Genomic DNA, 54708 nt, shown 5'->3' on the forward strand with positions numbered 1-54708 from the left:
CCAGGGTGGCTTCGGCGAGGCCGTAGCTTGGACAGAAGGCGCTTGCCTTAAATCCGGCTGGGGCGAAGCTGTCGACGAACGCCTGCATCACGTCCGGACGGATCATGTCCGCGCCATTGCCGGCGATGCGCCAGCGAGACAAATCGAAGCGGTCCTCGGCGCGGGTTTGCGAGCTCATCCGGCGCGAGCAAATGTCGTAGCCGAAGGTTGGTGAATAGCTGATGGAGATGCCCGGATTGCGGGTAATCAAATCGAGCCACGCCAGGGGGCGGCGCGCAAAATCCTCAGTCTTCAGATAATCGACCGAAAGCTGGTTTGCGACCGGCGACAGGAAGCACCCGACAAGGCCCATGTCGTGATACCAGGGCAGCCAGCTGATGACCCGGTCCGTATCGGTCATCTGAAGACCGACGCTGTGGGCGCGCAAATTGTCCAGCAGCGCGCGGTGGGTGACGGCGACCCCGTGCGGGAAGCGGGTCGAGCCGCTCGAATATTGCAGATAAGCGATGTCATCGCCCGTTGCGGAAGGAAGCGGGTCAGTGCTGGGCGCAACTTCCGTTACCGATTCCCAGCTACGCGATTTCACCCCAGCCTTGTCGGCTGCGACCTCGCAGAAATGGGCCAGCTCTTCAGGGTAGAGGAGCAGGGCAGGGTCGGAGCTCTTCAGCTGCACACTCAGCTGATCGACATAGGCCTCGCGCCCGCCGAAGCTCGTCGGGAGCGGGAGCGGGACCGGCCACGCGCCGGCATAGACCGCGCCGAAGAAGCAGGCCGCAAACTCAGGGCCGGTTTCGGCTACGAGCGCAATCCGGTCGCCGGGCTTGATCCCAAGGGCGATGAAGCGGCGCGCTTCGACCAGCGCATCATCGCGCAGCTCGGCGAAAGTGTAGGCTTGCGTGAGGGTTCCGCGCGCGTCGTGGAAGTTCAGGCCCCGCTTACCCTCGGCGGCATAGTCCAAGGCCTCACCGAGAGTCGCGAAGTCCGCCAGCCGGCGCGGCTGCGTATCCAGGGTCGGTGTCCCACCCGGGGGTGCAAGCTCGTTGACCAATGACGCGTTGCGCTCGAGCACGCCGTCCCTTCCTTGAAAGATCAATATTGCAGCTGCTCCAGCCGCAGCCGGTTTCCCCTTGGCTGGGGAGTGTGGCACAAAAACGGCGTCATGGCACCTGTTCGAGGACGAAAGGAGCGGCCGCCGCTCGACCAGAAGAAACTGGAAGAGCTCGGGCTGCGCTATGTCGAGCGCTTCGCCACGACACGATCCAAGTTGCGCGAATATTTGGCTCGCAAGCTGCGCGAGCGGGGCTGGAAGGGCGAGCGTGAGCCCGACACGGCAGCCATATCCGAGCGCTTCGCCGATCTCGGCTATATCGACGACGCTGCTTACGCGCTCAACAAGGCGCGATCGCTTGCCGCCCGGGGTTACGGAAAGCGACGACTGGTCGACAAGTTGCGAATTGCCGGCGTTGAAGAAGCAGACGGAGAGGACGCGCGCGCGCATGCCGACGAGGAGGCGATGGCGTCTGCCTTAAGGTTCGCCCAGCGTCGGCGAATGGGGCCCTTCGCGACCCACATCCTCGACCCGAAGCAGCGTGAAAAGGCGCTGGGGGCGATGGTCCGGGCAGGCCATGCTTTTGCTCTCGCGCGAAAGATCGTCGACTTGAGACCGGGTGATTCCACCGACTTTCTCAACCTGGATTAACAGTTCGGCCTCAAATGCATGCGTAAAGTCGGTTTGCCGACACTGTCACTCATGTTAATGGGCTTCGGTGAGTAGCGTATCGGTACAATTGGCTGCGGGAGAGGCTCGGGCCGAAATGGATTCGGACGACAGTTCTTCCGCGTCGGAACTTCCGGCGGTGACGGGGCGCGTGAAATGGTTCGACGCGACTCGCGGCTTCGGATTCCTCGTCAGCGACGACCTCGACGGCGACATCCTGATTCATTTCAGCGTCCTTCGCGAGCATGGCCGGCGCAGCGTTCCGGAAGGCGCCATCATCGAATGCGTCCCGGTGAGGCTCGACCGAGGGCTCCAGGCGAAGAAAATCATCTCGATCGACCTGTCGGCCGCCTTGCCCGCGCAGCCGCGCTCGTCCATCCCCGCAGCTGAACGCGCCGACCGCCGCGCCCTTTCGGACGAGGCTGGCGAGTTCGAGCCGGTGGAGGTGAAATGGTTCAACCGCGTGCGCGGCTATGGCTTCGTGAAACGGCCCGACGAGTCCGGGGGCGAGGACGTGTTCGTCCATATGGAGACTGTTCGCGAAGCGCATCTGGGCGAGATCCAACCGGGCCAGCGGCTCATGGCGCGGATTGCCCCCAGCTCGAAGGGCTTTACCGCGGTGGAAATCCGCGACGACGAGTTGCCAGCTTAGTCGTTTTTCTCGCGCTCGCGGCCTGCGGCCCGCAGGCGCCCGCCCAAAATGCACCGGCAATCGTTCAGGCCGACGAAGGCGCACAGACCGGCCTTAAGGAGATCCCGTTGATCATCCATTCGGCAAGCGGCGACCATCGCTTCGTGGTTGAGGTGGCGGAGACGCCGGAGCAACAGGAGCGCGGCCTAATGTTCCGCAAGGAGCTCGCGCCGAATCGCGGCATGGTCTTCCCTTACGACCCGCCGCAGATCGTCGCCTTCTGGATGAAGAACACGCTGATCCCGCTCGACATGATCTTCATCCGCGATGACCGTACGATCGCCCGGATCGCGACCGCGCAGCCGCTGACGCTGGATACCGTGCCGTCGGGCGAGCCGATCGTCGCGGTGCTCGAACTTCGTGGCGGCCGTGCCGCCGAGCTAGGTATTCGCGAGGGCGATCGCGTCGATTGGTCGCGCTAGGCTTGCACCCTCGGCTTCGAGCGGGCAGAGGCAGCGACCCATGGGATGGTTGGCAAACGCATTCACCTGGTGGAACGGCGCCACTTGGGGCACCAGCATCGTCACGCGCCGCTTTGGAAACGAAGTCGGCCGCGATGACGCGGGCAACGTCTATTACGAGGACAAGAAGCGCCCCAACCGCCGGTGGGTGATTTACAACGGCAACAACGACGGCAGCCTGGTCCCGCCCAACTGGCAACTTTGGCTCCGCGGGACGATCGACGATCTCCCATCCAAGGCGCTTCCGCCAGTCCGGAAATTCCAACGCAAGCCAACCGGCAACCTCACCGGCACGATGGAAGCCTTTCGTCCTGACGGAGCGTTGGGATCGGGCAAGATCCGCCCCGCTTCGACCGGCGATTACGAGCCGTGGATGCCCGAATAATTGTGAAGAAGCTGGCCGCACCGCTCCTGATCGGCCTCGCGCTGGCATCGTGCGACCGCGCGAGCGAGCAGCAGAACCAGTCAGCTGCAAAGAAGGCGGCAGGCGCGACCGCCAACCAGGCCGACGTCACGCCGATGGCGCAGCGCGTCGCAATTCTCGGAATTCTCAACAAGCGCAACGGCATCGTGCAGAACGTAGCGCTTCATCCCGGCCAGTCGGCTCGCTGGAAGGACGTGATTGTCCGCTTGCGCGCGTGCGAGGCGACGGCGCCGTGGGAAGACGAAAAGCTGACCGGCGCCTTCGTCCAGGTCGACGTGAGGGAAAGCGACAAGAATTTCCATCGCGTGTTCTCGGGCTGGCTTTACAAGGAATCACCCTCGCTCAACGCGGTTGAGCACCCGGTCTACGATGTCTGGACCAAGAGCTGCGAGATGACGTACCCGGCCGGTCCTCCCGCGCCCGCTGCGCCGGTAACTTCGAGCAACCTGTCGAGCGCGAGAAAGTCGGGCGGCGCGCCGGCCGCAGCCCCAGCTTCGCCAAGCGCGCCGTCGCCGGAAACGCCGGCGCCGCCGAGCGCCGCCGACAACAACGCGACATAGTCCTCCCGAGCCACGCTCACAGCGCCCAACGAGGCCAGGTGGTCGGTCATGAACTGGCAGTCGAGCAGGGTGAAGTTACCGGCCTTCAGGCGCGCCACCAGCCATGCCAGCGCGACCTTGGAAGCATCGGTCCTGCGGCTGAACATGCTTTCGCCGAAGAAAGCGCGGCCAAGCTTTACCCCGTAAACACCGCCGACCAGCGCGTCGCCGTCCCAGACTTCGATCGAATGCGCATGGCCAGAGCCGTGCAGGGCCATCATCGCCCGCTCGATGTCGTCGTTGATCCAGGTTTCTTCGCGATCGGCGCAGCCGGCGATTACGCCACCGAAGTCGCGGTCGCGGGTAATCTCGAACTTGCCTCGCCTTATGGTGCGCCGAAGCGAGCGCGATAAGTGAAAGCGGTCGATTGGAATGATCGCGCGGTTCCTGGGCTCGACCCAGAACAATTCGTCCGCGTCGCGGCCGTCGGCCATCGGAAAGATCCCGGTGGCATAGCCCTGGAGCAGCAGGCGCGGATCGAGGCGGCTCATGGGCGGATCTTACAGGATCTCGCGCACCATTTCCTGCGGCCGGCAGAGCCGCACGCCTTTTGGCGTTTCGACGAGTGGACGGTTAATTAGGATAGGATGTTGGATCATCGCGTCCAGCACGTCGTCATCCGATACATCGGGACCGGTGAGGCCAAGCTCTGCGGCAAGGGATTCCTTGGCCCGAAGTCCCTCTCGCGGGGTGATGCCTGCCCTCTCGTAGAGCGCCTTCAGCTCCTCGCGCGTCGGAGGGTTCTTCAGATACTCGCGAACCCAGATATCGGCACCGGAATCGCGAAGGATTTCGAGCGTCTTGCGCGAAGTTCCGCACATCGGGTTGTGGTAGATGGTCGCTTTCATATCGGTCGAACTTTCCTCGTGAATCCAAACACATCGCTCAACCGTTCAAGAGCCGCAGAAATGGCGGGCAGGTGCATATTGTCGCGGTTGCGGAACGATGAGCCGCAATCGTCGTTCCTGCGCATGTGACATGTTTCGACGCCGGGGGTACCGGGTCGGGAATATGTTCCGGCAGCTCAACAAACGGGAGAAAGAGCGATGCGTAAATCTATTGTTGCCCTTACGCTTGCAAGTACACTTACGCTCGGTGCGTGCGCTTCGACGCCGCGCAACGGCGATATTGCCCAGGGTGCGGCCATTGGCGCAGCCGGCGGCGCGGCACTCGGCGCGGTTGTGCCGGGCGTCAGCGTGATCGAAGGCGCCGCGGTTGGCGCAGCGATCGGTGGACTTGGCGGCGCGATCTGGGCCGACAACAACAACGATGGCTATGTCGATGGCTATGTCCAGAACGGCCAATATTATGCCGGAACCCCGCAGGGCTATGACCCGACGCTTCATCGCGTGGCGACGGGCGCTCTCGGCGGCGCCGCTCTCGGCGCGGTTGCCGGTGCGGTCATTCCGGGCGTCAGCGTCCTCGAAGGCGCGGTCATCGGTGCGGCGGTCGGCGGTGTCGCCGGCGCGATCTGGGCCGACCGTGACAACGACGGCCGGGTGGACGGATACGTCTACAACGGTCAATATTATGCCGGTTCACCGTCAGCGACGGCTCCGGCTCCGATGGCTCCGGCGCCGGTTCGCAGCGGCGAGCGCGGCTAAATTTGGGTCTCCTCGGGGTTTCCGCCCCGAGGATTTCCAAGTATCGGAGAAGTCGTGATTAATTCGCGTAGTTTGTGCACCGGCCACTGGCCGGTGCACTTATTTTCGAAGCTGAACGGCGCCGCGGCGGGCCTCTTGCTCGCCGTGGCTCCGCTCGTATTGGTCTCGCCCGCGCCCGCCTCGGCAGCGACCGTTGCCGCGCCGTCCGGCCAGACCATCGACGATTTTTATCGCCTGCGGAAAGACGCGCCCCTGTGGCTGGCACCAACCGCCGGCAACTCGGCCGAGCAGCTGATTTCGCTGCTCAGCACCTCCAGCCTCGATGGGCTGAGCCCCGACAAATATCATGTCGCGACGCTCCAGGCGGCGCTCGAGGAAGCTCGGAACGGCAAGAAGAAGACGGTTGAGAAAGCCGATCGCGCCCTGTCCCAGGCGTTTGTCGATTACGTCCGCGACCTGCGGCAGGATCCGGGCGTCGGCATCACCTATGTCGACCCCTCGTTGAAGCCCGCGCCGCCGTCGGCGCTTGCGGCGCTGATCGGCGCCGCGAACGCGCCGTCGCTCAACGATTATCTCTCTTCGATGGGCTGGATGCATCCGTTTTACGGGCAGCTTCGCGAAGCCATCGCCGAGCACAAGTATAGCGACGACAAGCAGCGTGAGCTTCTGGCGCTGAACCTCCAGCGTGCGCGCGCTCTGCCCGGCGACAAGGGCCGCTACGTGCTCGTCAACGCGGCCCAGCAGCGGCTCTACATGTATGACGGCGGCAAGCCGGTGGATTCGATGGTGGTCGTCGTCGGCAAGCCCAAATGGCCGACGCCGATGCTGACCGCCTACATCCGTTACGCCGCGCTCAACCCTTATTGGTATGTGCCGCCCGACCTAGCCGGCGAGGACGTCGCGCAGTTCGTCGTCAAACAGGGTCTCAAGTATCTCGACGACTACGGCTACGAGGTCGTCTCGGACTGGACTCCAAACCCCACGATCATCGACCCCAAGACAGTCGACTGGCAGGGCGTCAACGACGGCAAGGTCGAGGTCATGATCCGGCAAAAACCTGGCCCCAAGAACTTCATGGGCCGGGTCAAGTTCATGTTCCCCAATCAGTTCGGGGTGTATCTCCACGACAACCCGCGGCGAGAGCTGTTCAAGCAGTCGACGCGCTATTTCAGCGGAGGCTGCGTCCGCCTCGAGGATGCCTGGCGGTTGAGCCGCTGGCTGTTCGACGGGCGCGAGCTGACCTGGGAGGGCGCGGGTCCGGAACAGCCGGTGATGCTGAACAGCCCGGTACCGGTCTACATTACTTACCTGACAGCGATGCCCGACGGGCAATCGATCGCTTATTATGACGATGCCTACGGCCGCGACACGCCCAAGCTCGCGACCAGCGAGACGACAAACGGCACCGTCGCCAGCGCCGCTAAATAAGCTACAGCTGCCAGGTCGCGACGTACTGAAGCGAATAAGGGATGGCGCGTCCCTGGTCGTCCAGCGCCGGGCGGAAGCGCAGCCTGCTCACGACCAGCGGGCAGAGGCCGCCGTCCACGACGCTGTCGCCGCTCGACCGCATCACCCGGCAACTGCTCGGGAGGCCGCTTGCATCGACCTTTAAAGCGAGCATGGCGCGGCCCGCCGGAAGCCGTCCCGCGGCCAGCCGCTGGTAATCGCCTCGATTGAGGTTCCTCACCAGCCGCGCGGGCGTGAATTTCGAATAATCGCCGCCACCGCCTGGGCCATTGCCGTTACCGCCTGCGCCGGTCCCGTTGCCGGACACTCCGGCACCTGACGTCGGGGCGTTCCCTGTACCCGCGATCTTCGCCGCGGGAATGGGTGACGGCAACGGAATGCGCTGCGGCGGAGCGACGACCGGCGTTGCGTCGGCTTTCTTGGCCGGTGCGCCTTCCGGCTTTTTCATCTGGTGAGGCTTGGTCGCCGGCGGGGGAGGCGGCGACGGAGGTGGAGGCGGCAGCCGGACGTCGAACGTCTTCAGCGTTTCGACCGCGGCGCTTACGAAGCGGCCATTGAGGCCGGTGAGGATGATCGCGGCCAGCGCCACATGCACCGCGACGACGGCAGCAATGGCCTTGGCGCGATCTGGCCGGTTCGCGGTTCCTGTGTAGCTGGACATCGTGCTTTGTCCTCATCCCGACAAACGCACGTTCCACGCAAAAGTTTTGCCTTTTCAGGCGGCGTGAAGTTCCGGATCGGGCTTGATCGGCGGCACCACGAAAATCCACCACAGGATGGCGGCGAAGGAGATCGCGCCGGTCAGCAGGAAGGCGGCCAGGTAGCTCCCGCCGGAGGTCTCGATCGCCCAGCCGGTCAGCAGCGGCATGACGATGCCCGACGTATTGCCGATGCCGTTGACGACACCGACCCAGGCGCCCGACGACTTGCCGGCGAACATCTGCGAGATTTGGTACGAAACCTGGCCGCCGATCCCGCCGAAGGTGCCGGCGGTGAACAGTGCGGCGAGGAGGATAGTGTGGCTCTGTGCAAGGCCTGCGGTGATCACGGCCGCTCCTAGCGCGAACTGGTAAAGCATGACGAACCCGCGGCGGACGGTGGCCTCGTCGCGGCCCGTCGCGACCAGCCAGTCGCTGAGCCATCCCCAGAAGGGCGCGAAGCCGGCCTGCAAGAGGTAGACGATGGTCGTGACCCCGGTCATCTCGATGATCGTGAAGCCGCGATTTTCGGTGAGGTAGAGCGGCAGCCAGGCGAGCAGGAAATAGAAGGGGTAGGTGTTGGCGAAGTGGGCAACGCCCATCGTCCACGCACCGCGCTTCCTGACCAAGCGGGCGAACGAAATCGGCATTTCGGCGCGCGCATGCTCCGCCGTCTTCCAGAATGGCTTGCTCGCAGCCTGCCACGGCAGGAGCCAGAGCAAGGTCAGCACCCCAAAGACCCAAAAGATCGGCCGCCAACCGAAGTAAGCGAGCATCAGGCCGCCAGCGAACGTTCCGACTGCCGGGCCAAGGCCCAGCGCGAAGGCCAGCATGCCGTTGGCGATTCCGCGCCGATGATCGGGCACATGCTCGGCAATGACCTTGGAAGCGCACGGGAAGGCGACGCCTTCACCGATGCCCAGAAGAACGCGCATCGTCACCAGCGCTGCAAGCCCGCCGACGAAGCCCGTCGCGAACGTCGCGGCAGCCCACAGCATCAATCCCCCGGCAAGCAGCCGGTAGACGCAGATCCGCGACGTCAGCCAACCGACGAAGAATTGCGCCGGCGCGTAAATCCACGCGAATGCCGACAGCGCGAGGCCGAATTGCTCATGGTTGAGATGAAGCTCTTGCTTGAGCTTGGGCCCGGCGATCCCGACGGCGCCTCGATCGACGTAATTGATGATGATGAAGAGCGCGAGAAGAACGGTCAGCCAAAAGGCAGGATTGGCCCGCCGTCCCGTCGCCGCTGTCGCCATCGCTGATCTCCCCGGTGGCGCAGCTTGGACCAACCGGCGGCAAATTCAACCGGGTTGAGCTTCAGGTCCGGGTGCGGACTGCTGTCGCAGGAGTGACGGGGCAGGGCTGCGTGGCGATCAACTGGGTGGCTGGCGCAACCACAGGCTTGTTGTCCTGGTTACCGGGCGGCGAATAGCGGCAGACGAGAGCGTCGAACCTGTGGTCCTGAACAAACGCGCAGCCGACCTCGGTCGTCGTCGACCAGACCATTTGCGTGAAGTGCGCGCATTGAGACCAATCGCCATTGCAGACGTTGGGAAATGTCCCCGCGCGGTAGAGCTTTTTCTCATCGCCCCAACCCTTCGCCATCTTCATGGGCGAATTCGCACCGTGGGGACTGATCGCGATATTCTCCCGCTCATTGGCCGGACGGCTGTCTCTGGGCGAATGCTTGAGCTCACCGGTCTTCGCCAGGACTTGGGCCCATTCGGCCGCATGCCCCTTAAGAGTTTCGCTCCATTTGAGCGGCGGCGATTTCTCCGTCGAACGAAGCTCGTTGTGATAATCGAGCAGCCCCGTGCTGATGAGTTGCCCGGGAACCTGCTCGGCGCGCTCCGCCCGGCGCTCGAGCGGCTCAATCTCCCGATCGAGGCGGCGGACTTCGCGGTCGTTCCCCTCCAGTATCGCGATCTTTCGTTCAAACCTGAGCGTGGCGATGTCACGGAGCAATTGGTCGTAGGCTGGGTCTTCATCGCGGCCCGGCGCCGCATGCCTGGTGGCGCGCCCTTGCAGATCGGCCGACGTCTGTTCCAGCGTTCCGATGCGGTCCCTGACCTCGCTATAGCGCCGCTGGATTTCAGCGAGGCGGCGCAGCTTCGCGGCATCGATGCCCATGTCACCGTAAAGCGCGATGATCATCTCATTCAGCGCCATCCAGTTTTGCCGGATTGATTGTGCGCTGTCCCCAAGGCTTCTCGCCTGTTGCCGTGTCATCCACCACAATTTGATCCGCGTTGTCGCGTCGTAACAATCCTTGCCGAAGGACAGGACTCCGAAGGCATGACCGTAAAGCTCGCGGGTCGCGCGCTTGATCGCCTCTTCCGCGGCCTTGTCCATGACCTGGCCCGCTGCGCCCCGGCCGAGATCCCCCAGTCCGATGCGGCCGGATTCCGCGATCCGCCGTTGTTCGTCGCGCAGCTGTTCGGCGGTGTACCCCATGTCGCGAGCAAGTTGTTCGAGGTTCTCGGCTTGCGCCTGCTTCTCGTAGAAGTCGCTTTGGACGTGATCGGTCGCTTCACGGATGGTCCTGCCGCCGCCAAGCTCTCGTGCCTCCTGGCTAAGGCGCTCGCTTTCCTGTTCGAGCTGATTGATTTCCGTCGTCCGCGGGTCGGCGGCAGGAAGTGGCGGGAGTTCAGGTCCGTTCTGGGCCCGGGCGGGCGCCGCGCAGGCGATTGCGGTTCCAACGGTAATCAAGGCCAATGGCCGGGAGAAGTGCCCCTTCTGCATCGCAAGCCCCCTCAGACGCGACAGCTTGGGCGCTTCTTACCACAAGCGGGTCGGGGAACGAACCGGGGTGCTTAGATCGCCGATCCGTCGTGCTGCCTGGCGAGCCACTGCTCAAGCCATTTGATCGTGTAATTGCCTTCCAGGAATTCGGGGTCGCGGACCAGTTTCTGGTGGAGCGGGATCGTCGTCTTCATGCCCTCGACGACATATTCCTCTAGCGCGCGCCGGAGGCGCCGGATGCACTCCTCGCGGTCGCGGCCGTAGACGATCAGCTTGCCGATCATGCTGTCGTAGTAAGGTGGGACCCTATAGCCAGTGTACAGCCCGCTATCGACGCGCACGTGCATGCCGCCCGGCGCGACGTAATTCTTCACGAGGCCAGGTGATGGAGCGAAAGTCTCCGGGTCCTCGGCGTTGATCCGGCATTCGATCGCATGGCCGTGAAGCTCAACCTGGTCCTGGCGGCAGGTCAGCCCCTCGCCCGAGGCGACGCGGATCTGTTCGCGCACAAGGTCCATGTCGCTGATCATCTCGGTCACCGGATGCTCGACCTGCAGCCGGGTGTTCATCTCGATGAAGTAGAATTCGCCATTCTCGTAGAGGAACTCGATCGTGCCCGCGCCGCGATAGCCCATGTCACTCATCGCCTTGCGCACGATTTCGCCCATGCGCGCCCGCTCTTCGGGCGTGATGACCGGTGACGGGGCCTCCTCGAGCACCTTCTGGTGGCGCCGCTGCAATGAGCAGTCGCGCTCGCCAAGATGGATCGCGCCGCCCTCGCCGTCACCGAATACCTGGAACTCGATGTGCCTCGGATCGGACAGGTATTTTTCCATGTAGACGGTATCGTCGCCGAAGGCTGAGCGTGCTTCCGACGCGGCCTGGCTCATCAGGCTTTCGAGCTGGTCTTCGGACTGGACGACCTTCATGCCGCGTCCGCCGCCGCCCGACGCGGCCTTGATCAGCACCGGATAGCCGATCTCCGCGGCAAGCTCATGCGCTTCGGCCACGCTCTTGATCGCGCCCGCCGAGCCGGGGACGAGCGGCAGGCCGAGCTTGGCGGCAGTGCGCTTGGCCTCGATCTTGTCGCCCATCGTCCGGATATGCTCGGGCTTGGGGCCGACCCAGACGATGTTGTGACTCTCGACGATCTCCGCGAACTGCGCATTCTCGCTCAAGAAACCGTAGCCCGGATGGATCGCGTCGGCGTGCACGATCTCGGCAGCCGAAATGATGTTGGGGATGTTCAAATAGCTGTCGGTTGCCGCTGGCGGGCCAATGCACACAGTCTCGTCGGCTAGGCGCACGTGCATCGCATCAGCGTCCGCGGTCGAATGGACCGCGACCGTGGTGATGCCCATTTCGTGGCAGGCCCGGTGGATGCGCAGCGCGATCTCGCCGCGGTTGGCGATCAGCAGCTTCTTGATCTGCATGCGTCCGGCCCTAGCCGAGGATCACGAGCGGCTGATCGAATTCGACCGGCTGGCCGTCCGAAATCATGATCTTCTTGACGACGCCGCCCGCGGGCGCGGTGATCGGGTTCATCACCTTCATCGCTTCGACGATGAGCAAGGTATCGCCCGCTTTCACCGGCTTGCCGACTTCCACGAAAGGATTGGCGCCGGGCTCGGGCGCAAGAAAGGCGGTGCCGACCATCGGCGATTTGACCGACTGTCCGGAAACTTCCTCTTCCTGAGCGCCGACATCTTCCTTGCCGTGCATCGGCGGGGCGCTGAGCGCGGGGGCAGCGGCCGCAGGCGCAGCAGCCATTGGCGCGCCGAATATTGCAGCCGGCTCGCGGCTGACCTTGATCCGGCGCTCGCCGTCCTGAACCTCGATCTCGGTCAGCTCATTGTCAGTGAGCAATTGGGCAAGGTCGCGCACGAGCGACGGGTCGATCCGCATGTCGCCATTGTTCGCAGCCTTGGGCGGTTGCGCCATCGTTATTCCCCTATTGAATCTGGCTCTTGGACTGCGTCGCCGCCGCTCCCTTGCAGAGGTGCGACGCCGCGTCCAGTGCCAGGACATAGCTTAAAGGACCGAAGCCGATGATGGATCCGCGGGCGACCTGGCCGACCAGGCTCTGCCGGCGGAAGCCCTCGCGGGCGTAGATATTTGTCAGGTGAACTTCGATCACCGGAACGGCTAGCGCGGAGACGGCATCGCGGATCGCGATCGAGCTGTGAGCATAGCCGCCCGCGTTCAGGATTACCGCCGACGCTTTGGCCATCGCTTCGTGCAGCCAGTCGACGATCACGCCCTCATGATTGGACTGGCGTATGTCGAGCTTCAACTTCAATGCCTTGGCACGCTCCTCGAGCATCGCGCCGATGTCGGCCAAGGTCTGGGTGCCGTAGATGCGGGGTTCGCGGCTGCCGAGCAGGTTCAGGTTCGGCCCGTTCAATACGAATACTGTGTCGGTCATTTGCGCCGGGCGGTGGAGCTTCCTATCTGCCGTTTGTCAATGACTCTCGACGGAAGCCTTGGGATTCGCGTGAACGGCGAGCATCGCCGGGTAATGAGCGGAATCAGCGTCGCGGAGATGCTGAACGAGCTCGGGCTCGACCCGCTGCGCGTCGCTGTCGAGCGCAATCTCGAGATCGTGCCGCGCGGCACGCTGGACGAGGTATGCGTCGAGGACGGCGATGATTTCGAGATCGTGCATTTCGTGGGAGGCGGGTGAGTGACGGCGCAGCAGGGCATCAAGGCCGATAGCTGGACGGTCGCCGGCCGGACCTTCACCTCACGGCTGATCGTCGGCACCGGCAAGTATAAGAGCTTCGAAGAGAATGCGGCCGCGGTCGAGGCGTCCGGCGCGGAGATCGTCACGGTCGCGGTGCGGCGGGTGAATATCTCCGACCCGAAGCAGCCGATGCTGACCGACTTCATCGACCCCAAGAAGGTCATGTACCTGCCCAATACGGCGGGATGCTTCACCGCCGACGACGCCATCCGGACCTTGCGCCTGGCGCGCGAGGCGGGCGGTTGGAACCTGATTAAGCTCGAAGTGCTTGGCGAAGCCAAGACGCTCTATCCCGACATGCGCGAGACGCTTAAGGCGACCGAGGTGCTGGTCAAAGAGGGCTTCGAGCCGATGGTTTATTGCGTCGACGATCCGATCGCCGCGAAGCAGCTCGAGGAAGCTGGCGCGGTCGCGATCATGCCGTTGGGCGCGCCGATCGGCTCCGGGCTCGGCATCCAGAACCGAGTGACCATCCGCCTGATCGTCGAGGGCGCCAATGTGCCTGTGCTGGTCGATGCCGGCGTCGGCACCGCGAGCGACGCGGCGCAGGCAATGGAATTGGGCTGCGACGGCGTGTTGATGAACACGGCGATCGCGGAGGCGAAGAATCCGGTGTTGATGGCTCGCGCGATGAAAGCGGCGGTCGAAGCCGGACGGCTCGCTTACCTGGCGGGACGGATGCAGAAGCGGCGCTACGCCGACCCCTCAAGCCCGCTTGCGGGACTTATCTAGTTGCTGTCACGATGTGGGCCGACAGGCTTGTGTCGAGCCCGCTTCCGTCGCCGATTTCAACGCTGACTTTCTCGACCACGCGATCGACACCCGCAGGGTCGCGCTCTTCGATCTCGCCGCGGAGCGGACTTCCCGCGACCAGTCCCTGAACCGCGTCATGCCCGGACACCATTGTTCCGGCCGCGGCGACCGTCTCAATCTCGATCGAAGAAAAACCGGCCGCGCGAAGATCGCCCTCGATCGCTGACCTGTCGGCGTAGCCATAGGGCGTGCGCGCGAGGAACTGCGGCGGGTCGTCCGGGAACAGGTCGCCGACGATGCCGTGGATGGTGTTGGAGACCGGGTTCTTCGCCAGCGTGTCCCATACCAGCAGCAAATAATGACCGCCCTCGCGCAGCACTCGCCGCGCCTCTGCGTTGCCGCGCACGCGGTCGGGATAGAACATGACGCCGAATTGACAGACGACCAGGTCGAACTCGCCATCGCTAAACGGCAGCTCCTGCGCGTCGGCGACCTGGAGCACGACCTCGTCGGAGCCGATCCGGCCCGCTGCAACCTCAAGCATCGCCTGGTTGAGGTCGGTCGCCACGATCTCGGCATCGGGGAGCGCCTGGTGGAGCGCTTCCGTCACGATCCCGGTCCCGGCGGCAGTCTCCAATATCCGGCGCGGTCGTAACGCGCGGGCCCGATCGGCAGCAAGCTTGGCATAGGGCTCGAACAGCAACGGCCCCAGAAAGCGATCGTAAAGACCCGGAATGGAGCCGGCGAACGCGCTGTCGTTCGTGGTCATTGGCGGAACGTCCCCATCGTGTCGCGGTTTACGGAAACCATGACAGACTTCGCCGCCGAGCGCGAGGCGATGGTCGAACGGCAGCTGAAACGCCGCGGAATCACCGACACGAGCATTCTAGAGGCATTCCGGGCCGTGCCGCGCGAGCAGTTCGTTGGCATCGAGCACGCGGCGCTAGCCTACGGCGATCATCCGCTCCCGATCGAGGCCGGCCAGACCATTTCCCAACCCTATATCGTCGGCCTGATGATCGATGCGGCACGGATCCGGCCGAGGGACAAGGTGCTCGAGGTCGGTGCAGGGTCGGGCTACGCTGCCGCGGTCATCAGCCGGATCGCTGACAAAGTCATTGCGATCGAGCGCCAGCAGCAGCTCGTTATCGTTGCGCGCGAGCGGCTGGCGCGTCTCGGTTATGCCAACGTCAAGATTGTCGAGGGGGATGGCACCCGCGGCTGGCCTGACGAAGCGCCCTTTGATGCAATCCTTACAGCCGCGAGCGGCAGTCACGTGCCCGAGGCCCTGATCGCGCAGCTTGCACCTGGCGGACGCCTGGTGATGCCGATCGGCGATCCCGGGGCCGTGCAGGAGCTGGTCAAGGTGACGAAGCAGGAAGACGGCATACTGAGGCAGGAAAACCTGGGCCTCGTGCGCTTCGTGCCGCTTATCGGCGAAGAGGGATGGGAGGAGTGGTGAGCACCGTTTCCACCACTTCGGATAATAAACAGGATGGATCAAACGCTCCGAGTCGAGCGTAGACTACTATGCTCGGTTTCACTGAACCGGAGGGCAACATGCCGCATCGGCGGCGCACACAGAAAGGCAGCTTCGGCGGCCATTTCGACGAAATCGTGGAGCATTTTCCGCACGACGAGTCGGCCAAGCGGAGCAAGTCCGACAAGCGCGACGAGAGACCGAAGGACGACATTAACGTCCACGACAAACTGTTCGAAAGCGCCTGGCGAAAGGCGCGCGATAATCAGTCGAGCCGCTTCTCGAACCAGTGATGCGCGTAAAGCTCGTCGTTAAAGGCGGGCACTTCGACATAGCCGCTGGAGCGATACAGCGCTTGCGCCTCGGTCAGCGATCGCTCGGTTTCGAGCCTGATCAGCTTGTAGCCTCGCGACCGTGCGCGCTTCTCCAGTTCTGCAAGTAGTCGCCGGCCGAGGCCCATGCCGCGAGCCTCGTCGGCGACCCACATCCGCTTGATGTAAGCTGCGCCGTCATCGCGCTTGAACCCCCCGCAGGCGATTGGCTGGCCATTGTTCCGGATGACAAGGAAGCAACCGCCCGGCGGCTCGAAGCCGCTGAGATCCGGCGCAGAGCTCAGCGACGCATCGAAGCCAGACTCGAAGCGATTGGCGAGCTCTCCAAAGTATCGTGCCAGGCACGCCGCGGCGTCGGGGTTATCGGGTGCGACCTCCTCAACCTCGACGGCCGGGCGGCCGCGCCCGCTCACTTCTTTGCTTTCTCGCGCAGCTTGGAGATTGTCGTCGCGTTGCTGATCACCTCGACGTCGGTCTTGCAGTGAAGCAGGCGGATGCCTTTGCGCGTCATCGCCTCATCGAACGCCGGGCCGAAGCGCTCGGTCGATTCTACCGTCTCGGCCCAGCCGCTGAACGCGCGGGCAAGCGCGGCGAAGTCGGGGTTCTTGAGCTCAGTGGCGCTGATGCGCTTCGGATATTCCCGCTCCTGGTGCATTCGAATGGTGCCGTACGCGGAGTTGTCGGCGATGATGACGATGACGTCGGCGCCATATTGCGCGGCGGTCGCAAGCTCCTGTCCATTCATCAGGAAGTCGCCGTCCCCCGCGACGCACACCACCGGCCGGTCGCGGAAGCGGATCGCGGCGGCGACCGCGGCGGGAAGGCCGTAGCCCATCGTTCCCGACGTCGGCGCAAGCTGCGTCGGCAGCGGCCCATAGTGCCAGTAACGGTGCCACCAGCCCGAGAAATTGCCCGCCCCGTTGCAGACGATCGTGTTCTCCGGGAGCGCGTCGCGCATCGCTTTGACGCACGGGCCGAGGTCGAGCTTTACGCCTTTGCGCGGAGCCGGCTCCGACCATTCGAGCCAATCCTTATGCGCTTCCTCGCCGGCGCCGAATTTGACCAAATCGGGGTCGTTCCACTCGTCGACCATCTCCGCGAACTCACCCATATCCGCGCAGATCGGCAGATCGGCATGATAGACGCGGCCCAGCTCGTTCGGGTCGGGATGGACGTGCACCAGAGTCTGGTTCGGGTGATCGGGCGTGATCAGGGTGTAGCCGTCGGTCGTCGCCTCGCCGAGGCGGGGCCCGACGGCGATGATTAGGTCGGCGTCGCGAATGCGCTGCTGCAGCTTGGGGTTGGGGCCGTAGCCCAGCTGTCCCGCGTAGACGCCGCAGCTGTTGCAGATCGCGTCCTGCCGCCGGAATGCCGCGGCGACGGGGATCCCGTGGCGAAAAGCGAAGTTGGCGAAATGGTGGGATGCGCGCGGGCTCCAGTCCGCTCCGCCGACGATTGCGATCGGATTGGTGGCTTCCTTCAATAGCTCGAACATTGCCTGGACCGCGCCCGGATCGGGCTCCTCGGCGAGAGGAGGGACTACCGGACGGTCGAGCGTCTCGACCTCGTCGCGAAGCATGTCCTCAGGCAGCGCGAGGACCACCGGACCGGGACGGCCGGCGGTGGCGACGCGATAGGCCCGCGCGACATATTCGGGGATCCGCCGCGCATCCTCGATCCGCGCCGCCCATTTGGCGATGGGACCGAAGAAAGCGGGGAAGTCGATTTCCTGGAAGCCCTCGCGGTCGCGGTCGCCCCGCGCGACGTCGCCGATGAACAGGATCATCGGGGTTGAATCCTGGAACGCGACATGGACCCCAGCGGTGGCGTTGGTCGCGCCCGGCCCTCTCGTGACGAACGCCACGCCCGGTCTTCCGGTCATTTTGCCATCGGCGTCGGCCATGTACGACACGCCGCCTTCCTGGCGGCACACGATCGTCTCGATTTCCGGCGTGTCGTGGAGCGCGTCGAGCACCGCGAGGAAGCTTTCGCCCGGCACCGTGAAGATGCGGTCGCAACCGTTGATGCGCAGCTGGTCGACGAGAATGCGCCCGCCCGTTCGTGTCGTCATGGCCGCGCCTGTAGCCGCTGGCGATGCAGGTGCAAACCGGCTAGGCGGCGCTGCCATGTATATCCTCACCATCCACTATCCGAAGGCCGAAGGCGCGAGCTTCGACTTCGATTACTTCAAGTCGACCCACCTGCCGGCAGTCGGCCAGGCATTCCAGCCGTTCGGCCTGGGCTGGGCAACGGTGCTCCGGGGCGAGGAGGTTGTCGGGGGCGGAGAGCCGGCTTTCTTTGCCACGGCGTTCCTTAGCTTCGCTGACGAGGAAGCGGCGCGTAACGCCGTGAAGTCAGATGCAGGGAAGGACCTTACGAAGGATTTCGTGAACTTCACCGACGCCACGCCGGTTATGCAGTTCAACACCGCAGTGCGTTAGAAGGGGTACATGGCCGCGCGAGGACAGGACGAACTTATCCAGGCCATCGCCCTCAGTCCGATCGCGATGGTCATCAGCAATCCGCGCAAGGCCGACAATCCGCTCGAAGTCGTCAACGACGTCTTTTGCGACCTGACCGGCTATGGCGAGGGCGAGATCGTCGGGCGCAATTGCCGCTTTCTGGCCGGGGCAACTCCCGAAGCCGGGCCGACCGAGCAGTTGCGCGCGTCGATCAGGGAGCGGCGACCGGCGCTGGTCGAGATTACCAACTACCGCAAGGACGGCTCGGTCTTCAGGAATGGCGTGATGGTCACGCCGCTGCTCGGCCAGGAAGAGGAACTGGCCTGGTTCCTCGGCTCACAGGTCGAGTTGCCGATGGACACGCCATCCGGGTTGGCACCGCGGCAGGTTCACGCAGCGGACTTGATCGCGAAACTGTCGCCCCGCCAAAAGGAAGTGCTTCAGGGCATGGCCCGCGGCCTGCTGAATAAGCAAATCGCCTGGTCGCTGAAGATCAGCGAGAAAACCGTGAAGATGCACCGTGCGCTGATGCTCGACGCGTTGGGTGTGAGGACATCGGCGGAGGCGATCCGCATCGCGGTCGAGGGCGGGCTCTAGTTACCGCCTAAAGGCCGTATGGGTGAGCGCCTGATCACCCCTTAAATTCCATCGTGAACGATAGCGCCCCGACGCGGCGCGGATGATGGAGAATTTGCGATGAAGGCCCTCAACAAGATCACGCTGTTCCTGATTATCGTCGGCGGCCTCAATTGGGGCTTCGTCGGCCTGCTCAATTTTGACCTGGTTGCCGCGATCTTCGGCGAGATGTCGGTACTCAGTCGCATCATCTACACGCTCGTCGGCGCGTCCGCGCTCTATCAAATTGTGCCGCTGGTGACTGCCAAGGGTGAGTGAAGGCGGGCGTCCAGGCGATCACGCCTGGTGCACCGCTTTCACCACCTGATAGCTTTCGAGGCCTTCCTTCCCACCTTCGGAGCCGAAGCCTGAATCCTTCACCCCTCCGAAGGGGGCGTCGGCTCCGGAGATGGCGAAGGTATTGATCCCGACCATCCCGCTTTCAACCAGGTCACCGATGAGGTTCGCGCGCCGGCCATTCTCGGTGAAGGCGAAGGCGGCAAGGCCGAAGGGCAGGCGGTTGGCCTGCTCGATCACTTCTTCGAACGTGTCGAACGGGCGCGACACCGCGACCGGGCCGAACGGCTCGTCGTTCATGATGTCCGCCTCATTGGGGACGTCGGCGAGCAGGGTCGGCTGGAAGAAGAAGCCGCCGTCCCCCTTTTCGCCGCCGGCCATCACCCGCGCGCCCTTCGCCTTGGCGTCCTGCACCAAGGCGTCGATCGCATCCGGACGGCGCTTGTTGGCGAGCGGGCCCATCTTGATGTCGGCCTCGAGCCCGTTGCCGACTTTTACCTTGGCCGTGCGCTCGGCGAAGCCCTTGATGAAGGCGTCGTAGATGCCGCTCTGGACGTAGAAGCGGGTCGGCGAGACGCACACCTGGCCAGCGTTCCGGAATTTCTGGGGCACGACCATGTCGAGCGTCTTTTCGAGATCACAGTCGTCGAAAATCAGCACCGGCGCATGGCCGCCGAGTTCCATCGTCACGCGGGTCATGCTGTCGGCGCACAGCCGCATCAGATGCTTGCCGACGTTGGTCGAACCGGTGAAGCTGACCTTGCGGATGACTCGGCTGGCGATGAGAGTTTCGCTGACCAGGCCGCTGTCACCGTGGACGAGCTGCGCGACGCCGGCGGGAATGCCGGCATCCGCGAGAGCGCGGAACATCTCGGTCCCGACGCCCGGCGTTTCGTGTGGCGGACGGGAGATGACCGTGCAGCCCGTGGCGAGCGCGGCGCTGACCTTCTTGGCGAGGAGATAGAGCGGGAAATTCCATGGCGTGAAGGTCGCAACCGGTCCGACCGGCTGGCGGATCACGCGGCTGACCTGGCCGGCCGGGCGAACCAGGGTGCGGCCATAGTCGCGCTTGGCTTCCTCGGCATACCAATCGAACAGCTGGGCCGACGCGAGGGTTTCTAGCTTCGCTTCGTTGAGCGGCTTGCCCTGTTCCTGCGTCATTGTGCGGGCGATAAGGTCGACGCGCTCGCGGATCAGGTCCGCGGCCTTGTGAAGGATCGCGCCGCGCTTCTCGACGTCCATGGCGCGCCATTCCGGCCAGGCGCGTTCGGAAGCGGCAAGCGCCTCTTCCAGGTCGGCCTTCGTCGCGTAAGGCAGAGCGGCGATCGGCTGTGCGTCGACCGGGTTGACCACGTCGTGCAAGTCGCGGCCTTCGCCGGTCTTCCACACGCCGTCGATGAAAAGCTTGAGGTCTGTTTCGTATCCCATGGCGCGCAGATAGGCTCCGCTTGTTGCGGCTGCAACGGGTCGCTAATCGCTACTGACAAAGGAGCAAGCATGACCAAGCAGGAACTCGTCGAGCGGATGCAGCAGGGCCAGGCGTGGATCCCGGGCAAGCGCGTCAAGATCGACTTCGGCGGAAGTGAAGGCGCGGTCACGCTCGATGGCGCGGCGCAGCAGGTCACGGAAGAGGACGGGGCGGCGGACACCACGATCAAGGTCGGCTGGGACGACTGGCAGCAGCTTGCCGCAGGTCAGCTCGACGGGATGACCGCCTTCATGATGGGCAAGCTCAAGGTCGAAGGCGACATGTCCAACGCAATGCAGCTGCAGGGCGTTCTGGCAAAGCTCAAGGGCTGACCTTTGCCCGAGCGAGACCTAGCGCGGCTGCTTGCCGAGCTCGATCCACGGCTTTCGACCGAGCGTTATTCGTTTGAGCTGACGAGCTCCGCGACGCTGGCCGCGGATGCGTTCGCAATCATCCGCGAGGAGGAAGGGCTGACCGCGATCAGGTCGAGCCCGACCGGCCACTGGGCGCATATCGCGATCGGCGTGCTGTCAGACCTCGAGTCCATTGGCCTGACCGCAGCCTTGTCCAAGTATCTCGCGGACGCGGGCATCAGCGCCAACGTCGTCGCTGCACTCCACCACGATCATATCTTCGTGCCATGGGGCCAGCGCGAAGCCGCGCTCGACGTGCTGCGCGGCCTTTCGAACTACTGATTCGCCACTTCACCACTTCGTCGAATGGTCGTTGCGTCACGGGCCGCCGCGCATCAGCACCAGCTGAAACCGACGGGGGAGACCATGCGCAAGATGATTTTCGCGGCTGCCTTGGTTGCGGCCCCAGCCTATTCGCAAAACGCACAGATCCTCGATGCGCGGACCGCACAAGCGATCATAAGCGGTTGCGCCACCCACGCCGGCGCGAAGATGCAAAGCCATGCGATCGCCGTGGTCGATACGGGCGGGCATCTGGTCGCCGCGCTCCGGATGGATGGCAACGGCTCGGGCATGATGGATTTTGCGATCGCGAAGGCCGCGGCGGTCGCGGCCTGGGGCTTCGCAACTGCGCAAATGGCCGACGGGGCAAAAGAGACGCCCGGTTTTGCCTTCGCGCCGCATGTCGTGACGGTCGCGGGCGGAGTCCCGATCTTCAGCGCCGACGGCAAGACCCGGTTGGGCGCCGCGGGTGCATCGGGCGAGGCGCCGGAAGACGATGCCGCTTGTGTGGCCGTCGGGATCGCCGCGGCGGGACTGCGCTCGTCCCGTCCTTGAGCAAGCCGCGCCACCTTTCTATGGGCGGCGCATGCAGAAGATTTATCCCAGCGCGGAAGCGGCACTTGAAGGGCTGCTGACCGATGGCATGACGCTCGCGGCCGGCGGGTTCGGCCTGTGCGGCATTCCGGAGCGGCTGATCGACGCGATCCAGGCAAGCGGGGTCAAGGACCTCACCATCGCGTCGAACAATGCCGGCATCGATAATGAGGGCTTAGGCAAGCTGCTTCGCACGCGGCAGGTCAAGAAGATGATCTCCTCCTACGTCGGCGAGAACAAAGAGTTCGAGCGGCAATTCCTGGCCGGCGAGCTCGAGGTCGAGTTCTGCCCCCAGGGCACACTCGCCGAGCGGATGCGCGCGGGCGGGGCGGGCATCCCCGGCTTCTACACCAAGACGGGTGTGGGAACGCAGGTCGCCGAGGGCAAAGAGGTCAAGAGTTTCGACGGCGAGGATTATATCCTCGAGCGCGGAATCCGCGCCGATTTGAGCGTGATCAAGGGCTGGAAGGCGGACGAGAGCGGCAACCTCATGTTCCGCAAGACCGCCCGCAACTTCAACTTTCCTGCCGCGACCTGCGGCAGGGTCTGCGTCGCCGAGGTCGAGGAAATCGTGCCGGTCGGATCGCTCGACCCCGACTGCATCCACTTGCCGTCGATCTACGTGAACCGACTGATCCTCGGCGCGCCGTACGACAAAAAGATCGAGTTCCGCACCGTGCGTGAGCGGGAGGCTGCATGATGGCGACCGCCGTTGAGAACAAAGGTTGGACCCGCGACCAGATGGCGGCGCGCGCCGCGCGCGAGCTCGAGGATGGCTATTACGTCAATCTCGGCATTGGCATCCCGACCTTGGTCGCGAACAATATCCCGGCCGGAATGACCGTCACGTTGCAGAGCGAGAACGGCATGCTCGGCATCGGGCCGTTCCCCTTTGCGGGCGAAGAAGATCCCGACCTGATCAATGCCGGCAAGCAGACGATTAGCGAGCTCGACCAGTCGAGCTATTTCGACAGCGCGCAAAGCTTCGCGATGATCCGTGGAGGGCATATCGACCTTGCCGTGCTCGGCGGCATGGAAGTCAGCGAGCATGGCGACCTCGCCAACTGGATGGTGCCGGGCAAGATGATCAAGGGCATGGGCGGCGCCATGGACCTCGTCGCCGGGGTCAAGAAGATCATCGTCGTGATGGAGCATGTGTCGAAGGACGGCAGCCCCAAGTTCATCCCGGCCTGCACCCTTCCGCTGACCGGTAAGAATGTCGTCGACATGATCATCACCGACCTCGCGGTGTTCCAGCGGCCGAACCACATGAGCCCGTTCAAGCTGATCGAGCTCGCGCCCGGCGTGACCGCCGAGGAAGTCCGATCGAAGACCACCGCCAGTTACGAGGGCTGAGCTGGGCAAAGCCGAAGCTGTGATCCGCGGCTGGGCGGGGAGTGTCCAGATGCGCGCCTTGTTCTGGGCGGCAGCCCTGTTCGCGTTCGTCATGGCGGTCATGCCGCATCCGCCGCGAATCCCGGGCGAGCCGAGCGACAAGATCCAGCACATCATGGCGTTCACGACCCTGAGCCTGCTCGGGTCTTGGGCGTATCCGGAAACGCGGCCGTGGAAGCTGCTTGTGCGCCTGTCGCTGTTCGGCGCGGTGATCGAGGTGATCCAGCTCATACCGGCGCTCAACAGGGACGGCGATGTCGTCGACTGGCTCGCGGATACGGCCGCCGTGCTTGTCGTGTTGCTGATCGTCGGCTGGTTTCGCAGGCGCTCTAGGGTCGGCGGTTAAGCCAGCCGACCACCGTCTGCGCCAATGCGATGCGGTGATCCGCAAATGGATGGTCGGTGTTCATCTCGATCGCCGTTACGCGGCGGTTGACCTTGCGCAGCGCGGCCGTGGTCGGGCGATTTTCTTCAGCGGCGCCATATTTGGCAGTGACCGTCAGGATCGGCAGGCCAGCGAGGCGCGGCGCGGCTGCAACGAGGTCCCATTGCGAGCGCTTGGCGACGACTTCATCGGCAATCTTCTCCGGAGAGGCGCCGGAATTCCCGAAATCGTCGAAGCCGCTGACCAACTCGTCGCGGGTGACATCGCCTTTGCTGGTGCCGCCGGCGATGTTCCACGCGTCGATCAGAATAAGGCCGTCCAACCCCGTCGCTGACGCGGCGGCCATCGCTGCAGTCGCGCCGCCCATCGAGTGGCCGGCAAGGACGATATGCTTAGTGTCGATGCCGAGCTTGGCCCCGGCGTCGGACCGCGCGAATTCGAGCGCCGCCACCGCGTCCTCCATCGAGTTGGAGATGGAGAAGTCGCCCGGCGAACCCCAGACGCCGCGATAAGTGAAGGTGAGGACGTCCCATCCGGCGCGGCGCATCGCCTGGGCGAGGTCGAGATTGCGCTCGTTGCCCGGAAGCCCATGCATCAGGATCACGGTGTGATGCGGGCCCTTCCCAGCCGCGACGAACAGCAAGGCATTGAGACCAACCCCATGCGACGGGACCAACAGCTGCTTGTTGTGCGCGGGGAAAGCGGCATTGCGGGGCGGATCGACGGTCGCGCTCGGCGCGGCAATTGACGGCGTTGCCAGGGTAAGCGCCAGCGCGCCCGCCAGAATGATCGCTTTGCTCATGATCCCTCCCGATGACGCGTTTGGCTGATTGCTAGCGCTTGCAGCGCCGCTGTCCATGGCCGCTGGACGCGCCGCCGTCGCGCTCCTATCTCCGCGAGCGAACATACAAGGGAACCGCATGACCCAGTTCGACGACCGTGAGCGCGCATTCGAGACCAAGTTCGCGCACGATGAAGAAATGAAGTTTCGTATCACCGCGCGCCGCAATCGCCTGCTGGGCGAATGGGCCGCCCGGCAGATGGGCCTGACCGAGGCCGAAGCCGAATCCTATGCCAAGGACGTGGTGCGCTCCGACTTCGAAGAAGCCGGCGAGCATGACGTGATCCGCAAGGTGATGGGTGACCTCACCGCCGCTGGCGTCGATTGCGACGAGGACAAGATCACGGAAGCGCTGCGCAACAAGGAAATCGAAGCGCGCCGGCAGATCATCGAGGCAACGAACCTGTAATGCCGATGCCAGCCGAACAGATCGAAGCGTTGATCAAGGCGGCGATTCCAGACGCTGAGGTGACAATCCGCGACCTCGCCGGCGATGGCGACCATTATGCCGCGCGGGTCACCAGCGCCTCGTTCGAGGGACTGAGCAGGATCAAGCAGCACCAGGCGGTCTATGCCGCGCTTGGGGGGCGAGTAGGGGGCGAACTTCACGCATTGCAGCTCGAAACCGCAGTGCCGACCATGGAGAATTTGAAGTGACTGACCCTAACAGCCGTATCGGCGAGATCGTCCGCGGTAACGACATCGTTCTGTTCATGAAGGGCACCGCGCTCTTCCCCCAGTGCGGCTTTTCGAGCCGCGCGATTGCGATCCTCGACCGGCTCGGCGCCAAATATGAGACGGTGGACGTGCTCCAGGATCCGGAGATCCGTCAGGGCATCAAGGAATATTCGGACTGGCCGACCATCCCCCAGCTCTATGTGAAGGGCGAATTCGTCGGCGGATCGGACATCATGATGGAGATGTTCGAAAGCGGCGAGCTGCAGCAGCTGGTCGGAGCCGAAGCCTGAAACGAGGAAGGGGCGGAGCAGCTGGACCAGAGAACCGCTGCGCCGCCCCTTCATTGGCTGTGGAACCAAGTGGACGCGATAATAGTAGCAATGGGCGTGCCAATTCGAAAAAATGGCTGATTTACGCTATTTTTTCTTGAACCGAAGAAAGGCTGCGTGGCCGTTGCGTAAAATTTTCCGACAGGATTTCGGCTAAATGGGTCGCGACAATCCCAATCCCGGCTTCGAGCCGAAGCTGTTCTGCGACCTTACCCAAAGCTGGTCGGACGTCGGTGGCGGCGTTCGCACTTATTTGCTGCACAAGCGCCGGCACATCCTCGAATCCACGCCGCACCGGCACCTGCTGATCATCCCTGGCCCGCGCGACGAAGTGATCGAGGAAGAACGGGCGATTACGGTGGTTATCAAGTCGCCGAAGGTCCCCGGTAGTCCGCATTACCGCCTGCTGCTGAGGACAGGAGCCGTGCGCAGGGCGCTCGAGCGCTTCCAGCCCGACCTGATCGAGTGCCAGGACGCCTATGTCCTCCCCTGGGCGGCGATCGCCCATCGCAAGCGTCATCCGGCGACCGCGCTGGTGGCCGCCTACATGACCGACTTTCCCACGGTTTATGTCGAGCGGCCCTTCTCGAAATTCCTCGGCCGCCCGATCGGCGGTCTCTGCAGCCGCATCTGCTATTGGTACTGCGGCAAACTCTATGGCCGCTTCGACGCGATGTTCGCGCTCAGCGAGAACGGCGGTGCGACCAAGCTGCGGTCGCTCGGCATTTCCAACGTCGACGTGGTGCCGCTCGGGGTTGAGGTCGGCGAATTCGGTGCCGACCGGCGCGATCCGAAGCTTCGCAAGAAGCTCGGGCTCGCCGACGATCAGCCATTGTTGATTTACGTCGGGCGCCTCGATGGCGAGAAGAAGCCTGATGTGGTGGCGGATGCCTTTCGGCGCCTTCCCGCCAAGCTTGGCGCCAAGCTGGCATTGATTGGCGAGGGGCCCCTCAAGGCCGAGATTGCGGCGCTCGGCGACGATCGGATCGTCATGCCGGGCTACATGAAGAACCGCGCGGAGCTGGCGCGCTGGCTGGCAAGCGCCGACATCTATGTTTCCGGCATGGCCGACGAAACGTTCGGCGTGTCGATCGTCGAGGCGCAGGCTTCCGGCTTGCCGGTCGTGGGCGTCGCGGCTGGCGCAATGGTCGACCGGGTGACCGACGAGGTCGGCCGTCTCGGGCCGGTCGGCGATGCCCAGGTGATGTCCCAAAACGTCCTCGACGTGTGGGAGGCAGGCAAAGGCAAGTTCGCGAAGGAAGCGCGTTCCCATGCGCTCCAGTTCAGCTGGGACCACAGCATGGAGGCACTGTTCACGCGCCTCTATCCGGCGGCTTTCACGCGCCGCGCCGCGCAAAAAGTCGGCGTTCCGGCTGCGGCGGCGCTCGCCGCCTGAGGAAGCACGTGGAGGCGCCCTACGCGAAGCTTGAGCAGCTCGAACCCGGGGTTGCGCGGGTTCTCGCGCACAACCCGTCCGCCTTCACTTATTACGGCACGCAGACCTACCTGATCGGCGAGAAAGAGGTCGCCGTCGTCGATCCTGGGCCCGACTTGCCCGAGCATCTTGATGCGCTGGAGCAGGCACTCGGCGGCCGCCGAGTGGTTGCGATCATGTGCACCCACACCCACCGCGACCACAGCCCTGCGTCGCGTCCCCTCTCGGAAGCGACCGGCGCGCCGATCATCGGGTGCGCGCCGCTGGCGCTGGAAACGGTGGGCCCTCGTGCCGATGCGGCATTCGATGGCGATTACGAGCCGGACCGGGTGCTGCAGGGCGGCGAGACGCTCGAACTCGATGGAAAGGCGGTCACGGCCGTCGCGACGCCGGGCCACACCTCCAACCACCTTTGCTTCGCCTACGAGGGGGCGCTCCTGACCGGCGATCACGTCATGGGCTGGTCGACGACCGTGGTCGTTCCGCCCGACGGCGACATGGCCGAATATATGCGGAGCCTCGACAAGCTTCGGCAGCGCGACGATCGCATTTACTACCCCGCGCACGGCCCCGCCGTGACCAACCCTCAGCAATATGTCCGGCACCTCGTTGGGCACCGCATGCAGCGCGAGAAACAGATACTGGGGCTGGTCGGGGAGAAGACGCGACCGATCCCGGATATCGTCGCCAATGCCTATCCCGGGCTTGACCCAAGGCTGGTTGTTGCGGCTGGCGGGTCGGTGCTCGCGCACCTCGTGGACCTAGAGCGACGCGGGCTCGTTGAACGCGACGGAGAGACATGGACAGCCGTTTCACCAAGCCGGTAGCGATACTCGCGATCATCGTCGCACTGCTGCTTGGCGTGGTGGTCGGGACAAGCACCGGGATCGCGGATCGCATCTTCGGCGGTCCGAAAGCGGAAACGATCGCAGCATCGAGCCTCGAATCGATGCGCGCCCAGAATCGGCTGATTGCGTTCGCTGCGCGCTATGTCTCGGTGACGACCTCGACCACGAGCCGGTTCGGCTTTTCCGCAAAGCGCACGCTCATTCTTCCCGGCGACGTCCGCTACGAACTCGACCTGTCGAAGCTGCAGCCGGGCGACGTCAAATGGGACGGGTCGTCGCACACGCTCTCGGTGAAGCTGCCGGAAATCGAAGTCGCGGGACCGGACGTCGATTTGAACGCCGTGCAGGAATATGGAGCGGGCGGCGTCCTGTCCGCGCTGACCAACGCCAACCAGAATCTGGACCAAGCCAATCGCGCTGGCGCTGTCGCCGACCTTCGCAAACAGGCGTCCGCGGAGGTGCCGATGCGCCTTGCCCGGCAGGCTGCGCGGGCCGCGGTCGAACGAAGCTTTGCGATGCCGTTGATCGCGGCTGGCTTCAAGGATGCGAAGGTGGTCGCGCGCTTCCCGACGGATGGCACCGACCACGCTAGCTACATGGACCGTTCGACCCCATATGAGGACGCGATCAAGGAGGCGGAGCGCCGCCGCGCTGCCGAAGGACAGAAATGACCGTCCAGACTGCAAGTCTAAAGGGCCTCGACCTGCTCAGCGAGATCGGGCGGCTCAAGCGCGAGCGCAATGCCGTGATCCTCGCCCATTATTACCAGAAGCCCGAGATCCAGGACCTTGCCGATTTCGTCGGCGACAGCCTCGATTTGTCGCGCAAGGCCGCGGCGACTGACGCCGACGTCATCGCCTTTTGCGGCGTGCGCTTCATGGCTGAGACCGCGAAGATCCTGTCGCCCGAAAAGACCGTGATCCTGCCCGACATGGATGCGGGCTGTTCGCTCGAAGACAGCTGCCCGCCCGACCAGTTCGCCGCGTTCCGCGCCGCCCACCCGGACCATATCGCGCTGACCTACATCAACTGCTCGGCCGCGGTGAAAGCCTTGAGCGACATCATCGTCACCTCTTCGAGCGCACAGACGATCCTCGACCAGATCCCCAAGGACCAGAAGATCATCTTCGGCCCTGACCGGCATTTGGGCGGCTATCTCGCGCGCAAGATGGGCCGCGAGATGCTGCTGTGGCCGGGCATCTGCATCGTCCACCAGGCATTCTCGGAGACCGAGCTTTTGAAGCTCAAGGCCGAGCACCCGGACGCGCCCGTCGCGGCGCACCCCGAATGCCCGCCGCATATCATCGACCACGCCGACCACGTGGGATCGACCAAATCGATCCTCGACTTCGCCTCGAGCTCGCCGGCGCAAACGATCCTGGTCGCCACCGAGCCGCACATCATCCACCAGATGGAGAAAGCGGCCCCGGGCAAGACATTCATCGGGGTCCCGGGCGGCGACGGTAACTGCAACTGCAACATGTGTCCGTACATGGCGCTGAACACGCTCGAGAAGCTGTACGTTGCGCTGCGCGACTTCGAGCCGCGGATCGAGCTGTCAGAAGAAGTCATGGAGCGTGCGCGCGTGCCGCTCGAGCGGATGCTTGAAATGGCCGGGCGCACGGTCGGGCAGGGCGACGTCGGCAAGCCGATCGTCGACCACCCCGAGGACATCGATCCGCGCATCAGCGGCGACTGAACGCCGTTCGTCGAAGCGTGCGTTGACGCGGCTGATTGCCGCTTTCACTGGTGGCGCCAACCAACGGAGAACAAGTTCTTGCGCAAGCTCGCTTTCGCCGCGGCGGCGGCATTCATCGCGACCGCCGCTTTCGCCCAGACGACCGACGATCCGTACCTCTGGCTGGAGGATATCAACGGCGCCCGAGCCGTCGCTCAGGTCAAGCAGTGGAACCAGGCGACGGAAGACCTGCTGACGCACAGCGCCGCCTATGACGCCTATCGCAAGCGCGCGCTCGATATCCTCAATGACGAGCAGCAGATCGCGGAGCCGGAGGCCGTGCTTGGCGACCAGGTCACCAACCACTGGGTCGATGCGAAAAATCCGCGCGGGCTGTGGCGCATTGCGTCTTTGTCGTCCTACGTCGCAGGCAAGCCGCAATGGCGGACGCTGATCGACGTCGACGCGCTCGGGAAAGCCGAAGGCAAGAGTTGGGTATGGCACGGCGCCAATTGCCTCGCTCCGAACTACCAGCGGTGCCTCGTATCGCTGAGCCCCGGCGGCACCGACGCCGACGTCGTCCGCGAATTCGACATTTCGACCGGTGAGTTCGTCGCGGACGGCTTCACGCTCCCCAACGCGAAAAGTAATACCGCCTGGGCCGATCGGGATCACCTGCTGGTCGGGACTGACTTTGGCGAAGGCAGCATGACGAGGTCGGGCTACCCGCGGATCGTGAAGTTGTGGACGCGCGGCACCCCGCTCAGCTCGGCGAAGACGGTGTTCACCGGCGAGGCGAGCGACGTCTCGGCAAGCCCCTTCACATCGCTCGACGGCGACAAGCGCTGGACCTTCATCAACCGCAGCAAGACGACCTGGACCAATGAGGATTCCCTGCTGACCGACGACGGCCGGCTGGTGAAGCTGCCACTGCCGGACACGGCCGATTTCAATACCGTTCTCCAGGGGCGGATGATCGCAACACTGAATCATCCGCTCGGCGACCTGCCCGAGGGCGCCATCGTATCTTATTCGCTGGCGGACATTGCCGCCGGACGAACTGCAGCGCCGGAACTGGTGATGGCGCCGAGCGCGAGCCAGGCGATCGAGGAAGTGTCGGCGTCCGACCATGTGCTGTGGGTCAAGGCGCTCGACGACGTGTCGGGGAAGCTGTTCGCGCTGACCCGCGCGCCTGACGGCAAATGGTCAAGCCAGGCCATGCCGCTCGCCGGCAACAGCACGATCCACCTCCTCAACGTCGCCGACAAAAGCGATCTCGCCCTCGCCGAGGTCGAAGGCATGCTGACCCCGCCGACCCTGTACGGGGTGACGCCCGGGGCAGCGCCCTTGAAGGTGCAAAGCCTGCCCGCGAAGTTCGACGCCAGCGCCTATCAAGTCGAACAGCGCTTCGCGGTCTCGAAGGACGGGACTCGCGTCCCTTACTTCCTTGTTCGTAAGAAGGGTGTGACCGGCCCGGTCCCGGTGCTGATCCACGCATATGGGGGCTTCCGGGCGGCACAGACGCCGGGCTACCTCACCGGCCAACCCTATCGCGCGGGACCGCTCGCGCTGTTCTGGGTCGAGCAGGGCAACGCCTATGTCCTCGCCAACATTCGGGGCGGCGGGGAATATGGCCCCAAGTGGCATGAGGCCGCGCTGCGTGAGCATCGCCAGCGCAGCTTCGACGACTTCCATGCGGTTGCCGAAGACCTGATCAAGTCGGGCGTGACGGAGAAGGGCAAGATCGGTGCTTCGGGGCGATCAAACGGCGGCGTGCTGATGGGCGCCATCCTGAACCAGCGCCCGGACCTTTATTCGGCGGCGATCATCGGCTCACCATTGTGGGACATGAAGCGCTACACGCACCTGCTCGCGGGCGCTTCCTGGGCCGATGAATATGGCGATCCCGACAAGCCCGAACAGTGGGCCTATTTGTCCAAATATTCGCCCTACCAAAACATGCGAAAAGACGTCCGCTACCCGGCCGTCTTCATCTACGGGTCGACCAAGGACGACCGCGTCCATCCGGGCCATGCGCGCAAAGCCGCCGCGCGGTTCATCGAATATGGCAACCGGGTCTACTTCCACGAATATATGGAGGGCGGCCATTCGGTCGGCGCCGATTACGCCGAGGACGCCAAGCGGTCGGCGATGCTGCTCATGTACCTGGACAAGGAACTTGGGGCGGACGGATCAACGGCTTCAGGGCCAGAGCGGGGCCGGTAGAGTCGCGCGCTAGACGATCCCAAGATCCTCTTTTAGCTTCCGGCTGAGGGGGAACAAAAATGGCTCGTCGAATAGCTGCTGCGCTGCTGCTCTGCCTGGTTGGTTCTGCGGCCGCGGCGCAGAATTTTGCAGCCCAGTTCCCGGCGAGGATCCTCGCTGCTCACAATCGCGAGCGAGCCGCGTTGGGCGTACCCCAGTTGGTTTGGGACAATGATCTCGGCACCGGAGCAGCTGCCTGGGCGCAGCAGCTCGCGCTGACCAACCGGTTCGAGCATTCCGACCGCAAGGCGCGCCGCGGGATCGGAGAAAACCTCTGGATGGGGACTCACGGCGCTTACTCTCCGGAGGCGATGGTCGGCGGCTGGCTATCGGAAAAGCGTATGTTCATGCCGGGGGTGTTCCCGAACAATGCCCGCTCCGGGAACTGGATCGATATCGGTCACTACAGCCAGCTGATCTGGCCGACGACGACGCGGATTGGGTGCGCGCTCGCGTCCAACGGCCGCACGGATTACCTCGTCTGCCGCTACTCGCCCGCCGGCAACATCGATGGCCGCTGGGTTGGGCCGGGGCGCGCCGAGCGCGGTTGATCAGGGAACGCGACGCGTCTCCGCCGCGATTGTCGCCGTTTCCGCGTGATGCTTGTCGAGATGGCGCTTGATGATCCGCAGGTTGCGGGTGTTCGAGCGGAAGAAGAAGTCGGGGATCGCGCCGACCCAGGGGATCAGCCCAAGCAGGAAGTCGAAACCGACATTGCCGGCCATGCGCGTCATCTGCCACTTCGACATGCCGAGGTTGCGCGCCTCCCACACCATGTAGCTGCCGAGCGCCGCGCCCGCGACGTCGCCAACTCCAGGAACGAGGTCGAGGATCACATCGAGGCCGATCGGCCGGTTGAGGCCCGGGATGACGAACACGCGCTCAAGCAACTTTTCCATCGCTTCGACGCGCTGGCGAACGGAGTGGGGATCCGCACCAGTCGGGAATGGCAGCTTGTTCTTGTCCAGCACCTTCAGTCTCCGCTGCCCGGCCGTTGCTCCAGGTCGGTCAGCGTGTGACGCGCGTAGCGGTTCCCGGCGAAGCCCTGAATGCGCTTCGACACCAAGGACCAGCGGATCGGCGCCGTGATCGGGATGAAGAGCTGCTGCTCGTCTATTTTGGCCGCGACCTGGCCTAGCAAGGCGTAGCGCTGGGCCGGCGCGGCCGCATTACGCGCGGATTCGAGCAGTTCATCGAGGGCGGGGTCGCACACCGGCGCCACGCGGCACCGCAGACGGCGCACGAACCATGCGCTCGACGTCGAGGGCGCCACTTCATCGATCAAAGCAAAGTCGGCGGCTGCGGGGCTCGGCGCGCGTTCGACGGTGAAGCCAAGCGCCCCCCAATCGAGCGTAAGTTCGCGGAGCAGCAAATCGGCGCCGGGTCCATCAGGAAGAGCAACCCGGATCGGCGGCCGATCGACCTTCCCGAACATTGTGGCGACCCGTGCCTGTATGGACTGGAGCCGTTCGGAAAGGGGCGTCCCGGCCCACGCCGGCGCAACCGGTGCTGTCATGCCGTCCAGGCCGGGCTCGAGCAGCGTGGCGCGCGCGGCAAGGTTCGGGACGCCGAGGGCGGCAATAAAGCGGTCACGGTCGATCGCCTGGCTGAGGAGGCCGCGAAGCTCCGGATCATCGAGCGGGCCGCCATGGCGCAAAGGAATGAGACCAAACAGGCCCGACGCCGGGTCGAAGCGGAGGCTGCCTCGAGGCAGCTTGACCCGCTGGGCGATCGGGAGGTCGGCAAAGCCTCCACCAAGCACAAGGTCCGTGTCCCCGGCCGCGAAGGCGCGCACTGCGGCGTCAGCGTTTGCACCCGCCAGCAAGACCTCCTCATGTTCGATATCCGCATCGTCCCCTGAAACGATGTCGCGGGACAGGCTGAGCTTAGAATTATCGCTGGCAACGGACCCGACGCGAAAGGGGCCGGTGCCGTGTCCATCGCGCATTATGGCGAGCTCGGGCTGGGCAAGCAGCGGCAGGAGATTGGGGCGGGGGGCAATCAACTGAATCTCGATCACACGGTCGGTCATCGCGACCACGTCCTGGACCGCGCCAAGCGTATCCTTCAGGGCGTTTTTGCTTCGCGCGGCGAGTTGTCGCTTGAGCAGCTTCGCCACTTGCTGCGCGGTGATCTTCCGGCCGTCGGGCCATTGGGTCGACGCAATCCGGAAGATGTAGCTCAACCCGTCGTCGCTGACGTTCCATCGTTCCGCCAATCCCGGAACGATGTTGCCGGCAGCATCGAAGGTGACGAGGCCCTGCGCGGCATTTTGAAGCAGCACTGCATCGGACGTTGAAAGCGGCCCGGTAGCGGGGTCCTGGAGCTTTGGCTCGCTACCGACAACAACAACCTTGACCTCGCCCTGTGGCTGCTGCCGGCAGGCCGCGGGTGTTAGTGCAAGTGCAAGCAGCAGGGGGAGCAGGCGCCGCATCATTTCCCGATTTAGCCGCAACACCCCATTCAGCAAGCGTCTGGATATGTCGTGCCAAGTGTTTTACTGAACTAAGGCAGTGGCGATTCCGCGCGATACTTTGGATGAAGGCGATGCCGTCGGGCCGTGGCAACGCGGCGGAACACCCGTCGAGGTGCTCCCAGACCCATTCGCCGAAGCACCGCAACCCGCCGACGCAGAGCCCGCGCCACCGAAGAAGCGCCGGCGCTGGCCGATCTATCTCTATTCTGTTGCGGGCCTGCTGTTCCTGACTTTGGTCTGGCTCGTCCTGACGGCTCCGTTGTCGCGGGCGCTCGAGCCACTTCAGGACCCGGCGCTCCTGCTCCTCTCCGATGACGGCCACGCCATCGCCCGGCGCGGCGCGGTCAAGGAAGCGCCGGTCGATGTCGACAAGCTCAATCCGCTGACGCCCGCCGCGTTCGTCGCAATCGAGGATCGCCGCTTCTATCGCCATTGGGGCATCGACCCGCGAGGCATCGGCCGGGCGTTCGTCGCCAATCTTCGCGGGGGCGGGGTACGGCAGGGCGGCAGCACGATCACCCAACAGCTGGCCAAGACCAACTTCCTGTCAGGAGACCGCACAATCAAACGCAAGGCGCAGGAGGTGATCATTGCCTTCTGGCTGGAAGGCTGGCTGACCAAGCAGGAGATCCTGTCGCGCTACCTTTCGAGCGTTTACTTCGGCGACGGCGTGTATGGGCTGCGCGCCGCGTCTCATCATTATTTCCGCCGCGACCCGGAAAACCTGAACCTCGCACAATCGGCGATGCTCGCGGGGATGGTCCAGGCGCCGTCGCGGCTGGCCCCGACGCACAATCTCGCGCTCGCCCAGAAGCGCAGCCGGCTCGTGCTCAAGGCCATGGCGGATACAGGTGTGATCAGCGCCTCGCGAGCCGCCTCCACACGCGTGGCGCGCGCCAGCGGACAAAGCTCCAAAGTGCCGACCGGCTCCTACTTCGCCGACTGGGTCACGCCATACGCACAGGCCGCGCAGCCGCCCGATTTTGGGGAGATCAAGGTCACGACCACGCTCGATTCCAACCTGCAGCGGATCGCGGTACGCGCAGTCAATCGAGCGTCGGTCGGCGGTGCGCAGGTTGCACTCGTGGCCATGCGTCCGGATGGTCGCGTCGTGGCGATGGTCGGCGGCAAGGACTATGCGAAGTCGTCTTTCAACCGGGTGACCCAGGCCCGCCGCCAACCGGGATCGGCGTTCAAGCTGTTCGTCTATCTTGCCGCGCTTCGGTCCGGGTGGACGCCGGACAGTTTGATCGAGGACGAGCCGATCACCATCAGCGGCTGGACTCCGGTCAATAGTGATGGGGTCTATCGCGGGCAGATCACGCTTCGCGAAGCATTCGCCCGTTCGAGCAACGCGGCGAGCGTCCGCCTTTCGGAAGCAGTCGGGCGCAGCAATGTGATGCGGGCGGCGCGCGACTTGGGAATCACCACACCCTTGCCCGACAAGCCGAGCCTGGCGCTGGGGACAGCTGGGGTCAGCCTGCTGGAACTGACGTCCGCTTATGCCGCCGTCGCGAGCGGACGCTATCCGGTTCACACACGTGGCTTGCCCGAAGATCAGCCCGCAGAAGGTATCGCTGCTTTCTTCCAGCGCGACGGGACCCTGGCCCGGCAACGCGACTGGGCGCCCATGCTCGACCTGCTTTACGCCGCCGCCAACGAGGGGACGGGACGGCGCGCGGCGCTCGCCACGCCGACCTTCGGCAAGACCGGGACCACGCAGGACAATCGCGACGCTCTGTTCGTCGGCTTTGCCGGCGACCTGGTGGTCGGCGTGTGGGTCGGCCGCGACGATTACGGCTCATTGGGCCACATAACCGGCGGGACGATACCGGCGCAGATCTGGCGCAGTTTCATGAGCTCGGCGCTGGCGATCGACGGCCGGCGCGGACCGCCGCTGCCGTTCGGCCCGCGCCCGCAGCGCCCGCGGCCGGAAGACGGCGATTTGAAGAGCCCGCTGCCGCCCGAGTGGAGCAATGCCACCAAGCGCTTGCGCGAACTGGCAAGGGATCTGGGCGGCGCGCTCGAACACACCGAAAGATAATTATTAAAAGTTATGTCCGGCGTTCGACATTTTAAGCCTTTTTAAACCACCCAAGCCTAATTTCACCCTCAACTTGTGCGGTTGTGCACGGGTCGGGTTCGCGTTGCGAATGGCTGATGGGAGACCAGAGATGGCCAAGTTTATTAAGCTTCTGAAGAACGCCGAGGGCGCGACCGCCATCGAATATGGTCTGATCGCCGCTCTCATTGCGGTTGCAGCAATTGGCGCGATGCAGGGCATCGGCACCAAGCTCAACTCGACGTTCAATAACGTTTCGAACGTTCTCTAAGAACGGTCGCAGTTGCTTGAGAGGCGGCGGTGCCGAGAGGCGCCGCCGCTTTTCTTTTGCGTGAAGCGGTCGGCGTCAACTGCAACCGTTTGTCATTTCCGGCTTTTAAAGGAATACTCGATAAGTGGATCGAGTGAGCCGAATGCGACAGTTTGCGATCTTGCCCGTTTTGCTCTTCCTGGCGCCGCCGGTGCCGGCCGCGCCCCTGCACGACCCCGTCACCCTGAACATCGGCCTCAATTGCCAGTGGCAGAAGGGCTGCATGGCCAAGCAGCATCACGCGATGAAGCGCGCGCTGTTCTATGTCAGCAAGAAGCAGCCGGCCGCCTGGCGCGTCCAGCAATGCAATCGCAACGCGGCCAGGAAACGCAACCGGGTCGATTGGGTCGGGTTCGACAATTGTATCCGCAATGCGGCGCTGAGGCCGGCACCCCGCGCGCCGATGAAGCGCGGCCGGAAGATCGCCTAGCGGCTTCCCGGCACGGTTGTTGCGCAGCAGCTACACCGTTGCATTTACTATGAATCTGGCTTGCGGACGGCATTATCGATGGATAGGCCTTGAAGCGTGTCGCGGACTTGTCCGCGGAACAAGGCTTCGGGGGTGGGTTTCCGACAAGCCGGATTGATCTGGGCATGCCGAGCCCGGGGGCCGGCCGCGGAGTTTCTTCAGCCGCAAGTCTGCTCGGGCAGATGAGTTTTAGTAGGGCTGGGGGAATTTTGTGGCGACGATTAACGGCACCAACGGTGACGACACGCTGAATGGGACGGACGATCAGGACACCATTCATGGCCTGGATGGAAACGACACCATCATTGGCGGCACTGGCTCGGATACGATCGACGGCGGTGAGGGCGCGGACACGATCTATAGCGCTTATGCGTCGCCCGACTATCGCGCTCCCTATTATTATATTCCGTTTCAAGCGCCTGAGCTCGACACTGGAAGTGAGGTCGACACGCTGATCGGCGGCGGCGGAGATGACACGATCTTCGCCGGATACGGCGACAATGTCGATGGTGGCGAGGGCAGTTACGGCGATCAGCTATTCATCAGCTTTCAAGGGGCGAGCAGCGGCGTAACGGCCGACTTCAGTCTCGGCGCGCTGGTTGTTGGCGGCGGCACCATCACCGGCATAGAAAAAATCAACTGGATTCAAGGCAGTAATTACGACGATTACATCAAGAGCGCCGGCGGCGGACAGACCGTGCTCCTTGGGATGGGTGGCGATGACATCCTGATTGCAGGCTATTCGACCACGTTGCTCGACGGCGGCGATGGGAATGACATCGTCGATGGGCGCGGCAGCCAGTACCTCCAGGAAGTCGACGGAGGCGACGGCAACGACACTCTTTATGTTCCGGCCAACTTGAGCGCGCGCGCGGATGGCGGCGACGGTGACGATGTAATCTTCGGAGCCGGAACCATTCATGGAGGTGCCGGAGATGACACCATCCACGTTGCAATCACGTCTTATACGAACTTCATCAGCGGCGACGCCGGCAACGACACTATCATCGGCAGTACGATCCGCGACTTATTCTGGGGCGGAATTGGCGACGACGCACTGTCGGGCGGCGGGGGCGACGATACATTCCGTTTCGGGGCTGGCGACGGGAAAGACGTGATTACCGATTTCTCGGCGGGCGATCTGATCGAGGTAGCAGACTATCTTCGGCCCCAATCGATTACCCAGGTCGGGGGCGATGTTGTGCTCGTGTTGTCCGGCACCGACCAGATTACGTTGTTGAATACCGACGTGGCGACCGTACGAGCCGGAACGTATTTCGCGGCCCTCCCGTTCGGTCAGTCGATCTACGGCACGGCAAATAATGACCATTTGAATGGCGGTAGCGGTGGTGATTGGATCGAAGGGCGTCTTGGAGCGGATGTCATCGATGGCGGAGCGGGCAACGATTCGCTCTATTCATATAGTGCCGAGGGGCTTTCGAATTCGGATGTCAAGGACACCGACGGAGCGCACGACACGTTGATCGGTGGCGCCGGGGATGACTACCTCAACGCTGGTTACGGCGATGATGTCGATGGTGGCACTGGCAACGACACATTATACTTAAGTCTGATCACGGCGCCCGCCGGGGTTTCTCTTGATACCACTTCCGTTCTCGCTGGAACTATCATCGGCGGCGCAATCATTCAGAACATCGAAAACTTACAGTTTGTTGGCGGCACGGACTTTGCCGACACGATAACCGTGTCGACCAATGTCAGCGTTGACGGTGAGGGTGGGAACGATGTCTTCCATTTGAACGGCGACACCCCAAACATTCATGGGGGCGATGGCGATGACGTCGTCATTGCTGGCGATGGCTTTCATGGTATCGAGGGCGGTAACGGCGACGATACGTTGATCAGCGGGCCGGGCATCGATGCCTTCAGCGGTGGCGATGGCAGCGACACGGTTGATTACCGCAACGCGACGAGCGGTGTTTCGGTAGACCTCGAATGGGGAACGGGCGCCGGTGGCGACTCTTTTCTTAACGTCGAAAATGTTACCGGCTCAGCCTACGGTGATACCCTGGGCGGAGATTACCGCAGCAACATTCTGAACGGCGCCAGTGGGAATGACACGTTTCGCGGGGGATGGGGCAACGATACGCTTACCGGCGGCGAGGGTAAGGACACGTTCCTGTTCGCCAAAGACGACGGTCAGGACATCGTAACAGATCTCTCCGCTGGAGAATTGGTCAAGATCGACGGCTATGTCGCGGCGGTGTCGATCACCCAACTAGGCTCTGATGTGGTGGTGGCCTTGTCGAGCTCGGACCAAATCACGTTTCAGAATGCCGACCTCGCAACAGTCCAGGCCAGCCTTCAATTCGTCCCTCCACAGCCGGTTTCCGTGACCGGCACCAGTGGCGATGACCTGCTCCGCGGGGGCGACGGCAATGACAGGTTGAACGGCCTTGCCGGCAACGACACGCTGATCGGAGAGGCCGGAGCGGACACGATGAATGGGGGAGCCGGCAACGACACCTACTTCGTCGAGAACGCGAACGACATCATTGTCGAAGGCTCGCGCGGGGGAATCGATCAAGTTCTGGCACAGGTCGATTACACCCTAGGCGCTCGGGTCCAAGTGGAAGTCCTCACCGCCTATTACGACCCATACGCCGGGGCGGCTGTCGGCGGCCCCGCGTCGCCCATCAACCTCACCGGCAATGAGTTTGGCCAGACCCTGCAGGGCAATCCGGCCAACAATGTGCTGAAGGGCATGGGCGGGGTCGATACTCTGCTCGGCGGTGCAGGCGACGACACCCTCAACGGTGGCGCGGGCGCCGATACACTGACCGGCGGCTCTGGCAACGACAGCTTCCTGTTCGGCAAAGGTGGCGGCAAGGACGTCATCACCGATTTCTCGTCCGGCGATACGCTGACCATCTCCGGGTACACCGCGGCGCAGTCGATAGTTCAGTCCGGAAGCAACGTCATCATTACGTTGGCGCGATCGGACACAATCACCCTTCAGAACACCGACGTCGCAACCGTCCAGGCCGGCATCCAGTTCGACACCGGCACCGGCGGCGGAACCGGTGGCGGTGGGGGAACGCCCGGGGGCCCGAGCGAGGGCGACGACACGCTGACCGGTACCACGCGAGGCGACACGATCAATGGCCTCGGCGGCAACGATACGATCCTCGGCCTTGCAGGGTCAGACAAGCTGCTTGGCGGGGACGGCAACGACGTTCTTCGCGGCGGGGCTGGGGCCGACACGCTGACCGGCGGCGCTGGCGCAGACCTGTTCGTGTTCGAAGCTGGCGGCAACAACGACAAGGTCACCGATTTCGTGTCGGGGGTCGACAAGATCGACCTTCACTTGCTGAGCGGGGTTTCGAGCGCCGACATCAAGACCGCGCTCAACAACGGGAACACCATCATCTCGGTCGATACTACCCATGACGGCCGCGCCGACTTCACTATTACGCTGACCGGCGTCAGCCATGTCGACGCGGGCGACTTCATCTTCGCCTGAGCGCAGGTTTAATCTCGGGCCGTAACGCGGTAAGGTCAGGCTCGAAGCTCGGTGGAGGCTCGAGTCTGTTCGGGTCCGACGGAGGTCGGTCTGTTGGGGCGATGCGTGCGTATTTGGATGTTGATCGCCGGCGTTTGCGGGAGTGTCTGCACGATGGCTTCGACACGAGCGGAAACGATTGGGTGCAGCGTCCAACAGGCCGCGAACCTGCCAGCGGAAATTGGCGGGCCCGACGCGGTCTGCGCCGCCATTACTGAAGCCACTCGTCCAGCGCTGCAACGCGCGGGCATCAGTGCGTCGCAGCTGTCGGTTCAGGTTCGCGTCGTGTCGGATCACAGGATCGCCGCGGTCGCATCACTAGGCGGCAGGCAATTGCCAGAGCATGTCGTCGACGTCGCCGATCGGACGCTCAACCGCCGCGCGATCGAGATGCTGGCAGCGGCGATGGCGGCCGAGGTCTCGAACTCCAGCAAAGGCCAGACGGGGGAACAGTAAATGCGTGACGGCGGGGTACAGCAGCTTAGCGCGCCGAGCTTGGTCTATAGCTATGACCAGATTGCCGACCAGCTGGTCAATGGGTTTTACGGCGGTGACTGGCACCGCTGGGACGTCACCCAGGGCGGGACGATCACGGTAAACCTGACGGCGCTGACGAGCGCCGGAATGACGCTGGCCAGGGCGGCGTTGGCCGAATGGACCGACATCATCGGCATCAACTTTTCCGAGGTGCTGACCGGCGGGCAGATTGTCTTCGACGACAGCGACAGCGGCGCCTACGCATCGACCGACTATTCGAACCACCTGATTTCATCGTCGTTCGTGAATGTCTCGACCAATTGGCTTCAGAGCTACGGAACGTCGCTCTATAGTTATTCCTTCCAGACCTACATCCACGAGATCGGCCACGCACTCGGTCTCGGGCACGCCGGAAATTACAACGGGTCGGCCAATTATTCGTCCGACGCGCTCTATTTGAACGACGCCTGGTCGACCACGGTCATGTCGTACTTCAGCCAGGGCGAGAACAGTTACTTCAAATCGCAAGGGTTCACGACCGAGTTCGTCCTGACTCCGATGGAAGGCGACATCGTCGCGATGCAGGCGCTTTACGGCCTGTCGACGACAACCCGAACCGGGGATACAATTTACGGCTTCGGGACCAACGCCGGAAAGCCGGTCTACGACCCGTCCCTTAATCCCAGTGCCGCTCTGACGATCTTCGATGGTGGTGGCAACGATACGATCGATTACCACAGCAGCTCGGCCAACCAGCGCATCGACCTCAATCCCGAGACCTTTTCCAACGTCATGGGGCTGGTCGGGAATTTGATGATCGCCCGCGGCGTGACGATCGAAAACGCGGTCGGCGGCAGCGGTAATGACACGCTGGTCGGCAACGACGTTGCAAACCAACTGTTCGGGAACGCGGGCAACGATAGCCTGCAGGGCAATGCCGGCGACGACACGCTGACCGGCGGCGCGGGCAATGACACGTTCCTGTTCGCGAGTGGCGATGGCCAGGACGTGGTTACCGATTTCGCGGCCGGCGATATCGCTCGGATAATTGACTACGATTCGGTGCAGACGATTGACCAGCTTGGCTCGGACGTCGTCGTTACCTTGTCGGCGACGGATGGTATCACCTTCCAAGACACGGATGTTGCAACCGTCCAGGCCGCGCTGCGGTTTGGCCCGGCGCCGCCGCCGGTAGTGATTAACGGGACGCGCTCCGCCGACATCCTAACGGGCGGCGCTGGCGACGACACGCTCAATGGCCTCGCCGGAAACGACAAGCTCGACGGGGGCGCTGGCGCCGACACGATGAACGGCGGCGCGGGGGGCGACACTTATTATGTCGACAATGCCGGGGACGTCGTGACGGACCTTTCGGGCCAGGGCACCGACACAGTCCACACGACGATCGGCTACACGCTCGGCCCAAATGTGGAGAATGGAGTTCTGGACGGCAGTGCGTCGATCGATCTTACGGGCAACGCTCTTGCGAACACGCTGACCGGCAACGATGGCGACAACTTCCTCTACGGCCTGGCCGCGAGCGACAAGCTCATCGGCTTCGGAGGTAATGATACGCTTCGCGGCGGCATTGGGGCGGACACGCTGACCGGAGGTCTTGGCGCAGACAAGTTTCAGTTCGAACTTGGTGGCGGCAACGACAAGGTGACCGACTTCGTCTCGGGCACGGACAAGGTCGACCTTCATCTGCTCGCGGGCGTCACCAGCGCCGACTTGAAGATCGCAACGACCAAGAGCGGTACCGTGGTCTCAGTGGACACTAATCACGACGGCCGCTTCGACTTCACGATCACGTTGACGGGCGTTAGTCACGTCGACACCGGCGATTTCATCTTCGCCTGACCATAAGAAAAAGGGCGGCTCAGCGGCCGCCCTTTTGGGTGATTGGTGGAGCCGAGGGGGATCGAACCCCTGACCTTCGCAATGCCATTGCGACGCTCTCCCAGCTGAGCTACGGCCCCACGTCTTCGGGACGCCTCTAGGCGAACTATCCCCGTCTGGAAAAGGGGAAATCGCTCGCCCGGGCGCGGTTTCTAGTTTTCGTCGTCCTGGCCGGCCGTCTCAACGCCCAGATCGTCGTCCCCGGTCTCGAGATCGACTTCCTCGTCGGCGCTGATTTCGGCGTCCTCGTCGACGGCCAGATCCTCGGCCTCAAGCTCGGCGTCCGCGACAGGCTCCTTGGCGGCGACCGGAGCGGCTTCAAACGTCAGCGGCTGCTTCGACTTCAGCACCGGTTCGGGGATGAAATCCGTACCGCATTCGATGCAGTGGACCGGGTCATCCTTGCCGAGATCGTAAAAGCGGGTCGAGCACTTGGGGCAAGTGCGCTTGGCGCCCCATTCGGGCTTCACCATGAGGGTTCAACTCCAGTAAAAATCATGTGGTCGCGGGCGGCGCCCAGCGTTCGGTCGCGCGCCTTGCCATAGGGATATGGCCCTGTCAAAGCGGATGCCAAGGGGGCGGTTGTTCTGCGTGACTGAGGAAGTTTGCTCGCAATGACGCCACTCCATCGTCGCGCTTTCATCCGCAACGCTCTCGCAGCGGGTGTCGCTGTCCACTCCGTTCCTGTGTGGGCGCGCGGGCTGAGCGGCTTTCCTCCGCCCGATCGCGAGCTGATGGCGCCGGTGCCAGGCGGGCGCGTCTATGTTCGCATCAATGGCCGCCTCGACGGCCCGCGAGCACCGATCATCATGCTGCATGGCGGGCCGGGGGGAACGCACCTTTCGATGATGGAGGGGCTGGCGCTTGCTGACGAGCGCGCGGTGATCCTTTACGACCAGCTCGGCAGCGGACGGTCGGATCATCCCACCGAACCCGCCAATTGGACCGTGGCCCGGTTCACCGATGAGCTGGAAGCGGTAGGCCAGGCCGTCGGGGTCAGTCGCTGGCACGTGCTTGGGCATAGTTGGGGCGGGACGGTTGCGCTGGAATATGGTGCGCGACACCCGGCGAGGCTGGCCGGGCTAGTGCTGGCGAGTCCGCTGATTTCGACGCGTAGCTGGATCGCCGACGCCAACGCGCTGCGGGCCGAGCTTCCTGTGGACGTCCAGGCGGCTTTGGCGGCATGCGAGCCGCCGAGACCGGCCACTCCGGCGTGCGAAACGGCCACCGACGTCTTCTACAAGGAATTCAATCGGCGCGAGCCCGAAAGAGACAGCCTCAAGGCCTATAATGCCGCCGACAAGGCGGCAGGCGGTAAGGGCTACAATAGCGACCTGTACAACAGGATGTGGGGATCGAGCGAATTCGTCTCGACCGGCGCGCTCAAGGACTATGACGGCGAACCGCTTCTCGCCAGGCTGGAGGGCAAAAACACACTCTTCATTGACGGCCAATATGACGAGGCGCGGCCGGTTACGCTGGCTGCATTTGCGGCGCGAGTGCCGGGCGCCGAGTTCGCCGTCGTTCCCGGGGCCGCCCATGGCTTCTTTAGCGACCGGCCCGAGGAGGCGCTTGGGATCCTTCGCCCGTGGCTGCGCGAGCACGACCCCGTCCGATGACGATCATCGCCGTCGATGGACCCGCGGCGAGCGGGAAGGGGACGATCGCGCGCTCGCTCGCCAAGCATTATGGCCTACCGCACATGGATACGGGGCTGTTGTACCGCGCGGCAGCGCTGAACCTGTGGCGCTGGGGCGGAGACCCGGGCAACGAGTTCGAAGCGGTGAGGGCCGCTCAGGAGCTCAACCTCGACGCCGACGACCCGGAGCTGAGGAGCGAGCCTGTGTCCAGGATCGCCTCGGCCATCTCGGCCTATCCGCAAGTCCGGTCGGTCCTGCTCAAGCGGCAGCAGGACTTCGCGCACCAGGCTGGTGGCGCGGTGCTCGACGGGCGGGACATCGGCACCGTCATTGCGCCCGATGCAGACGTGAAGTTGTTCGTTACTGCGGCAGCCGAAGTTCGCGCCGAGCGCCGCATGCGAGAGCTCGAGCAGCGCGGGATGCATGCAACGTTTGAGGACGTGCTGGCCGACATCCGTTCCCGCGACGAGCGCGATTCAAACCGGGAGGCGGCGCCGCTCACGCAGGCGCCAGATGCCCTTCGCCTCGATACGAGCGAGATGAATGCGGAAGAAGCGGTCGCCGCGGCGTTGCGAATGGTCGAGGATCGGCTGACTGAAGCTTAGTGTGAGGTGCCTGGCGCAGTCGCGGACATAGGTTGCGCTGCGTCGGTCGCGGGCTTCGCCGTATCTGGCTCAGTCGTCGCAAGCGCGGTCGGCGCGGGTCGGGGATCAAGCCCGTAGACGTCATTGGCGAACGCCAGTTGCCCGTCCGCCACCGTCGCGGTCAGGTACAGCAGGTAGACCGGCACCCCCTTGTCGACCATGACGTGCAATTCGGGCGCGTCGCTGGGCGGCGCCGCGTCGCGCCCAAGCAGCCACTGCGCGAGGCGGCTCGCATGTTCGAGGCGGACGCAGCCCAGGCTCAGGGTGCGCTTGGCTTTGCCGAACAGCTCCTTGTGCGGCGTGTCGTGAAGGAAGATGTCGTCGGCGTTTTCGAAGCTGAACTTCATCGCACCCATCATGTTGTTCACGCCAGGCTTCTGCCGGATGAAGACATGGTCGGTGCCCGCGGCGACCGCCTTCCAGTCGATTGTAGCCGGGTCGACCGGCTGCGGGTCGGTCCAGCTTGCAACCGTGTCGTATTTGGCCGCCTTCAGGTAGGACACACCCCGCTTGATCACGATTGGAGCGACTTTCCGGCGCGCGACGTCGTCGAGGATGTGCCAGTAGGGGTTGAAGGTCACATAATGGATCGTGCCCGCCAGCAGCGGGGTTGGCGATGTGGTCTTGCCGACCACCACCTTCATGCTGTCGACCGGCTGGCCGTTCTCCAGCATCCAGAGTTCGGCGCTCGCCACATCGACCAGGATCGCGCGGCCGGTGGCCGGAAGAAGCCGCAGACGATCGAGGCTTGCGCGGACCCGCGGGTCCGCGGCCTGTCCGGCGGTGACGGCCTGGTCGCGGAGCGCCGCGTAGAGCGGGTTCACTGCCGAGACCTGATCGACCTTGGCCAGGAGCGACGGCGACGCGACCAGTTCCGACAGCGCTTCTTTGGCCGTCGGGATCGCCGGCTTTAGCGCGGAGTCGCCATAATCGACGCCCGCAATCGGAGCTTTCAAGTCGCGCACATATTTCAGCCAGGCGACCGATATTGCGGCGTCATCGTCAAGAGTTCCGCGAGTGATCGCGCTTCGGACGGTCGCAGCCAGGACGGGCCCCTCGGCCAGGCCATCGATAGGAGCACGGTCGAGGACCTCGGCGAGCTTCGCCGCGGCCTGTCGCCCGGCATCGTCGCGAAGCCAAATGGGCGCACCCGCGCGGTCGTAGAAATAGAAAGCGTCGACACCCGCGTCGCCGGATCTCACCTGCGGAATGACTGGAGCCGGGGGAGGCGGTGGTGGCGGCTTCTTGCGCGCGTCGGCCGGCGCGGCAACGAGCAGGGCCAGACCCATCGCAACTCCGCCACTTAGTCCACGAACTCGCATAGCTTTGCCTTGCCCCCGATTCAACGCGCTGAATCTGCGGGGAAATAACCTAAGATTGAATGGAGCGGGAGATGGCATTTCACGGTTCGCCGCTTTTCTTCGACCGCGGCACATGCAAGATCGCCCCGAATGACGGCTTCCACGACCATCCGATCGGCAACGCTCGCGGACGAAAGCGTCCTTGGAAGCCTCGGCGCGATGCTGGTTCAGGAGCATTACGAGTTCGACCCGCGGCGCTTCCTCGCACCACTGCCGGACATGCCACAGGCGTACGGCCATTTCCTCGTCTCCCACATTGATGCGGACCATCGAATGGTCCTTGTCGCCGAGCAAGGCGGGACCGTGGTCGGTTATGTCTTCTTCGGGCTTGAGGGGTTTGACTACATGGCGTTGCGAGGACCGGCAGGCGCGGTCTACGACCTCGTCGTCGATCCGGAGCACCGTGGCCGAGGGGTAGGGAAGAAGCTGCTCGATGCGGCGCTTGCCGAACTGGCCAAGCGTGGAGCTCCGCGCGCTGTGCTGTCGACGGCGGAGAAGAACCATGGCGCGCACCAGCTGTTCGAGCGCGAGGGATTCCGACGGACGATGATTGAAATGACGAAGGAGCTCTAGCGCTTCGCCTTGCGCTCTTTTCGTTCGGCTTCCTTGGCCATGGGCGCAAGGAAGGTCACCAGATCCCATTCGGCGTGGATGCTCACCAGAAGCAGGGCCATCAGTGCGGCCCCAATCGCGCTCTCGCTCCATTCGGCGCCGGTCAACAGCGCGATCGAGGCTCCACCCAGCCCTACGTATGCCACGGTCGGCATCACTCCGTACCACCAGGTATCGAAGATACTGTCCTTGGGCCCGGTCAATTGCGCGCGGGCAATGCCCACCGTGCTCCGGATTCCCATCGCGACACCAAGCAGTGCAAGTCCGCCGCTTAAGATCCCGAATAGCTGGGGTGTCATCGGCGGCGCTACCGCTGCGGCGCTCATCGCCATGACGACGGCGAGGTGCCAGACGATCGGCGACGTGTAGAGATGCTTCCCGGCTTCCATCGCCTCGCGGTCGCGGCCCTGGGTCAGCGTGACCACGACGAACATCAGGCCGATCAGCGCGCCCGCCGACGGTCCGACGATCAGGTAGAAGTTTTCCCAGTCAGCGAACATGCACCCCGCTTAGCCGGTCAAGGCTTGCGGCGCACCGCCCAAATGAACGCGGACAGGCTGCTGATCACCGCAGCGACGGCAATCAGGAGTGGCGGATCGAGAACAAGCATTACAACCGACTCCGAGCTGAACGGAAGCATGTTCCCTATTTGTTCCTATGATGCAATAGGAAAATTCCTACCGGCGCCCGTTCTTGCTCTTCGGAGGCGCCTCCGCTAAGGCGCGCCCGTCCGACCGATGCTCATTTAGCGTCTGCGGCAGCCCGTCCTTCGGCGAGCGCGTACGGTAGACCGGTTCAGACCGGGGCCGGGACGCGCTTTTTTCCGTGGATGGGAAGCCGATCGGATGCCGTGGCCGGATGAGCTGACCACGGCAGTGAATTTGACCAGGTCCGCATGTGAAGGCCCGCCATGGTGGCGGCCACGCGGCAGGCCCGATTGATACGAGAGACACAAGAGACTTATGGCTACCACGACCTTCCCGACCCGCGACGATTTCGCGGCCCTCCTCAATGAAAGCCTCGGCGGCGAGAATGAAGCCTTCGAAGGCAAGGTGGTGAAGGGCAAAGTCACCGCAATCGAAAACGACATGGCGGTGATCGACGTCGGCTTGAAGTCGGAAGGGCGCGTTGCGCTGCGCGAGTTTGCCGCGCCGGGCCAGAAGGCCGAGCTCAACGTCGGTGACGAGGTCGAGGTCTACGTCGACCGCGTCGAGAACAGCCAGGGTGAAGCGATGCTGTCGCGCGACCGCGCGCGCCGCGAAGCCGCCTGGGACAAGCTCGAAAAGGAATTCGAAGCCGGCAACCGCGTCGAGGGCGTGATCTTCGGCCGCGTGAAGGGTGGCTTCACCGTCGATCTCGGCGGCGCCGTGGCCTTCCTGCCCGGCAGCCAGGTCGACATTCGCCCGGTTCGCGACGTCGGTCCGCTGATGGACCTCCCGCAGCCGTTCCAGATCCTCAAGATGGACCGTCGCCGCGGCAACATCGTCGTGTCGCGCCGCGCGATCCTGGAAGAGACCCGCGCCGAGCAGCGCAGCGGCCTCATCCAGAGCCTCGCCGAGGGCCAGGTCATCGAGGGCGTGGTCAAGAACATCACCGATTATGGCGCGTTCGTCGACCTGGGCGGCATCGACGGCCTGCTCCACGTCACGGACATTTCGTACAAGCGCGTCAATCACCCCTCAGAGGTGCTCAACATCGGCGACACGGTGAAGGTGCAGATCATCCGCATCAACCGCGACACGCAGCGCATCAGCCTTGGCATGAAGCAGCTCGAGAGCGATCCGTGGGAAGGCGCGGCCGCCAAATATGCGATCGGCGGCACCTTCAGCGGCCGAGTGACGAACATCACCGAATATGGCGCGTTCGTCGAGCTTGAGCCGGGCATCGAAGGCTTGGTCCACGTTTCCGAAATGAGCTGGACCAAGAAGAACGTCCACCCGGGCAAGATCGTCAGCACTTCGCAAGAGGTCGACGTGAAGGTGCTCGAGGTCGACGAGGAAAAGCGCCGCATTTCGCTCGGTCTCAAGCAGGCCCAGTCGAACCCGTGGGAAGCTTTCGCATCGGCTCATCCGGTCGGCTCGACCGTCGAGGGCGAAGTCAAGAATGCGACCGAATTCGGCCTGTTCATCGGGCTCGAGGGCGACGTCGACGGCATGGTGCACATGTCGGACATCGCTTGGGGTGTTTCGGGCGAGGAAGCGCTTCAGCTCCACCGCAAGGGTGAGATGGTGAAGGCGCAGGTTCTCGACGTCGACGTCGAGAAGGAGCGCATCAGCCTCGGCATGAAGCAGCTCGAAGGCGGCGGCGGCAAGGGTGTCGGCGCAGGCGCAGGCGCGGGCGCATCGGCAGCCGGTGGTGTTCGCAAGGGCGAGGTCGTCACAGTCACGGTTCGCGCGGTCCAGGACGCAGGCCTCGACGTGCAGGTCGGCGACGATGGCGCGACCGGCTTCCTCAAGCGTGGCGACCTTGGCCGCGACCGCGACGAGCAGCGCGCAGAGCGCTTCCAGGTCGGCCAGAAGTTCGACGCGATGGTCGTCGGGTTTGACCGTTCGAAGAAGCCGAATTTCTCGATCAAGGCGATGCAGATCGCCGAAGAGAAGCAGGCCGTGGCCCAGTACGGCAGCTCGGACTCGGGGGCGTCGCTTGGCGACATCCTCGGCGCCGCGCTGAAGGAAAAGGCCGAAGCGTCCGCCAAGGAGAGCAAGTCCGCAGCAAAGCCCGCCAAGGCTGAGAAGGCTGAGAAGGCTGAGAAGGCTGCTCCAGCCAAGGCTGCAAAGGCGGACAAGGCCGAGACGGCTGAGGCTGCCGCCGAGGGCGAACCGTCCGAGGAAAAGAAGGCCACCAAGAAGAAAAAGTAACGGGAAAAAGCGGCGTTTCCTCGTGAGACGCCGCTTAAATCCTTCTTGCGTCGGGCAAATTTTCCTGACAGCCTGCGCAAATCGGTCCCTCGTATTCGGGGGAGTAAAGGGACCGGACCAACTCCTTTCGCGGGGAAGCCGATGATCCGTTCTGAGCTGGTGCAGAAGCTGTGCACCGATTTTCCCGACCTCACGCAACGTGAAGTCGAGGGTGTGGTCAGCGCCATTTTCGACTCGATCACTGAGCAACTCGCTCATGGCGGACGCGTCGAGCTGCGCGGCTTCGGAGCGTTCTCAACGCGTCAGCGCGATGCGCGGCTGGGGCGCAACCCGCGCACCGGCGAATCCGTGTCGGTCGATGCCAAGCGAGTGCCCTATTTCAAGCCGGGCAAGGAAATGCGCGAGCGCTTAAACCTGCAGGAAGTGACCGCGGAATAAGCCGGCTCGTGCACTACCGTCGCCGGAGCTTAGCGGACGTGGCGGAACGGTAGACGCTGGGGACTTAAAATCCTCTTCCCAATAGGGAGTGTGGGTTCGATTCCCACCGTCCGCACCAACTCGTGTTACAGGCCTTTCGAAGCGCCGACGCGGGCCTATTATCCAAAGATAAGGTCAAAATCGGCCATTCAAGAGGAATTTGTTAAGCGTTCGCGGGTTAACGGCTAAAGTCGTGACCAGTTCGGATGTATCTTCGGTGACCGACACACCCAGTTCGCGTCTTGAGAACGCTCAGCGCGACGTCGTCGTGCTTGTCGTCCTGATCACTGCGGTGATGCTGCTCATCTGGAATGGCAGCGCCTTCTTCCGTCACCTGCGCATCGCCGGCGAGTTCGGTCCCGAAGTCCGGATCGCAAGCACGGCTCTAACGCTTAATGTGGCGCTCATCTTGTTCGGGTGGCGCCGTTACGTCGACCTTCAGCACGAAGCGGAGATGCGCGCCGAACACGAGAAACGGGCGGCGGTATTAGCCAGCACCGACCCCGTGACCGGCCTCTATAACCGCAAGGGTTTCGCGGATCGGGCGGCAGAATTGGCCGCGGACGCTGCGGTGTCGAGCAGAAGTCTCGGCATCGTCTCCTTCCAGATCAACCGGTTCAAGACGGTGAACGATCAGCATGGCTACGAGACCGGCGATCGCTTGCTCAAGGGCATCGCCGCCGCTCTCGCCGATGAGCTGGGTTCCGACGCCGTGGTCGCTCGTTTGAGCGGTGACGAATTCGCCGTTGCGCAAGTGCTGGAGCCGGGCAATCTCGCGCCCGCGGAGGAAACCGCCGAGGCGGTGCTTCGGGCTGCGACGCGGCCCTTCATGTTCGACGAGCGGATCATCCAGGTTGGTGCGTTCGCCGGCATCGCCACCGCGCCGGGAGCCGGTGCCAGCATTCCCGATATCCTTCGCCGTGCCGACATCGCCATGGATCATGCCCGCAGCGGCCGCGTCGCGCGGCCCGTGTGGTTCGATGCCGGCATGGAGCGCGCGCTCGTCGCACAGGGCGAGATCGAGCAGGGCATCCGCTACGGTCTCGATCACGGACAGTTCGTCCCTTACTTCGAACCGCAGGTTAGTTTTGAGACCGGCGAAATCGTCGGCTTCGAAGTTCTGGCGCGGTGGACTCATCCATTGTCGGGAATCATCGGCCCCGATGTCTTCATCCCCGTCGCGGAAGAAATCGGGCTCATCGGGCGCCTGTCCGAACAGGTGATCGGCGAAGCCCTTCGCGAAGCCGCCAGCTGGGACCCAGCAATCAAGATTTCGGTCAACATCTCCCCGACGCAGCTCACTGATGGGTGGCTTGCCCAGCGGATCGTCCGGATCCTCGCCGAGACCGGCTTCCCAGCCGAACGGCTGGTGGTCGAAGTTACCGAGAGCTCGCTGTTCGCCGACATCGATTTTGCGCGCTCGATCGTCACGAGCCTGAAGAACCAGGGTGTCCGCCTCGCGCTGGACGATTTCGGCACCGGCTTTTCGTCGCTGTCGCACCTGCGCTCGCTGCCGTTCGACATCATCAAGATCGATCGGAGCTTCGTCAGCAACATCCACGTTAAGAAGGAAAGCCTGGCGATTATCCGCGCGGTCACCACCCTTGCGGGCGCTCTGTCCGTTCCGGTGTGCGTCGAGGGGATCGAGACCGAAGCCGCGTTCGACACTGTCGTTCGGCTTGGCTGCGCGATCGGCCAAGGCTGGTATTTCGGCAAGCCGATGCCGGCTCACCAGGCTCGTGACCTGCTTGCCGCCCGCGAGCGCACGGGCGAACAACAGCCTCCCCAAGCCGCCCAGGCTTAAGCCTCCCCACTGATCGGAATTGACCGTCTGTCCCGCTGCGGGACGGATGGCTCCGTCACGCATTTTGCGAGTTTTGAACATGGTAAAAACCGCGTTAAGGATTTGCCATGCAGCTTGCTCGACCAGCCTTTGCGCCGCATCCGCGAGCGTTCGGCCGTGGTCCTGTTCGGCACTGGGCGCCGGCAGTGGCTGCCGCGCCGCTCCTGAGCGATGATTTGAAGCTGTTCCTGTCGACTTTCGCGGTCGGCTTCCTGTTCGTCTCGGTCCTGATCGCTTAGTCGCGGGCCCTAGTCACAAGCCAGGTGGAGCTTCCACCCGAGCCAGGCCGAGACGAGGCACATCGCCGCCACCAAAAGAAGCTGCCCGGTGGGCCCGACGCCCATGCTGCTCAGCGCGAACGCCATCAGCGACCCAATCACCATCGCCCCTGAATTGACGATGTTGTTCGCAGCGACCGTTCGCGCCGTTTCGGTCTTGGGCACGGTCGTCGTCAGGAAGGCGTAGAGTGGGACCACGAACATCCCGCCGGTGATTGCGACGCCGAGCAGGCACACGATCATCAGCCCGGCCATCGGATGGAACACGAAATTGCCGAGCGTCGTCAGTTCGGGCCCATGCTTGCCCCAGGCGAGTGCGGTGAAGTGGAGCATGAGCACGAATAGGCCCATGGCGACGACCGACGCTGGTGCAAACCTCGCCGAGACCTCGCTCTTGAGCAGGCGGTTGATGAGGATGGACCCAATAGCGATGCCGATCGAGAAGATGGCGATGAATAGGCTCGCGACCTGCTCGTTCGCGCCGAGCACATTCTTCACGAGCGGCGGGAAGATGATGATCAGCACCGCACCGATCGTCCAAAAGAAACTGATCGAGCAGATCGCCAGGAACAGGCGCCGGATGTGCATGGTCGCGCTGACAAGCGCGATCGAGGCGCGGATGATGTGCCAATTGAACGGGATGCGCTCCGCGGCCGGCGGGGCAGGGGGGACCTGTCGCCCTGCGAGGAAGCCGATGATTGCGATGCCCACCGTCGCGGCAGCCGCGATCGATGGCGCAGCGGCCAGCACGCCGGCGAGGATCGTCCCGCCGAGGATGGCGATATAGGTTCCAGCTTCGACGAGGCCGGTGCCTCCCAGCACTTCGTCCTTGCGCAGGTGCTGCGGCAGGATTGCGTACTTGATTGGCCCGAAGAATGTCGAATGAACGCCCATGAGCCCGACCGCGATCAGCATCAGCGGGATGTTGGCGAGCATCAGTCCCGCTCCGCCGAGGATCATGATCCCGATTTCCGCGAGCTTGATGATGCGGATCAGCCGCGCCTTGTCATGGTCGTCGGCAAGCTGCCCTGACAGCGCCGAAAAGAGGAAGAACGGGAGGATGAACAGGCCCTGCGCTATCGCGCTGAACTGAAACTCTTTCGCCGGGTTTGAATAGAGCTGGTAGGTGACAAACAGTACCACGGCCTGCTTGAACAGGCTGTCGTTGAACGCGCCGAGGAATTGGGTCGCGAACAGCGGAACGAACCGCCGCGCGCGGAGGAGATGGGCGACGTTCTGGATCAAAGCTGGGGCGCTGGGGGTGCCATGGACGTTGGGGCGAAGGCATAGCCAGCTTTGCGCATGCCGCCAAACCTTATAACGGCACGGTTTGAAACGATGTTGTCGCTACCGAACCTCCTGACCCTGTCCCGCATCTTCGCGGTGCCGATCCTGGTGTTCCTGCTGTGGCGCCCGGCGCCGCTCGATTATGCGATCACGTTCGTCCTCTACTGCGTTGTCGGGATCACCGACTATTTCGACGGCTACCTGGCGCGCGCGCAGGGCAGGATTTCGCGCCTCGGTCAATTCCTCGATCCGATCGCCGACAAGATCATGGTCGGTGCGGTGCTCATCATGCTGATCTCGAGCCGCAAGGCGAACCCGGTGCCCGAGATCGCCGGTCTCAACATCATCCCGGCGTTGGTCATCCTGCTGCGCGAAATCATCGTCTCAGGCCTCCGCGAGTTTCTGGCCGAGCTCAAGGTTTCGGTGCCCGTCAGCGCGCTCGCGAAATGGAAAACGACCTTCCAGATGGTCGCGCTCGGCGCCTTGATCCTTGGTGGCTCGGCACCGGAGATGCCGTGGGTCCATCTGGTCGGCTTGGCGTGCCTCTGGCTCGCTGCGGCGCTGACCTTGGTGACGGGCTACGATTATTTGCGCATCGGCATCCGGCACATGGATTGACCGACTAATCGATTTTCTATGTCTCTCTAACAAAATTTAGTCGTTTCAATCGATGACAGCCCGCGCCTAGGGCTCGCACACGACATTTTAATTTTTGGAGAGGGATCATGGACGCAAAGACCGGCGATATCGGCGGCGGTTGCCCGATGAAAGGCACCCAGGTGCGCTCGCTGCT

Annotated in this window: 60 protein-coding genes, 2 tRNA genes and 3 pseudogenes (2 of these 65 only partly in view); 44 read left to right on the top strand and 21 right to left on the bottom strand. The window is 63.7% G+C overall.

Going from position 1 to position 54708, the window contains the following annotated elements; genetic code table 11:
* Positions 1-1069: the 5' portion of a fatty acyl-AMP ligase gene (locus AC4K8G_RS11555; protein WP_491734292.1), read on the bottom strand. 698 nt of this gene lie to the left of the window's left edge; only the first 1069 of its 1767 coding nucleotides appear in the window; it begins with the start codon at positions 1067-1069; its stop codon lies beyond the left edge, outside the window.
* 90 nt (positions 1070-1159) lie between these two features.
* Here AC4K8G_RS11555 and AC4K8G_RS11560 point away from each other — a divergent pair, with 90 nt between their 5' ends.
* The 5 genes and pseudogenes from AC4K8G_RS11560 to AC4K8G_RS11580 all read left to right on the top strand — a co-directional run.
* The gene (locus AC4K8G_RS11560; protein WP_491734293.1) at positions 1160-1699 is read left to right on the top strand and encodes a regulatory protein RecX; all 540 of its coding nucleotides are present in this window, start codon (positions 1160-1162) and stop codon (positions 1697-1699) included.
* A 115-nt stretch (positions 1700-1814) separates the two neighbouring features.
* A complete protein-coding gene (locus AC4K8G_RS11565; RefSeq protein ID WP_491734294.1) occupies positions 1815-2369 on the top strand; it encodes a cold-shock protein in 555 nt (184 codons plus the stop codon).
* Between the two features lie 107 nt (positions 2370-2476).
* Positions 2477-2830, top strand: a complete 354-nt coding sequence (locus AC4K8G_RS11570; protein ID WP_491734295.1) for a DUF192 domain-containing protein — start codon at positions 2477-2479, stop codon at positions 2828-2830.
* 40 nt (positions 2831-2870) lie between these two features.
* The gene (locus AC4K8G_RS11575; RefSeq protein ID WP_491734296.1) at positions 2871-3254 is read left to right on the top strand and encodes an NADH:ubiquinone oxidoreductase subunit NDUFA12; all 384 of its coding nucleotides are present in this window, start codon (positions 2871-2873) and stop codon (positions 3252-3254) included.
* Between the two features lie 134 nt (positions 3255-3388).
* Positions 3389-3622 (top strand): annotated as a pseudogene (locus AC4K8G_RS11580) (DUF2155 domain-containing protein); the annotation flags it as partial.
* Positions 3623-3657: 35 nt separating this feature from the next.
* On the opposite strand, the gene aat reads toward AC4K8G_RS11580, so the two are convergent.
* On the bottom strand, positions 3658-4383 hold the full coding sequence (gene aat / locus AC4K8G_RS11585) for a leucyl/phenylalanyl-tRNA--protein transferase (protein ID WP_491734297.1): 726 nt from the start codon (positions 4381-4383) through the stop codon (positions 3658-3660).
* A 9-nt stretch (positions 4384-4392) separates the two neighbouring features.
* On the bottom strand, positions 4393-4740 hold the full coding sequence (gene arsC / locus AC4K8G_RS11590; RefSeq protein WP_491734298.1) for an arsenate reductase (glutaredoxin): 348 nt from the start codon (positions 4738-4740) through the stop codon (positions 4393-4395).
* A gap of 198 nt (positions 4741-4938) precedes the next feature.
* On the opposite strand from arsC, the gene AC4K8G_RS11595 reads away from it, so the two are divergent.
* Positions 4939-5496, top strand: coding sequence for a YMGG-like glycine zipper-containing protein (locus AC4K8G_RS11595; RefSeq protein WP_491734299.1), 558 nt, complete (start codon positions 4939-4941; stop codon positions 5494-5496).
* Between the two features lie 93 nt (positions 5497-5589).
* The gene (locus AC4K8G_RS11600) at positions 5590-6924 is read left to right on the top strand and encodes a L,D-transpeptidase family protein (protein ID WP_491734300.1); all 1335 of its coding nucleotides are present in this window, start codon (positions 5590-5592) and stop codon (positions 6922-6924) included.
* 1 nt (position 6925) lies between these two features.
* Here AC4K8G_RS11600 and AC4K8G_RS11605 read toward each other — a convergent pair whose 3' ends face one another.
* From AC4K8G_RS11605 to aroQ, 6 genes are all read right to left on the bottom strand, one after another.
* Positions 6926-7624 (bottom strand): energy transducer TonB, encoded by a 699-nt coding sequence (locus AC4K8G_RS11605; protein WP_491734301.1) that lies wholly within the window; start codon positions 7622-7624, stop codon positions 6926-6928.
* A 54-nt stretch (positions 7625-7678) separates the two neighbouring features.
* Complete coding sequence (locus AC4K8G_RS11610; RefSeq protein ID WP_491734302.1) at positions 7679-8920, bottom strand: MFS transporter; 1242 nt, start codon at positions 8918-8920, stop codon at positions 7679-7681.
* 61 nt (positions 8921-8981) lie between these two features.
* Positions 8982-10406 carry a CAP domain-containing protein gene (locus tag AC4K8G_RS11615; protein ID WP_491734303.1) on the bottom strand — a complete coding sequence of 475 codons (1425 nt, stop codon included), beginning with the start codon at positions 10404-10406 and terminating at the stop codon, positions 8982-8984.
* Positions 10407-10477: 71 nt separating this feature from the next.
* Entirely contained in the window at positions 10478-11839 is a 1362-nt protein-coding gene (gene accC / locus AC4K8G_RS11620) for an acetyl-CoA carboxylase biotin carboxylase subunit (RefSeq protein ID WP_491734304.1), read from the bottom strand.
* A gap of 10 nt (positions 11840-11849) precedes the next feature.
* Positions 11850-12347 (bottom strand): acetyl-CoA carboxylase biotin carboxyl carrier protein, encoded by a 498-nt coding sequence (gene accB / locus AC4K8G_RS11625; RefSeq protein WP_491734305.1) that lies wholly within the window; start codon positions 12345-12347, stop codon positions 11850-11852.
* Between the two features lie 10 nt (positions 12348-12357).
* Complete coding sequence (gene aroQ, locus AC4K8G_RS11630; protein ID WP_491734306.1) at positions 12358-12831, bottom strand: type II 3-dehydroquinate dehydratase; 474 nt, start codon at positions 12829-12831, stop codon at positions 12358-12360.
* A gap of 39 nt (positions 12832-12870) precedes the next feature.
* Between aroQ and thiS the strand changes: the two are divergent.
* A pseudogene (gene thiS, locus AC4K8G_RS11635) lies at positions 12871-13881 on the top strand (sulfur carrier protein ThiS).
* Here thiS and AC4K8G_RS11640 read toward each other — a convergent pair.
* On the bottom strand, positions 13874-14671 hold the full coding sequence (locus AC4K8G_RS11640) for a class I SAM-dependent methyltransferase (RefSeq protein ID WP_491734307.1): 798 nt from the start codon (positions 14669-14671) through the stop codon (positions 13874-13876). The pseudogene thiS and the gene AC4K8G_RS11640 sit on opposite strands and share 8 nt — an antisense overlap.
* Positions 14672-14710: 39 nt before the next feature.
* Here AC4K8G_RS11640 and AC4K8G_RS11645 point away from each other — a divergent pair, with 39 nt between their 5' ends.
* Entirely contained in the window at positions 14711-15364 is a 654-nt protein-coding gene (locus AC4K8G_RS11645) for a protein-L-isoaspartate(D-aspartate) O-methyltransferase (protein WP_491734308.1), read from the top strand.
* 98 nt (positions 15365-15462) lie between these two features.
* Entirely contained in the window at positions 15463-15675 is a 213-nt protein-coding gene (locus AC4K8G_RS11650; protein ID WP_491734309.1) for a hypothetical protein, read from the top strand.
* On the opposite strand, the gene AC4K8G_RS11655 is transcribed toward AC4K8G_RS11650, so the two are convergent.
* Together AC4K8G_RS11655 and AC4K8G_RS11660 are read right to left on the bottom strand one after the other, a co-directional pair.
* On the bottom strand, positions 15648-16127 hold the full coding sequence (locus AC4K8G_RS11655) for a GNAT family N-acetyltransferase (protein WP_491734310.1): 480 nt from the start codon (positions 16125-16127) through the stop codon (positions 15648-15650). The two genes, AC4K8G_RS11650 and AC4K8G_RS11655, sit on opposite strands and share 28 nt — an antisense overlap.
* Complete coding sequence (locus tag AC4K8G_RS11660; protein WP_491734311.1) at positions 16124-17785, bottom strand: thiamine pyrophosphate-binding protein; 1662 nt, start codon at positions 17783-17785, stop codon at positions 16124-16126. Before AC4K8G_RS11660 ends, AC4K8G_RS11655 begins: the two co-directional genes overlap by 4 nt.
* 55 nt (positions 17786-17840) lie before the next feature.
* Here AC4K8G_RS11660 and AC4K8G_RS11665 point away from each other — a divergent pair, with 55 nt between their 5' ends.
* The 3 genes from AC4K8G_RS11665 (at position 17841) to AC4K8G_RS11675 (ending at position 19070) form a co-directional block, all read left to right on the top strand.
* Entirely contained in the window at positions 17841-18155 is a 315-nt protein-coding gene (locus tag AC4K8G_RS11665; RefSeq protein WP_491734312.1) for an EthD family reductase, read from the top strand.
* A 9-nt stretch (positions 18156-18164) separates the two neighbouring features.
* The gene (locus tag AC4K8G_RS11670) at positions 18165-18773 is read left to right on the top strand and encodes a LuxR C-terminal-related transcriptional regulator (protein WP_491734313.1); all 609 of its coding nucleotides are present in this window, start codon (positions 18165-18167) and stop codon (positions 18771-18773) included.
* A gap of 99 nt (positions 18774-18872) precedes the next feature.
* Positions 18873-19070, top strand: coding sequence for a DUF378 domain-containing protein (locus tag AC4K8G_RS11675; protein ID WP_491734314.1), 198 nt, complete (start codon positions 18873-18875; stop codon positions 19068-19070).
* Positions 19071-19088: 18 nt separating this feature from the next.
* On the opposite strand, the gene AC4K8G_RS11680 is transcribed toward AC4K8G_RS11675, so the two are convergent.
* Positions 19089-20516 carry an NAD-dependent succinate-semialdehyde dehydrogenase gene (locus AC4K8G_RS11680; protein ID WP_491734315.1) on the bottom strand — a complete coding sequence of 476 codons (1428 nt, stop codon included), beginning with the start codon at positions 20514-20516 and terminating at the stop codon, positions 19089-19091.
* A 69-nt stretch (positions 20517-20585) separates the two neighbouring features.
* On the opposite strand from AC4K8G_RS11680, the gene AC4K8G_RS11685 reads away from it, so the two are divergent.
* The 6 genes from AC4K8G_RS11685 (at position 20586) to AC4K8G_RS11710 (ending at position 23586) form a co-directional block, all read left to right on the top strand.
* Positions 20586-20888, top strand: a complete 303-nt coding sequence (locus AC4K8G_RS11685) for an SCP2 sterol-binding domain-containing protein (RefSeq protein ID WP_491734316.1) — start codon at positions 20586-20588, stop codon at positions 20886-20888.
* A gap of 3 nt (positions 20889-20891) precedes the next feature.
* The gene (locus AC4K8G_RS11690) at positions 20892-21251 is read left to right on the top strand and encodes an ACT domain-containing protein (RefSeq protein ID WP_491734317.1); all 360 of its coding nucleotides are present in this window, start codon (positions 20892-20894) and stop codon (positions 21249-21251) included.
* 84 nt (positions 21252-21335) lie between these two features.
* Positions 21336-21806: a GlcG/HbpS family heme-binding protein gene (locus tag AC4K8G_RS11695; protein ID WP_491734318.1), complete on the top strand. Its 471-nt coding sequence runs from the start codon at positions 21336-21338 to the stop codon at positions 21804-21806.
* Positions 21807-21837: 31 nt separating this feature from the next.
* On the top strand, positions 21838-22545 hold the full coding sequence (locus AC4K8G_RS11700) for a CoA transferase subunit A (RefSeq protein ID WP_491734319.1): 708 nt from the start codon (positions 21838-21840) through the stop codon (positions 22543-22545).
* Complete coding sequence (locus tag AC4K8G_RS11705; RefSeq protein ID WP_491734320.1) at positions 22542-23201, top strand: CoA transferase subunit B; 660 nt, start codon at positions 22542-22544, stop codon at positions 23199-23201. The genes AC4K8G_RS11700 and AC4K8G_RS11705 overlap by 4 nt, the downstream gene beginning before the upstream one ends.
* 49 nt (positions 23202-23250) lie before the next feature.
* Positions 23251-23586, top strand: coding sequence for a VanZ family protein (locus AC4K8G_RS11710; RefSeq protein WP_491734321.1), 336 nt, complete (start codon positions 23251-23253; stop codon positions 23584-23586).
* Here AC4K8G_RS11710 and AC4K8G_RS11715 read toward each other — a convergent pair.
* On the bottom strand, positions 23570-24427 hold the full coding sequence (locus tag AC4K8G_RS11715; protein WP_491734322.1) for an alpha/beta hydrolase: 858 nt from the start codon (positions 24425-24427) through the stop codon (positions 23570-23572). The genes AC4K8G_RS11710 and AC4K8G_RS11715 overlap by 17 nt on opposite strands.
* 118 nt (positions 24428-24545) lie before the next feature.
* Here AC4K8G_RS11715 and AC4K8G_RS11720 point away from each other — a divergent pair, with 118 nt between their 5' ends.
* From AC4K8G_RS11720 to AC4K8G_RS11760, 9 genes are all read left to right on the top strand, one after another.
* The gene (locus AC4K8G_RS11720; protein WP_491734323.1) at positions 24546-24875 is read left to right on the top strand and encodes a DUF1476 domain-containing protein; all 330 of its coding nucleotides are present in this window, start codon (positions 24546-24548) and stop codon (positions 24873-24875) included.
* Positions 24875-25123 carry a BolA family protein gene (locus tag AC4K8G_RS11725; protein ID WP_491734324.1) on the top strand — a complete coding sequence of 83 codons (249 nt, stop codon included), beginning with the start codon at positions 24875-24877 and terminating at the stop codon, positions 25121-25123. The genes AC4K8G_RS11720 and AC4K8G_RS11725 overlap by 1 nt, the downstream gene beginning before the upstream one ends.
* Entirely contained in the window at positions 25120-25434 is a 315-nt protein-coding gene (gene grxD / locus AC4K8G_RS11730; protein WP_491734325.1) for a Grx4 family monothiol glutaredoxin, read from the top strand. The genes AC4K8G_RS11725 and grxD overlap by 4 nt, the downstream gene beginning before the upstream one ends.
* Positions 25435-25630: 196 nt before the next feature.
* A complete protein-coding gene (locus AC4K8G_RS11735) occupies positions 25631-26869 on the top strand; it encodes a glycosyltransferase (protein WP_491734326.1) in 1239 nt (412 codons plus the stop codon).
* A gap of 8 nt (positions 26870-26877) precedes the next feature.
* Positions 26878-27735, top strand: coding sequence for an MBL fold metallo-hydrolase (locus tag AC4K8G_RS11740; RefSeq protein WP_491734327.1), 858 nt, complete (start codon positions 26878-26880; stop codon positions 27733-27735).
* A complete protein-coding gene (locus AC4K8G_RS11745) occupies positions 27708-28427 on the top strand; it encodes a DUF4230 domain-containing protein (RefSeq protein WP_491734328.1) in 720 nt (239 codons plus the stop codon). Before AC4K8G_RS11740 ends, AC4K8G_RS11745 begins: the two co-directional genes overlap by 28 nt.
* Positions 28424-29455, top strand: a complete 1032-nt coding sequence (gene nadA / locus AC4K8G_RS11750; protein WP_491734329.1) for a quinolinate synthase NadA — start codon at positions 28424-28426, stop codon at positions 29453-29455. Before AC4K8G_RS11745 ends, nadA begins: the two co-directional genes overlap by 4 nt.
* A 78-nt stretch (positions 29456-29533) precedes the next feature.
* The gene (locus tag AC4K8G_RS11755; protein ID WP_491734330.1) at positions 29534-31660 is read left to right on the top strand and encodes a prolyl oligopeptidase family serine peptidase; all 2127 of its coding nucleotides are present in this window, start codon (positions 29534-29536) and stop codon (positions 31658-31660) included.
* 59 nt (positions 31661-31719) lie between these two features.
* Positions 31720-32250, top strand: coding sequence for a CAP domain-containing protein (locus AC4K8G_RS11760; protein WP_491734331.1), 531 nt, complete (start codon positions 31720-31722; stop codon positions 32248-32250).
* Here AC4K8G_RS11760 and AC4K8G_RS11765 read toward each other — a convergent pair whose 3' ends face one another.
* Both AC4K8G_RS11765 and AC4K8G_RS11770 read right to left on the bottom strand, forming a co-directional pair.
* Positions 32251-32670: a DUF4112 domain-containing protein gene (locus tag AC4K8G_RS11765; RefSeq protein WP_491734332.1), complete on the bottom strand. Its 420-nt coding sequence runs from the start codon at positions 32668-32670 to the stop codon at positions 32251-32253.
* Between the two features lie 2 nt (positions 32671-32672).
* Positions 32673-34136: an ABC transporter substrate-binding protein gene (locus AC4K8G_RS11770; protein ID WP_491734333.1), complete on the bottom strand. Its 1464-nt coding sequence runs from the start codon at positions 34134-34136 to the stop codon at positions 32673-32675.
* 76 nt (positions 34137-34212) lie between these two features.
* Between AC4K8G_RS11770 and AC4K8G_RS11775 the strand changes: the two genes are divergently transcribed.
* The 6 genes from AC4K8G_RS11775 (at position 34213) to AC4K8G_RS11800 (ending at position 42876) form a co-directional block, all read left to right on the top strand.
* Positions 34213-36219, top strand: a complete 2007-nt coding sequence (locus AC4K8G_RS11775) for a transglycosylase domain-containing protein (RefSeq protein WP_491734334.1) — start codon at positions 34213-34215, stop codon at positions 36217-36219.
* A 130-nt stretch (positions 36220-36349) separates the two neighbouring features.
* Entirely contained in the window at positions 36350-36508 is a 159-nt protein-coding gene (locus AC4K8G_RS11780; RefSeq protein WP_491734335.1) for a Flp family type IVb pilin, read from the top strand.
* Positions 36509-36650: 142 nt separating this feature from the next.
* Complete coding sequence (locus AC4K8G_RS11785) at positions 36651-36977, top strand: hypothetical protein (RefSeq protein WP_491734336.1); 327 nt, start codon at positions 36651-36653, stop codon at positions 36975-36977.
* 250 nt (positions 36978-37227) lie between these two features.
* A complete protein-coding gene (locus tag AC4K8G_RS11790; protein ID WP_491734337.1) occupies positions 37228-40500 on the top strand; it encodes a hypothetical protein in 3273 nt (1090 codons plus the stop codon).
* A 153-nt stretch (positions 40501-40653) separates the two neighbouring features.
* Complete coding sequence (locus AC4K8G_RS11795) at positions 40654-40995, top strand: hypothetical protein (RefSeq protein ID WP_491734338.1); 342 nt, start codon at positions 40654-40656, stop codon at positions 40993-40995.
* A complete protein-coding gene (locus tag AC4K8G_RS11800; protein WP_491734339.1) occupies positions 40996-42876 on the top strand; it encodes a M10 family metallopeptidase C-terminal domain-containing protein in 1881 nt (626 codons plus the stop codon).
* Between the two features lie 43 nt (positions 42877-42919).
* Here the strand turns inward: AC4K8G_RS11800 and AC4K8G_RS11805 are convergent.
* Together AC4K8G_RS11805 and AC4K8G_RS11810 are read right to left on the bottom strand one after the other, a co-directional pair.
* Positions 42920-42995 (bottom strand) — tRNA-Ala (locus AC4K8G_RS11805).
* Positions 42996-43067: 72 nt separating this feature from the next.
* The gene (locus AC4K8G_RS11810) at positions 43068-43388 is read right to left on the bottom strand and encodes a TIGR02300 family protein (RefSeq protein ID WP_491734340.1); all 321 of its coding nucleotides are present in this window, start codon (positions 43386-43388) and stop codon (positions 43068-43070) included.
* Positions 43389-43529: 141 nt separating this feature from the next.
* On the opposite strand from AC4K8G_RS11810, the gene AC4K8G_RS11815 reads away from it, so the two are divergent.
* Both AC4K8G_RS11815 and cmk read left to right on the top strand, forming a co-directional pair.
* Positions 43530-44534 (top strand): proline iminopeptidase-family hydrolase, encoded by a 1005-nt coding sequence (locus AC4K8G_RS11815; RefSeq protein ID WP_491734341.1) that lies wholly within the window; start codon positions 43530-43532, stop codon positions 44532-44534.
* Positions 44531-45160, top strand: coding sequence for a (d)CMP kinase (gene cmk / locus AC4K8G_RS11820; protein WP_491734342.1), 630 nt, complete (start codon positions 44531-44533; stop codon positions 45158-45160). Before AC4K8G_RS11815 ends, cmk begins: the two co-directional genes overlap by 4 nt.
* On the opposite strand, the gene AC4K8G_RS11825 is transcribed toward cmk, so the two are convergent.
* Complete coding sequence (locus AC4K8G_RS11825; protein WP_491734343.1) at positions 45157-46488, bottom strand: L,D-transpeptidase family protein; 1332 nt, start codon at positions 46486-46488, stop codon at positions 45157-45159. The genes cmk and AC4K8G_RS11825 overlap by 4 nt on opposite strands.
* Positions 46489-46650: 162 nt before the next feature.
* On the opposite strand from AC4K8G_RS11825, the gene AC4K8G_RS11830 reads away from it, so the two are divergent.
* Positions 46651-47133, top strand: a complete 483-nt coding sequence (locus AC4K8G_RS11830) for a GNAT family N-acetyltransferase (RefSeq protein WP_491734344.1) — start codon at positions 46651-46653, stop codon at positions 47131-47133.
* Here the strand turns inward: AC4K8G_RS11830 and AC4K8G_RS11835 are convergent.
* Positions 47130-47672 carry a hypothetical protein gene (locus AC4K8G_RS11835; RefSeq protein WP_491734345.1) on the bottom strand — a complete coding sequence of 181 codons (543 nt, stop codon included), beginning with the start codon at positions 47670-47672 and terminating at the stop codon, positions 47130-47132. The genes AC4K8G_RS11830 and AC4K8G_RS11835 overlap by 4 nt on opposite strands.
* A gap of 462 nt (positions 47673-48134) precedes the next feature.
* Here AC4K8G_RS11835 and rpsA point away from each other — a divergent pair.
* From rpsA to AC4K8G_RS11860, 5 genes and pseudogenes are all read left to right on the top strand, one after another.
* Positions 48135-49856: pseudogene (rpsA, locus tag AC4K8G_RS11840) on the top strand (30S ribosomal protein S1); the annotation flags it as partial.
* 315 nt (positions 49857-50171) lie between these two features.
* Complete coding sequence (locus AC4K8G_RS11845; protein WP_491734346.1) at positions 50172-50468, top strand: integration host factor subunit beta; 297 nt, start codon at positions 50172-50174, stop codon at positions 50466-50468.
* 32 nt (positions 50469-50500) lie between these two features.
* Positions 50501-50586, top strand: a tRNA-Leu gene (locus tag AC4K8G_RS11850).
* Between the two features lie 114 nt (positions 50587-50700).
* A complete protein-coding gene (locus AC4K8G_RS11855) occupies positions 50701-52311 on the top strand; it encodes a putative bifunctional diguanylate cyclase/phosphodiesterase (RefSeq protein WP_491734347.1) in 1611 nt (536 codons plus the stop codon).
* A gap of 107 nt (positions 52312-52418) precedes the next feature.
* Complete coding sequence (locus AC4K8G_RS11860) at positions 52419-52589, top strand: hypothetical protein (RefSeq protein WP_491734348.1); 171 nt, start codon at positions 52419-52421, stop codon at positions 52587-52589.
* Positions 52590-52598: 9 nt separating this feature from the next.
* On the opposite strand, the gene AC4K8G_RS11865 is transcribed toward AC4K8G_RS11860, so the two are convergent.
* Positions 52599-53870 carry an MFS transporter gene (locus AC4K8G_RS11865; RefSeq protein WP_491734459.1) on the bottom strand — a complete coding sequence of 424 codons (1272 nt, stop codon included), beginning with the start codon at positions 53868-53870 and terminating at the stop codon, positions 52599-52601.
* A 96-nt stretch (positions 53871-53966) separates the two neighbouring features.
* Here AC4K8G_RS11865 and pgsA point away from each other — a divergent pair, with 96 nt between their 5' ends.
* Complete coding sequence (gene pgsA / locus AC4K8G_RS11870; RefSeq protein ID WP_491734349.1) at positions 53967-54533, top strand: CDP-diacylglycerol--glycerol-3-phosphate 3-phosphatidyltransferase; 567 nt, start codon at positions 53967-53969, stop codon at positions 54531-54533.
* 107 nt (positions 54534-54640) lie between these two features.
* A protein-coding gene (gene katG / locus AC4K8G_RS11875) for a catalase/peroxidase HPI (protein ID WP_491734350.1) crosses the window boundary here: on the top strand, positions 54641-54708 show its beginning. It continues 2110 nt past the right edge of the window; the window shows 68 of its 2178 coding nt (coding positions 1-68); the start codon lies at positions 54641-54643; its stop codon lies beyond the right edge, outside the window.

It is taken from the genome of Sphingomonas sp. SP3, from assembly GCF_058514305.1.

Coding starts and splice junctions, on each gene's coding strand:
- AC4K8G_RS11715 (WP_491734322.1), bottom strand. CDS start 24,427: ATGAGCAAAGCGATCATTCTGGCGGGCGCGCTGGCGCTTACCCTGGCA.
- AC4K8G_RS11700 (WP_491734319.1), top strand. CDS start 21,838: ATGCAGAAGATTTATCCCAGCGCGGAAGCGGCACTTGAAGGGCTGCTG.
- AC4K8G_RS11720 (WP_491734323.1), top strand. CDS start 24,546: ATGACCCAGTTCGACGACCGTGAGCGCGCATTCGAGACCAAGTTCGCG.
- AC4K8G_RS11795 (WP_491734338.1), top strand. CDS start 40,654: ATGGCTTCGACACGAGCGGAAACGATTGGGTGCAGCGTCCAACAGGCC.
- AC4K8G_RS11670 (WP_491734313.1), top strand. CDS start 18,165: ATGGCCGCGCGAGGACAGGACGAACTTATCCAGGCCATCGCCCTCAGT.
- AC4K8G_RS11665 (WP_491734312.1), top strand. CDS start 17,841: ATGTATATCCTCACCATCCACTATCCGAAGGCCGAAGGCGCGAGCTTC.
- pgsA (WP_491734349.1), top strand. CDS start 53,967: ATGTTGTCGCTACCGAACCTCCTGACCCTGTCCCGCATCTTCGCGGTG.
- AC4K8G_RS11825 (WP_491734343.1), bottom strand. CDS start 46,488: ATGGGTCTGGCCCTGCTCGTTGCCGCGCCGGCCGACGCGCGCAAGAAG.
- AC4K8G_RS11685 (WP_491734316.1), top strand. CDS start 20,586: ATGACCAAGCAGGAACTCGTCGAGCGGATGCAGCAGGGCCAGGCGTGG.
- AC4K8G_RS11650 (WP_491734309.1), top strand. CDS start 15,463: ATGCCGCATCGGCGGCGCACACAGAAAGGCAGCTTCGGCGGCCATTTC.
- AC4K8G_RS11705 (WP_491734320.1), top strand. CDS start 22,542: ATGATGGCGACCGCCGTTGAGAACAAAGGTTGGACCCGCGACCAGATG.
- AC4K8G_RS11575 (WP_491734296.1), top strand. CDS start 2,871: ATGGGATGGTTGGCAAACGCATTCACCTGGTGGAACGGCGCCACTTGG.
- aroQ (WP_491734306.1), bottom strand. CDS start 12,831: ATGACCGACACAGTATTCGTATTGAACGGGCCGAACCTGAACCTGCTC.
- AC4K8G_RS11745 (WP_491734328.1), top strand. CDS start 27,708: ATGGACAGCCGTTTCACCAAGCCGGTAGCGATACTCGCGATCATCGTC.
- AC4K8G_RS11845 (WP_491734346.1), top strand. CDS start 50,172: ATGATCCGTTCTGAGCTGGTGCAGAAGCTGTGCACCGATTTTCCCGAC.
- AC4K8G_RS11605 (WP_491734301.1), bottom strand. CDS start 7,624: ATGTCCAGCTACACAGGAACCGCGAACCGGCCAGATCGCGCCAAGGCC.
- AC4K8G_RS11595 (WP_491734299.1), top strand. CDS start 4,939: ATGCGTAAATCTATTGTTGCCCTTACGCTTGCAAGTACACTTACGCTC.
- aat (WP_491734297.1), bottom strand. CDS start 4,383: ATGAGCCGCCTCGATCCGCGCCTGCTGCTCCAGGGCTATGCCACCGGG.
- AC4K8G_RS11680 (WP_491734315.1), bottom strand. CDS start 20,516: ATGGGATACGAAACAGACCTCAAGCTTTTCATCGACGGCGTGTGGAAG.
- arsC (WP_491734298.1), bottom strand. CDS start 4,740: ATGAAAGCGACCATCTACCACAACCCGATGTGCGGAACTTCGCGCAAG.
- AC4K8G_RS11645 (WP_491734308.1), top strand. CDS start 14,711: ATGACAGACTTCGCCGCCGAGCGCGAGGCGATGGTCGAACGGCAGCTG.
- AC4K8G_RS11710 (WP_491734321.1), top strand. CDS start 23,251: ATGCGCGCCTTGTTCTGGGCGGCAGCCCTGTTCGCGTTCGTCATGGCG.
- AC4K8G_RS11860 (WP_491734348.1), top strand. CDS start 52,419: ATGCAGCTTGCTCGACCAGCCTTTGCGCCGCATCCGCGAGCGTTCGGC.
- AC4K8G_RS11560 (WP_491734293.1), top strand. CDS start 1,160: ATGGCACCTGTTCGAGGACGAAAGGAGCGGCCGCCGCTCGACCAGAAG.
- AC4K8G_RS11810 (WP_491734340.1), bottom strand. CDS start 43,388: ATGGTGAAGCCCGAATGGGGCGCCAAGCGCACTTGCCCCAAGTGCTCG.
- AC4K8G_RS11830 (WP_491734344.1), top strand. CDS start 46,651: ATGACGGCTTCCACGACCATCCGATCGGCAACGCTCGCGGACGAAAGC.
- accC (WP_491734304.1), bottom strand. CDS start 11,839: ATGCAGATCAAGAAGCTGCTGATCGCCAACCGCGGCGAGATCGCGCTG.
- AC4K8G_RS11675 (WP_491734314.1), top strand. CDS start 18,873: ATGAAGGCCCTCAACAAGATCACGCTGTTCCTGATTATCGTCGGCGGC.
- AC4K8G_RS11735 (WP_491734326.1), top strand. CDS start 25,631: ATGGGTCGCGACAATCCCAATCCCGGCTTCGAGCCGAAGCTGTTCTGC.
- AC4K8G_RS11695 (WP_491734318.1), top strand. CDS start 21,336: ATGCGCAAGATGATTTTCGCGGCTGCCTTGGTTGCGGCCCCAGCCTAT.
- AC4K8G_RS11770 (WP_491734333.1), bottom strand. CDS start 34,136: ATGATGCGGCGCCTGCTCCCCCTGCTGCTTGCACTTGCACTAACACCC.
- cmk (WP_491734342.1), top strand. CDS start 44,531: ATGACGATCATCGCCGTCGATGGACCCGCGGCGAGCGGGAAGGGGACG.
- AC4K8G_RS11615 (WP_491734303.1), bottom strand. CDS start 10,406: ATGCAGAAGGGGCACTTCTCCCGGCCATTGGCCTTGATTACCGTTGGA.
- AC4K8G_RS11660 (WP_491734311.1), bottom strand. CDS start 17,785: ATGACGACACGAACGGGCGGGCGCATTCTCGTCGACCAGCTGCGCATC.
- nadA (WP_491734329.1), top strand. CDS start 28,424: ATGACCGTCCAGACTGCAAGTCTAAAGGGCCTCGACCTGCTCAGCGAG.
- accB (WP_491734305.1), bottom strand. CDS start 12,347: ATGGCGCAACCGCCCAAGGCTGCGAACAATGGCGACATGCGGATCGAC.
- AC4K8G_RS11835 (WP_491734345.1), bottom strand. CDS start 47,672: ATGTTCGCTGACTGGGAAAACTTCTACCTGATCGTCGGACCGTCGGCG.
- AC4K8G_RS11780 (WP_491734335.1), top strand. CDS start 36,350: ATGGCCAAGTTTATTAAGCTTCTGAAGAACGCCGAGGGCGCGACCGCC.
- AC4K8G_RS11565 (WP_491734294.1), top strand. CDS start 1,815: ATGGATTCGGACGACAGTTCTTCCGCGTCGGAACTTCCGGCGGTGACG.
- AC4K8G_RS11800 (WP_491734339.1), top strand. CDS start 40,996: ATGCGTGACGGCGGGGTACAGCAGCTTAGCGCGCCGAGCTTGGTCTAT.
- AC4K8G_RS11725 (WP_491734324.1), top strand. CDS start 24,875: ATGCCGATGCCAGCCGAACAGATCGAAGCGTTGATCAAGGCGGCGATT.
- AC4K8G_RS11610 (WP_491734302.1), bottom strand. CDS start 8,920: ATGGCGACAGCGGCGACGGGACGGCGGGCCAATCCTGCCTTTTGGCTG.
- AC4K8G_RS11640 (WP_491734307.1), bottom strand. CDS start 14,671: ATGACCACGAACGACAGCGCGTTCGCCGGCTCCATTCCGGGTCTTTAC.
- AC4K8G_RS11760 (WP_491734331.1), top strand. CDS start 31,720: ATGGCTCGTCGAATAGCTGCTGCGCTGCTGCTCTGCCTGGTTGGTTCT.
- AC4K8G_RS11815 (WP_491734341.1), top strand. CDS start 43,530: ATGACGCCACTCCATCGTCGCGCTTTCATCCGCAACGCTCTCGCAGCG.
- AC4K8G_RS11785 (WP_491734336.1), top strand. CDS start 36,651: ATGCGACAGTTTGCGATCTTGCCCGTTTTGCTCTTCCTGGCGCCGCCG.